Origin of the sequence: Mesorhizobium sp. M0293 (assembly GCF_040321735.1) — a bacterium.
Taxonomy (GTDB): domain Bacteria; phylum Pseudomonadota; class Alphaproteobacteria; order Rhizobiales; family Rhizobiaceae; genus Mesorhizobium.
Window position 1 is genome coordinate 1 of record NZ_JAMYSA010000032.1, and the last position, 57,282, is coordinate 57,282.

Annotated in this window: 47 protein-coding genes, 1 tRNA gene, 1 pseudogene and 1 riboswitch; of the genes and pseudogenes, 21 read left to right on the forward strand and 28 right to left on the reverse strand. The window is 62.9% G+C overall.

The window, feature by feature from the left end; translation table 11 throughout:
• Positions 1–142: 142 nt before the first annotated feature.
• Positions 143–661, reverse strand: a complete 519-nt coding sequence (locus tag NKJ06_RS14325; RefSeq protein ID WP_352630129.1) for a GcrA family cell cycle regulator — start codon at positions 659–661, stop codon at positions 143–145.
• A gap of 358 nt (positions 662–1,019) precedes the next feature.
• On the opposite strand from NKJ06_RS14325, the gene NKJ06_RS14330 reads away from it, so the two are divergent.
• The 3 genes from NKJ06_RS14330 (at position 1,020) to NKJ06_RS14340 (ending at position 4,273) form a co-directional block, all read left to right on the forward strand.
• Positions 1,020–2,219: an aspartate aminotransferase family protein gene (locus NKJ06_RS14330; RefSeq protein ID WP_352810004.1), complete on the forward strand. Its 1,200-nt coding sequence runs from the start codon at positions 1,020–1,022 to the stop codon at positions 2,217–2,219.
• Between the two features lie 17 nt (positions 2,220–2,236).
• Positions 2,237–3,148, forward strand: a complete 912-nt coding sequence (gene argF, locus NKJ06_RS14335) for an ornithine carbamoyltransferase (RefSeq protein WP_352630126.1) — start codon at positions 2,237–2,239, stop codon at positions 3,146–3,148.
• 93 nt (positions 3,149–3,241) lie between these two features.
• Positions 3,242–4,273, forward strand: a complete 1,032-nt coding sequence (locus NKJ06_RS14340; RefSeq protein WP_352630124.1) for an Hsp33 family molecular chaperone — start codon at positions 3,242–3,244, stop codon at positions 4,271–4,273.
• A gap of 44 nt (positions 4,274–4,317) precedes the next feature.
• Here NKJ06_RS14340 and apaG read toward each other — a convergent pair whose 3' ends face one another.
• A complete protein-coding gene (gene apaG / locus NKJ06_RS14345; RefSeq protein WP_352630122.1) occupies positions 4,318–4,710 on the reverse strand; it encodes a Co2+/Mg2+ efflux facilitator ApaG/CorD in 393 nt (130 codons plus the stop codon).
• Positions 4,711–4,960: 250 nt separating this feature from the next.
• On the opposite strand from apaG, the gene NKJ06_RS14350 reads away from it, so the two are divergent.
• Entirely contained in the window at positions 4,961–6,112 is a 1,152-nt protein-coding gene (locus NKJ06_RS14350; RefSeq protein ID WP_352630120.1) for a ceramide glucosyltransferase, read from the forward strand.
• A 14-nt stretch (positions 6,113–6,126) separates the two neighbouring features.
• Here NKJ06_RS14350 and NKJ06_RS14355 read toward each other — a convergent pair whose 3' ends face one another.
• Positions 6,127–7,314, reverse strand: a complete 1,188-nt coding sequence (locus tag NKJ06_RS14355; RefSeq protein ID WP_352630118.1) for an O-succinylhomoserine sulfhydrylase — start codon at positions 7,312–7,314, stop codon at positions 6,127–6,129.
• Positions 7,315–7,371: 57 nt separating this feature from the next.
• Positions 7,372–7,449: riboswitch (SAM riboswitch) on the reverse strand.
• Positions 7,450–7,547: 98 nt separating this feature from the next.
• Between NKJ06_RS14355 and NKJ06_RS14360 the strand changes: the two genes are divergently transcribed.
• A complete protein-coding gene (locus tag NKJ06_RS14360; protein WP_352630116.1) occupies positions 7,548–8,642 on the forward strand; it encodes a 2'-deoxycytidine 5'-triphosphate deaminase in 1,095 nt (364 codons plus the stop codon).
• Positions 8,643–8,741: 99 nt separating this feature from the next.
• Positions 8,742–9,515 carry an ABC transporter substrate-binding protein gene (locus NKJ06_RS14365; protein ID WP_352630114.1) on the forward strand — a complete coding sequence of 258 codons (774 nt, stop codon included), beginning with the start codon at positions 8,742–8,744 and terminating at the stop codon, positions 9,513–9,515.
• A 205-nt stretch (positions 9,516–9,720) separates the two neighbouring features.
• Here the strand turns inward: NKJ06_RS14365 and araD1 are convergent, their stop codons facing one another.
• The 4 genes from araD1 to chvE all read right to left on the reverse strand — a co-directional run bounded on the left by araD1 (position 9,721) and on the right by chvE (position 14,947).
• Positions 9,721–10,713 (reverse strand): AraD1 family protein, encoded by a 993-nt coding sequence (gene araD1, locus NKJ06_RS14370; RefSeq protein ID WP_352630112.1) that lies wholly within the window; start codon positions 10,711–10,713, stop codon positions 9,721–9,723.
• 219 nt (positions 10,714–10,932) lie between these two features.
• The gene (gene mmsB, locus NKJ06_RS14375) at positions 10,933–12,225 is read right to left on the reverse strand and encodes a multiple monosaccharide ABC transporter permease (protein ID WP_352630110.1); all 1,293 of its coding nucleotides are present in this window, start codon (positions 12,223–12,225) and stop codon (positions 10,933–10,935) included.
• Positions 12,222–13,754: a multiple monosaccharide ABC transporter ATP-binding protein gene (gene mmsA, locus NKJ06_RS14380; RefSeq protein ID WP_352630109.1), complete on the reverse strand. Its 1,533-nt coding sequence runs from the start codon at positions 13,752–13,754 to the stop codon at positions 12,222–12,224. Before mmsA ends, mmsB begins: the two co-directional genes overlap by 4 nt.
• Positions 13,755–13,876: 122 nt before the next feature.
• The gene (gene chvE, locus NKJ06_RS14385; protein ID WP_224699047.1) at positions 13,877–14,947 is read right to left on the reverse strand and encodes a multiple monosaccharide ABC transporter substrate-binding protein; all 1,071 of its coding nucleotides are present in this window, start codon (positions 14,945–14,947) and stop codon (positions 13,877–13,879) included.
• A gap of 315 nt (positions 14,948–15,262) precedes the next feature.
• Between chvE and NKJ06_RS14390 the strand changes: the two genes are divergently transcribed.
• Entirely contained in the window at positions 15,263–16,252 is a 990-nt protein-coding gene (locus NKJ06_RS14390) for a LysR family transcriptional regulator (protein WP_352630107.1), read from the forward strand.
• A 4-nt stretch (positions 16,253–16,256) separates the two neighbouring features.
• Here NKJ06_RS14390 and NKJ06_RS14395 read toward each other — a convergent pair.
• The 6 genes from NKJ06_RS14395 to NKJ06_RS14420 all read right to left on the reverse strand — a co-directional run bounded on the left by NKJ06_RS14395 (position 16,257) and on the right by NKJ06_RS14420 (position 22,227).
• Positions 16,257–16,330: transfer RNA gene (locus NKJ06_RS14395), tRNA-Gly, on the reverse strand.
• A gap of 81 nt (positions 16,331–16,411) precedes the next feature.
• Positions 16,412–18,331, reverse strand: a complete 1,920-nt coding sequence (locus NKJ06_RS14400) for an acyltransferase family protein (RefSeq protein WP_352630105.1) — start codon at positions 18,329–18,331, stop codon at positions 16,412–16,414.
• Between the two features lie 217 nt (positions 18,332–18,548).
• Entirely contained in the window at positions 18,549–20,030 is a 1,482-nt protein-coding gene (locus tag NKJ06_RS14405; RefSeq protein ID WP_352630103.1) for a hypothetical protein, read from the reverse strand.
• A 38-nt stretch (positions 20,031–20,068) separates the two neighbouring features.
• Positions 20,069–20,503 carry a GtrA family protein gene (locus NKJ06_RS14410; RefSeq protein WP_352630101.1) on the reverse strand — a complete coding sequence of 145 codons (435 nt, stop codon included), beginning with the start codon at positions 20,501–20,503 and terminating at the stop codon, positions 20,069–20,071.
• Positions 20,504–20,513: 10 nt separating this feature from the next.
• Positions 20,514–21,215, reverse strand: a complete 702-nt coding sequence (locus tag NKJ06_RS14415; RefSeq protein WP_352630098.1) for a class I SAM-dependent methyltransferase — start codon at positions 21,213–21,215, stop codon at positions 20,514–20,516.
• Entirely contained in the window at positions 21,208–22,227 is a 1,020-nt protein-coding gene (locus NKJ06_RS14420; RefSeq protein ID WP_352630203.1) for a glycosyltransferase family 2 protein, read from the reverse strand. Before NKJ06_RS14420 ends, NKJ06_RS14415 begins: the two co-directional genes overlap by 8 nt.
• A 254-nt stretch (positions 22,228–22,481) precedes the next feature.
• Between NKJ06_RS14420 and NKJ06_RS14425 the strand changes: the two genes are divergently transcribed.
• Positions 22,482–22,745, forward strand: a complete 264-nt coding sequence (locus NKJ06_RS14425; protein WP_352630096.1) for a DUF6460 domain-containing protein — start codon at positions 22,482–22,484, stop codon at positions 22,743–22,745.
• On the opposite strand, the gene NKJ06_RS14430 is transcribed toward NKJ06_RS14425, so the two are convergent.
• Positions 22,746–23,651 carry a histone deacetylase family protein gene (locus tag NKJ06_RS14430; protein ID WP_352630094.1) on the reverse strand — a complete coding sequence of 302 codons (906 nt, stop codon included), beginning with the start codon at positions 23,649–23,651 and terminating at the stop codon, positions 22,746–22,748.
• A 132-nt stretch (positions 23,652–23,783) separates the two neighbouring features.
• On the opposite strand from NKJ06_RS14430, the gene NKJ06_RS14435 reads away from it, so the two are divergent.
• Complete coding sequence (locus NKJ06_RS14435) at positions 23,784–25,121, forward strand: MATE family efflux transporter (RefSeq protein ID WP_352630092.1); 1,338 nt, start codon at positions 23,784–23,786, stop codon at positions 25,119–25,121.
• 428 nt (positions 25,122–25,549) lie between these two features.
• Here NKJ06_RS14435 and NKJ06_RS14440 read toward each other — a convergent pair whose 3' ends face one another.
• Both NKJ06_RS14440 and NKJ06_RS14445 read right to left on the reverse strand, forming a co-directional pair.
• Positions 25,550–26,626, reverse strand: a complete 1,077-nt coding sequence (locus NKJ06_RS14440) for a quinone-dependent dihydroorotate dehydrogenase (RefSeq protein WP_352630090.1) — start codon at positions 26,624–26,626, stop codon at positions 25,550–25,552.
• Positions 26,623–26,973 carry a DUF952 domain-containing protein gene (locus NKJ06_RS14445; protein WP_352810010.1) on the reverse strand — a complete coding sequence of 117 codons (351 nt, stop codon included), beginning with the start codon at positions 26,971–26,973 and terminating at the stop codon, positions 26,623–26,625. The genes NKJ06_RS14440 and NKJ06_RS14445 overlap by 4 nt, the downstream gene beginning before the upstream one ends.
• A gap of 164 nt (positions 26,974–27,137) precedes the next feature.
• Between NKJ06_RS14445 and NKJ06_RS14450 the strand changes: the two genes are divergently transcribed.
• Both NKJ06_RS14450 and NKJ06_RS14455 read left to right on the forward strand, forming a co-directional pair.
• Positions 27,138–27,566: a hypothetical protein gene (locus NKJ06_RS14450; protein ID WP_352630086.1), complete on the forward strand. Its 429-nt coding sequence runs from the start codon at positions 27,138–27,140 to the stop codon at positions 27,564–27,566.
• Between the two features lie 140 nt (positions 27,567–27,706).
• On the forward strand, positions 27,707–28,366 hold the full coding sequence (locus tag NKJ06_RS14455) for a response regulator transcription factor (protein ID WP_352630084.1): 660 nt from the start codon (positions 27,707–27,709) through the stop codon (positions 28,364–28,366).
• A gap of 35 nt (positions 28,367–28,401) precedes the next feature.
• Here the strand turns inward: NKJ06_RS14455 and NKJ06_RS14460 are convergent.
• Positions 28,402–29,913 (reverse strand): annotated as a pseudogene (locus NKJ06_RS14460) (MFS transporter).
• A gap of 145 nt (positions 29,914–30,058) precedes the next feature.
• Between NKJ06_RS14460 and NKJ06_RS14465 the strand changes: the two are divergent.
• Complete coding sequence (locus NKJ06_RS14465; RefSeq protein WP_352630080.1) at positions 30,059–30,967, forward strand: LysR family transcriptional regulator; 909 nt, start codon at positions 30,059–30,061, stop codon at positions 30,965–30,967.
• Between the two features lie 170 nt (positions 30,968–31,137).
• On the opposite strand, the gene NKJ06_RS14470 is transcribed toward NKJ06_RS14465, so the two are convergent.
• The gene (locus tag NKJ06_RS14470; RefSeq protein WP_352630078.1) at positions 31,138–31,794 is read right to left on the reverse strand and encodes an O-methyltransferase; all 657 of its coding nucleotides are present in this window, start codon (positions 31,792–31,794) and stop codon (positions 31,138–31,140) included.
• A gap of 93 nt (positions 31,795–31,887) precedes the next feature.
• Here NKJ06_RS14470 and NKJ06_RS14475 point away from each other — a divergent pair, with 93 nt between their 5' ends.
• On the forward strand, positions 31,888–32,523 hold the full coding sequence (locus NKJ06_RS14475; protein ID WP_352630076.1) for a TetR/AcrR family transcriptional regulator: 636 nt from the start codon (positions 31,888–31,890) through the stop codon (positions 32,521–32,523).
• 31 nt (positions 32,524–32,554) lie between these two features.
• Here NKJ06_RS14475 and NKJ06_RS14480 read toward each other — a convergent pair whose 3' ends face one another.
• Positions 32,555–36,064: a PAS domain-containing hybrid sensor histidine kinase/response regulator gene (locus tag NKJ06_RS14480; protein WP_352630074.1), complete on the reverse strand. Its 3,510-nt coding sequence runs from the start codon at positions 36,062–36,064 to the stop codon at positions 32,555–32,557.
• 267 nt (positions 36,065–36,331) lie between these two features.
• Here NKJ06_RS14480 and mscL point away from each other — a divergent pair, with 267 nt between their 5' ends.
• Both mscL and NKJ06_RS14490 read left to right on the forward strand, forming a co-directional pair.
• The gene (gene mscL / locus NKJ06_RS14485) at positions 36,332–36,754 is read left to right on the forward strand and encodes a large conductance mechanosensitive channel protein MscL (protein ID WP_056588266.1); all 423 of its coding nucleotides are present in this window, start codon (positions 36,332–36,334) and stop codon (positions 36,752–36,754) included.
• A 111-nt stretch (positions 36,755–36,865) separates the two neighbouring features.
• A complete protein-coding gene (locus NKJ06_RS14490) occupies positions 36,866–38,032 on the forward strand; it encodes a pyridoxal phosphate-dependent aminotransferase (RefSeq protein ID WP_352630071.1) in 1,167 nt (388 codons plus the stop codon).
• 10 nt (positions 38,033–38,042) lie between these two features.
• On the opposite strand, the gene hemA is transcribed toward NKJ06_RS14490, so the two are convergent.
• Positions 38,043–39,320: a 5-aminolevulinate synthase gene (gene hemA, locus NKJ06_RS14495; protein WP_352630069.1), complete on the reverse strand. Its 1,278-nt coding sequence runs from the start codon at positions 39,318–39,320 to the stop codon at positions 38,043–38,045.
• Between the two features lie 265 nt (positions 39,321–39,585).
• On the opposite strand from hemA, the gene galE reads away from it, so the two are divergent.
• The 3 genes from galE (at position 39,586) to NKJ06_RS14510 (ending at position 43,766) form a co-directional block, all read left to right on the forward strand.
• Entirely contained in the window at positions 39,586–40,581 is a 996-nt protein-coding gene (galE, locus tag NKJ06_RS14500; RefSeq protein ID WP_352630067.1) for a UDP-glucose 4-epimerase GalE, read from the forward strand.
• A 106-nt stretch (positions 40,582–40,687) separates the two neighbouring features.
• Positions 40,688–41,938, forward strand: a complete 1,251-nt coding sequence (locus NKJ06_RS14505; protein WP_352630065.1) for a D-amino acid dehydrogenase — start codon at positions 40,688–40,690, stop codon at positions 41,936–41,938.
• Position 41,939: 1 nt separating this feature from the next.
• Positions 41,940–43,766, forward strand: coding sequence for an alanine racemase (locus tag NKJ06_RS14510; protein ID WP_352630063.1), 1,827 nt, complete (start codon positions 41,940–41,942; stop codon positions 43,764–43,766).
• Here the strand turns inward: NKJ06_RS14510 and NKJ06_RS14515 are convergent, their stop codons facing one another.
• The 7 genes from NKJ06_RS14515 to NKJ06_RS14545 form a co-directional block, all read right to left on the reverse strand.
• The gene (locus NKJ06_RS14515; protein WP_352630061.1) at positions 43,767–45,143 is read right to left on the reverse strand and encodes an FGGY-family carbohydrate kinase; all 1,377 of its coding nucleotides are present in this window, start codon (positions 45,141–45,143) and stop codon (positions 43,767–43,769) included.
• Positions 45,140–45,457, reverse strand: a complete 318-nt coding sequence (rhaM, locus tag NKJ06_RS14520) for an L-rhamnose mutarotase (RefSeq protein ID WP_352630059.1) — start codon at positions 45,455–45,457, stop codon at positions 45,140–45,142. Before rhaM ends, NKJ06_RS14515 begins: the two co-directional genes overlap by 4 nt.
• Positions 45,457–46,452, reverse strand: a complete 996-nt coding sequence (locus NKJ06_RS14525; RefSeq protein WP_352630056.1) for an ABC transporter permease — start codon at positions 46,450–46,452, stop codon at positions 45,457–45,459. Before NKJ06_RS14525 ends, rhaM begins: the two co-directional genes overlap by 1 nt.
• Complete coding sequence (locus NKJ06_RS14530; protein ID WP_352630054.1) at positions 46,449–47,429, reverse strand: ABC transporter permease; 981 nt, start codon at positions 47,427–47,429, stop codon at positions 46,449–46,451. The genes NKJ06_RS14525 and NKJ06_RS14530 overlap by 4 nt, the downstream gene beginning before the upstream one ends.
• Positions 47,426–48,967 (reverse strand): sugar ABC transporter ATP-binding protein, encoded by a 1,542-nt coding sequence (locus NKJ06_RS14535; protein WP_352630052.1) that lies wholly within the window; start codon positions 48,965–48,967, stop codon positions 47,426–47,428. Before NKJ06_RS14535 ends, NKJ06_RS14530 begins: the two co-directional genes overlap by 4 nt.
• A gap of 86 nt (positions 48,968–49,053) precedes the next feature.
• Positions 49,054–50,049 (reverse strand): rhamnose ABC transporter substrate-binding protein, encoded by a 996-nt coding sequence (gene rhaS / locus NKJ06_RS14540; protein ID WP_352630050.1) that lies wholly within the window; start codon positions 50,047–50,049, stop codon positions 49,054–49,056.
• 55 nt (positions 50,050–50,104) lie between these two features.
• A complete protein-coding gene (locus NKJ06_RS14545) occupies positions 50,105–50,908 on the reverse strand; it encodes a DeoR/GlpR family DNA-binding transcription regulator (RefSeq protein WP_352601277.1) in 804 nt (267 codons plus the stop codon).
• Between the two features lie 186 nt (positions 50,909–51,094).
• On the opposite strand from NKJ06_RS14545, the gene NKJ06_RS14550 reads away from it, so the two are divergent.
• The 3 genes from NKJ06_RS14550 (at position 51,095) to ggt (ending at position 56,466) form a co-directional block, all read left to right on the forward strand.
• Complete coding sequence (locus NKJ06_RS14550) at positions 51,095–53,197, forward strand: bifunctional rhamnulose-1-phosphate aldolase/short-chain dehydrogenase (protein ID WP_352630048.1); 2,103 nt, start codon at positions 51,095–51,097, stop codon at positions 53,195–53,197.
• 120 nt (positions 53,198–53,317) lie between these two features.
• Positions 53,318–54,610: an L-rhamnose catabolism isomerase gene (rhaI, locus tag NKJ06_RS14555; RefSeq protein ID WP_352630046.1), complete on the forward strand. Its 1,293-nt coding sequence runs from the start codon at positions 53,318–53,320 to the stop codon at positions 54,608–54,610.
• Between the two features lie 116 nt (positions 54,611–54,726).
• On the forward strand, positions 54,727–56,466 hold the full coding sequence (ggt, locus tag NKJ06_RS14560; RefSeq protein WP_352630044.1) for a gamma-glutamyltransferase: 1,740 nt from the start codon (positions 54,727–54,729) through the stop codon (positions 56,464–56,466).
• Between the two features lie 93 nt (positions 56,467–56,559).
• On the opposite strand, the gene NKJ06_RS14565 is transcribed toward ggt, so the two are convergent.
• Positions 56,560–56,907: a hypothetical protein gene (locus NKJ06_RS14565; RefSeq protein ID WP_352630043.1), complete on the reverse strand. Its 348-nt coding sequence runs from the start codon at positions 56,905–56,907 to the stop codon at positions 56,560–56,562.
• Positions 56,908–57,282: the final 375 nt, after the last annotated feature.

The following is a 57,282-nucleotide window of genomic DNA, read 5'->3' on the forward strand; positions in this document are numbered from 1 at the left end:
GGCAGTAGGCAGTAGGCAGTAGGCAGTAGGCAGTAGGCAGTAGGCAGTAGGCAGTAGGCAGTAGGCAGTAGGCAGTAGGCAGTAGGGTAAGAAGTTCAGAGCATATTGCCCTACTGCCTATTCCCTACTGCCTAATCCCTAACTACCGGCTCCGCCGCCGCTCCGATGCCGGCTGGAACGCCACGCGGGCGTGGTACTTGCAGTAGGGGCCGGTTTCGGCGGCCTCGTTGCCGCAGAAATGGAAGTCCTCCGAAAGCGGATCGCCGTTCGGCCATTTGCAGGTCCGCTCGGTCAGCTCGACGAGCTGCAGGTGTCGCGAGATCGGCAACACGACATTCTCGACCGGGCGGATGTAGTGGCGTGCCACCGGTTCGGCGTCGAACTGCGTCTGCAACGCAGTCGCGCCGATCGACGTCGTGACGTGGCGTGTCGCGGTTGCGGCGCGCGATACCGATTTCTGAACGGTCGATCCTTGCGCCGCCTTCTTCTGGCGTGCCGGCGCGGCGGTCGAGCGTCCGCGGCCCGACAGTTTCAGCCGATGCACCTTGCCGATGACCGCATTGCGGCTGACCCCCCCAAGCTGCGCAGCAATCTGGCTTGCGCTCAGACCCTCCGACCACAGTTTCCTCAAGAGTTCTACCCGCTCGTCAGTCCAGTTCATGAGACCGCGCTCCTGCTAAGCGTGCGGCAATCGGAATCCACTCCCGACCCGGCACTATTTGCCGGGGCAGACACCACATATATCTGGTGATTAGGTCCGCCGCACGAAATCTAGTTATTTCTCGTCTACAACTACTCTATGCGCTGACTCGGTGACAAGAGTCCCAAGTGCAACACGAATCGGTTTTTTCGGTTTTCCCCAACTTGCCCGGTCGCTTATGAGCCGGCGTCTCGTCAGAGGGCTTGCCGCGCGGCACTACGCGACGTTTTCGTTGACTTCATGGCCGAAAAACACGATAAGCCGCACAGGCCGCCGCTTTGGCGGCTTTTTTGATTTTCCGGTACCGGAGACGCATATAATGAGCGGTTCGGCGCTTTACGAGACCTTTGCTCGCGCACCCCTGGCCTTCGACCACGGGGAAGGCACCTGGCTGATTACCGACAAGGGCGAGCGATATCTCGATTTCGCCGGCGGCATCGCCGTCAATTCGCTGGGCCACAGCCATCCGCACCTGGTGGCAGCACTCACCGAACAGGCCGCCAAGCTCTGGCATGTCTCCAATCTCTATGAGATTCCGGGGCAGAGCCGGCTCGGCGAACGGCTGGTCGACGCCACTTTCGCCGACAAGGTGTTCTTCACCAATTCCGGCGCCGAGGCGCTGGAATGCGCAATCAAGACGGCGCGGCGCTATCAGTTCGTCAACGGCCACGCCGAGCGCTTCCGCGTCATCACCTTCGAAGGCGCCTTCCATGGCCGCACGCTGGCGACCATCGCGGCCGGCGGCCAGTACAAATATCTCGAAGGCTTCGGCCCCAAGGTCGAAGGTTTCGATCAGGTCGGTTTCGACGACATCGACGCCGCCGAAAAGGCGATCACGCCGGAGACGGCCGCCATCCTGATCGAGCCGGTGCAGGGCGAGGGCGGTATCCGTCCGGTGCCGACGCAATCGCTGAAGCGGCTCAGGCAATTGTGCGAACAGCACGGCCTGCTGCTGATCTTCGACGAGGTCCAGTGCGGCATCGGCCGCACCGGCAAGCTGTTCGCGCATGAATGGTCAGGGGTTACGCCAGACATCATGGCGATCGCCAAGGGCATTGGCGGCGGTTTCCCGATGGGCGCCTGCCTTGCCACGGACGAAGCGGCCGTCGGCATGACCGCAGGCGTGCATGGCACCACGTTCGGCGGCAACCCGCTGGCCATGGCGGTCGGCAACGCCGTGCTCGATGTGGTGCTGGAAGACGGCTTCCTCGAAGACGTCCAGCGCAAGGCGCTGCTGATGAAGCAGGGGCTTGCGTCGGTCGCCGACGAGTTTCCCGAGGTCATCGAGGACATCAGGGGCACCGGGCTGATGCTCGGCCTCAAATGCGCCATGCCCAACACCAAGGTGAACATGGCATTGCGCGACCAGCACCTGCTTACGGTTCCGGCCGGCGACAACGTCATTCGCCTGTTGCCGCCGCTCACCGTCACCGACGCCGAGATCCACGACGCGCTCAACCGCATCCGCGCCGGCGCCAAGGGCCTGGCGGAGGCGAGCGCCGCCGCCGCCGCGAAGTAATCCCGGAACCATTGCTGATGTCAGTTCGCCATTTCACCGATCTTTCCGCCGTCTCCGAAGGCGATCTGCGCTTCATGCTGGACGATGCAGTGGTGCGAAAGGCACGCCTCAAGGCCGGCGAGCGGACCAAGCCGCTCGAAGGCAAGGTGCTGGCGATGATCTTCGACAAGCCGTCGACGCGCACGCGCGTCTCCTTCGACGTCGGCATGCGTCAGCTTGGCGGCGAGACCATCATGCTGACCGGCACCGAGATGCAGCTCGGCCGTTCCGAGACCATCGCCGACACCGCCAAGGTGCTGTCGCGCTATGTCGATGCGATCATGATCCGTACCACCTCGCATGAGCGGCTGCTGGAGCTGACCGAGAACGCTACCGTTCCGGTGATCAACGGACTGACCGACGACACCCATCCCTGCCAGCTGATGGCTGATATCATGACCTTCGAAGAGCATCGCGGTCCGGTCGCCGGCAAGACCATCGCGTGGACCGGCGACGGCAACAATGTGCTGCATTCCTTGCTCGAAGCCTCGGCCCAGTTCCGCTTCAACCTCAACGTCGCCGTGCCCGAGGGCAGCGAGCCGGCGCAGAAGCATATCGACTGGTCGCAGGCGCATGGCGGCAAGCTGCACTTCACCCGCTCGCCCGAGGAAGCCGTCGATCAGGCCGACTGCATCGTCACCGATTGCTGGGTGTCGATGGGCCAGGAGCATCGCGCCCGCGGCCACAACGTATTCTCGCCCTACCAGGTCAATGCCAAGCTGATGGCCAAGGCCAAGCCGGACGCGCTGTTCATGCACTGCCTGCCGGCGCATCGCGGCGAGGAAGTGACCGACGAGGTCATCGACGGGCCGCATTCGGTGGTCTTCGACGAGGCCGAGAACCGGCTCCACGCCCAGAAGGCCGTGCTCGCCTGGTGTCTCGGCGCTTGAGCCCTGGGAGCTTGATCTGCCGGGGTGTGATGCCTATTTGCGCCACATCACGCAAATCAAGCGCGTTTCGACGCATGCTCCCGACAGGGCGGCATGGCCGCGCCCTGGAGCTTTGTTATGTTGGAAACCTATCAAGTGACTGAACATCACCCCAAACTCGGCGAATTCGGCTACGCCGGCGACGATCACGTCGTGCCCTTCGAGGTCGGCCCGCTCGACGTGCGCGGCCGCACCGTCCAGCTCGGGCCAATGCTCGACGCTATCCTTAGCCGCCACGACTATCCCGAGCCGGTCGCCCGCCTGCTGGCGGAAGCCTGTGTGCTGACGGTGCTGCTTGGCACCTCGCTCAAGTTCGAGGGCAAGTTCATCCTGCAGACCCGCACCGATGGGCCTGTCGACATGCTGGTCGCGGATTTTTCCACGCCCTCGGCGCTGCGCGCCTATGCGCGTTTCGATGCCGACCGGCTGGAAGCGCTGGTCGCGGCGGGCGAAACGTCCCAGCAGACCCTGCTCGGCACCGGCGTGCTGGCGCTGACCATCGATCAGGGCGCTCACACGCAGCGCTATCAGGGTATCGTCCAGCTCGATGGCGAGACGCTGGAAGATGCAGCACGCACCTATTTCCGTCAGTCGGAGCAGATTCCGACCGATCTCAGGCTTTCGGTGGCCAAGCTGCTGACGCCCGGCCCTGGCGGCGCCCGCGAGCAGTGGCGCGCCGGTGGCATCCTGGCGCAGTTCCTGCCGCAATCGCCAGAGCGCATGCGCGTGCCGGACCTGCCGGGCGGCGATGGCGATCCGCGCGAGGAGATCCACGATCCGGCCGACAATTCCTGGCAGGAGTTGCTGGCGCTGCTCGGCACCATCGAGCCGACCGAACTGATCGACCCGACGATCGGCGCCGAGCGGCTGCTCTACAGGCTGTTCCACGAGCATGGCGTGCGCGTCTTTGGCGGCGTTCCGGTCGCCGACCGGTGCTCGTGCTCCCGGGACAAGATCCGCGGCATCCTCGAGGGTTTCTCCGCGCAGGAGATCAAGGACAGCACCGAAGATGGCGGCATCCACGTCGCCTGCGAATTCTGCTCGAAGCAATACGACTTCGACCCGGCGGAATTTGCGGCTCAGTAGAGAAAAACACGCCTCGCCAGCTGCCTCGCGGCCGGCGAGGCAAATTAGTTCACCGTCCGCCGCGTCCCCGGCAGGTCGAGTGAAAAGGCGGGGATGGCGATGTCGAACGTCTCGCCCCGCTCGTTGCGCATCGTGTAGTGCCCGACCATGATGCCGGACGGTGTCGAGAGCGGGCAACCGGACGTGTATTGGTAGCTGTCGCCGGGATTGAGTTCGGGCTGGTCGCCGACGACGCCTGGGCCGCGTACCTCTTCGACCCGGCCGGTGCCGTCGGTGATGTGCCAATAGCGCGACAACAGCTGCACGAAGTCGTCCGACTGATTGTCGATCGTTATCTGATAGCCCCAGACATAGCGGTTCTCGGACGGATCCGAGCGGTCCTCCAGATAGAACGGCCTGACCTGCACTTCGATGTTGCGCGTGACGGCGCTGTACATAAGCGGCTCCAAAACAATCCTGTAACTTTCGGCGCTTCGTGGTGGCCGGTCAACGGTACGCATCCTATCATCGCGGTCTGACGTGCAGGTGCCGGCCAAGAATGTCATTTAAGTGACACGTGACAATGGTCAATGATGGTGTGTGCCGATCAATGCCGCGCGACTCGGGCGCTCTGTCGAACTGTTGAGATCTGTCGTCATGCCCCTAGATTGTTCTGGTGGGCGGCTTTCCTGGAGCTACCGGATCTCGATGGAACTCACTCTCATAGCCGCCGCGCTTTCAACTGCTCTCATCCTCTCAAATCTCGCCAGCATCGTGCTTGCCGCGTCGCGTCTGAAACGGCGCCGCATCATAGCGCCGCCCGTCGGCAAGCCGCGGCCGGTGTCGATCGTCGTGCCGTCGCGTGGCGTGGAACCCTTCACGCACGAGACGCTGGAGCGCGCCTTTTCGCTCGACTGGCCGCGCTACGAGCTGGTCTTCTGCGTCGCCCATGCCGACGATCCGGTGGTCAAACTGATAAACAGGGCGATTGTCCTGTTTCCCAAGGTGCCGGCCCGGCTGTTGATCGGCAACGACCGCGTCAGCGCCAATCCGAAACTCAACAATTGCGTCAAGGGCTGGGAAGCGGTGCGGCACGATTGGGTGATCCTGGCCGATTCCAACGTGTTGATGCCGAGAGACTACGTCCAGCACCTGATGGCTGCATGGCGGCCGGACACCGGCCTTGTCTGCTCGACGCCGATCGGTTCGCGGCCGGCCGGCTTCTGGGCTGAAGTCGAATGCGCTTTCCTCAACACGCTGCAGGCACGCTGGCAATATTCGGGCGAGGCGCTTGGCCTTGGCTTTGCCCAAGGCAAGAGCATGCTCTGGAACAAGCCGATGCTCGATGCCAATGGCGGCATCCGCGCGCTGGCCGCCGAGATCGCCGAGGACGCCGCCGCGACCAAGCTGGTCAATGGCCTCGGCCTGCGCGTCAATCTCGTCGCCGCGCCCTTCGAGCAGCCGCTCGGTCTGCGCACATTTGGCGAGATCTGGTCGCGCCAGGCCCGTTGGGCTCGCCTGCGCCGCGTCACCTTCCCGCTGTTCTTCGCGCCTGAAATCCTGACTGGCGCGGTGGTGCCGCTGGTGCTGGCGCTGATTGCGACGGCAAGCGCCGGCTTCAGCCTCTGGGCAACCGCCATTGCCGTGCTGGCAGCCTTCTACCTTCCCGAGTGCATTCTGGCCCGCTCAAAGGGCTGGTACCTGTCGCCACGCATGGTCGCGGCGATGGCAATGCGCGACCTGATTCTGCCGGCGATGTGGGCGCGCGGCTGGCTCGGCGGTGCCGTCGAGTGGCGCGGCAATGCGATGACGATCGGCACCAAGGCGGCCGAGCTGGAAGAGACGCCATCCGGCGCCTGAAAGCCAAAGGCCTCCTATTTGGCCTTCAGCGCTTGCGCGATATCCTCCAGCAGATCGTCGGTGTCTTCCAGGCCGACCGACAGCCTGAGCGTGCCCGGCCCGATGCCGAGTTCAGCACGCGCTTCGTCGCTCAAATTCTTGTGCGTCGTCGTCGCCGGATGGGTGATCAGGCTCTTGGCGTCACCGAGATTGTTGGAGATCAGCACGATGTCGAGCGCGTTCTGCAGGGCGAAGGCCGCCTGCTTGCCGCCCTTGACGTCCAGGCAGATCAGAGTCGAGCCGCCCGACATCTGCTTCTTGACGACATCGGCCTGCGGGTGGTCGGCCCGGCCGGGATAGATGACGCGGGCGATTTCCGGCCGCTCGGCCAGGAAATCCGCGATCCGGCCTGCGCTTTCCGTCTGCTGGCGTACGCGCAGCGGCAGCGTCTCCAAGCCCTTCAGCAGCGTCCAGGCGTTGAAAGGCGACAGGCTAGGCCCGGTGTGGCGAAAATAGTCGTGCAGGTTCTCGTCGATCCACTTCTTGTCCGACAAGATGACGCCGCCGAGACAGCGCCCCTGGCCGTCAATGTGCTTGGTCGCCGAATAGACGACGATGTGGGCGCCAAGCTGCAGCGGCTTTTGCTGCAAGGGCGTGGCGAAGACATTGTCGACGATCAGCCTGGCACCGATCGAATTGGCAAGCGAGGCAACCGCGGCGATGTCGACGACTTCCAGCGTCGGGTTGGTCGGGCTTTCCAAGAAGAACAGCTTGGTGTTCGGCTTGACCGCCTTTTCCCAGTTGGCGATGTCGGTGCCGTCGACCAGTGTTGCCTCGATGCCGTATTTCGGCGCCAGCGTCTCGACCACCCAGCGGCAGGAGCCGAACAGCGCGCGCGCCGCCACGATATGGTCACCGGCCTTGGCGCTGCACAGAAGCGCTGCCGTCACCGCAGCCATACCGGAGGCGGTGGCGCGGGCGTCCTCCGCACCTTCCAGCGCGCACATGCGCTTTTCGAACATGTCGACGGTCGGATTGGCGTAGCGCGAATAGATGAAGCCCGGCTCCTCACCCTTGAAACGGGCTTCGGCGGCCTGCGCCGTTTCGTAGACGTAGCCCTGGGTGAGGTAAATCGCTTCCGACGTTTCGCCGAAACCGGAACGCAGCGTTCCGCTGTGCACGAGTGCCGTCTGAGGCTTCCAGTTGCGCTTGTTGGTGCTCATCGCTCTTCTTCCAGACACAAAAAAACCGGCCGCGAAAGTCGCAACCGGTCCATACGGCCTTGCGGCCCGACGGTCCTTTAGCGACTTGTTTAACGTGGCTGCAAGCCGACCGGCCAAATCACCACGGGATAATGACCCTTTAGACCCGTGCCACGCTTGCGTCAATTGCCGGCTTCATTAAGAGGTTTGTACCAAGCAGGTTCCGAAAAAGCCTGCCCTCTAGGAGCAGAGCCTTGCGGCAGACAGGCATTCTTCCCGATCAGGACATCTCGGCGCTGTTCCAGTCCGGCGCGCTGAAGTCGGCGCGTGCGCTCGATGCCGACCAGATCCAGCCGGCCAGCCTTGATCTCAGGCTCGGCGACAAGGCCTGGCGTGTGCGTGCCTCCTTCCTGCCGGGTCCCAACCACAAGGTTTCGGAAAAGCTCGACCGGCTGCAGCTGCACGAGATCGACCTGGCCGAGGGCGCGGTGCTGGAGACCGGCTGCGTCTATATCGTGCCCTTGCTCGAAAGCCTGGCATTGCCGGCGGACATTTCGGCTTCGGCCAATCCCAAGAGTTCGACCGGGCGGCTCGACATCTTCACCCGCGTCATGACCGATCGCGGCCACGAGTTCGACAAGATCGCCGCCGGCTATCACGGGCCGCTCTATCTGGAAGTCAGCCCGCGCACCTTCCCGATCGTCGCGCGCACCGGTTCGCGCCTGTCGCAGATACGCTTCCGTACCGGCAATGCGCTGTTGTCGGAGGCCGAACTGCACCAGTTGCATCGCGCGCAGATCTTGGTTGCCACCGAGCCGCCCAACATTTCCGGCGGCGGCATCGCGCTGTCGATCGACCTCAACGGCGATCAAAACGGGCTTGTCGGCTATCGCGGCAAGCATCACACCGGTCTCGTCGACGTCGACAAGCGCGCCGCACAGGAGGTCGTCGACTTCTGGGAGCCGATCCACAAGAGCGGCGCCGGCGAGTTGGTGCTCGACCCTGATGAATTCTACATCCTCGTCAGCCAGGAAGCGGTGCATGTGCCGCCGCTCTACGCCGCCGAGATGACGCCTTTCGATCCGCTGGTCGGCGAGTTCCGGGTCCACTATGCCGGCTTCTTCGATCCGGGCTTCGGCCATTCGGCGTCCGGCGGCACAGGCAGCCGGGCGGTATTGGAAGTGCGCAGCCACGAGGTGCCGTTCATCCTCGACCATGGCCAGATCGTCGGCCGGCTGGTCTACGAGCACATGCTGAAGCGGCCGCAGGCACTCTATGGCACCGATCTCGGCTCCAACTACCAGGCGCAGGGCCTGAAGCTGTCCAAGCATTTCCGCCCCGCACGCTGAACCCATCACCCCCAGGCAAAATACTTGCCTGCACTGGCTCGCCATGCTTGGCTGCCTTGCTGGTCGTCAAGCTGGCGGCGTTCAAGGGGAACCAAGAAAATGCAGATTTCGAAATGGATCATATCGGCAGCAGGCGCTGCCATGCTGGTGTTGGCGGCCGGCTCTCTATCGGTGCAGGCAGCCGAGAAAATCAAGATCGGCACCGAGGGCGCCTATCCGCCGTTCAACACCATCACTTCGGACGGCAAGGTCGAAGGCTTCGATATCGACATCGCCAATGCGCTGTGCGCGCAGATGAAGGTCGAGTGCGAAATCGTCACCCAGGATTGGGACGGCATCATTCCCGCCCTGCAGGCGAAGAAGTTCGACGCCATCATCGCTTCGATGAGCATCACCGAGGAGCGCAAGAAGCAGGTCTCCTTCACCAACAAATACTATACGACACCGCTCGCTTTGGTGGCGCCGAAGGACAGCGATCTCGCCTCGACCGAACCGGCAGCGCTTGCCGGCAAGACGGTCGGCGCGCAGGCCTCGACCACGCAGGCCGACTATGCCCAGAATGAATATGGCAAGGCGGGCGCCGAGGCAAAACTCTACCCGACCCAGGAAGAAGCGATCACCGACCTGACGAACGGCCGGCTTGACGCTGTGATCTCGGACAAGTTCGTGCTGATGGACTGGCTGAAGAAGGCAAGCGACGGCTGCTGCAAGCTGGTTGGCGACGTCAAGGGCACGGAGACACAAGCCGGCATTGCCGTCCGCCTGGAAGACACGGCACTACGCGACAAACTCAATGCGGCCATCGACGCGATTGTTGCCGACGGCACCTACAAGAAGATCCAGGCCAAGTATTTCGACTTCGATATCTATTGAGGCGTTGAAGCCGCCAATCTCCCCCCTCGTGGGGGAGATGCCCGGCAGGGCAGAGGGGGGCGCGAAGGATCGCCAGCCTCTCTGCATCAGCAGACTGGTTCGAAAGAAAAACCAAGTAGGATGGAGACATTGGCGGGACAGCGCCCCCCTCTGGCCTGCCGGCCATCTCCCCCACGAGGGGGGAGATCACGCTGTCATCGACGCCTCACAGCGCCTTCACCGCCACCTGCACCGGCTGTTCGATCTCGAGTGGATTGCGCAGCGGCAGGCCGAAATCCTTGGCCTCGATCTCGAACACGTCGCCGGCTTCAGTACTGATGCCGTCGGCGAAGGACAGCGTTGCCGTGCCGAACATGTGCACATGCACGTCGCCCGGCTGGCGGAAAGCCGCATATTTGAAGTGGTGATGTTCGAGATTGGCGATGGTGTGCGACATGTTCGCTTCGCCGGACAGGAACGGCTTTTCCCACAGCACATCGTTGTCGCGCACGATGCGCGAGGTGCCTCTGATATCGGACGGCAGATCGCCGATCAGGATCTCCGGCCCGAACGAAGCGTTGCGCAGCTTGGAATGGGCGAGGAACAGATAGTTCACGCGCTCGGTGACGTGGTCGGAAAACTCGTTCGACAGCGTGAAGCCGACGCGGAACGGCGCGCCGTCGTCGCCGATGACGTAGATGCCGGCGACCTCGGGCTCTTCGCCGGCGTCCTTGGCGAAAGCCGGTGACAGGAGTGCCGCACCTGGCGCCACTGCCATCGTGCCGTTGCCCTTGTAGAACCATTCCGGCTGCACGCCGATCTGGCCTTTCGCGGGCTTGCCGCCCTCCAACCCCATGCGGAACATCTTCATGGAATCGGTTAGCTGTTCTTCACCGTCGGCACTGAGCTTCTTGTGCATGGAATCGCGTGTCGCCGCTGAGCCGAGATGCGTCAGTCCGGTGCCGGTCAGGTGCAGATGCGCCGGGTCTGGATGGTTGATCGGCGACAGCAGCCGGCCCTTCTTATAGGCGGCCTCGAGATCGACCGTCTCGCCAAGCCCCTTGCGTTCGATCAGCGCGACAAGGCCGACGCCGGTGCGGGCGGCCTCCATCGCCAGCGAGTAGACGCTGCGGGCGCCGTTGATGATCCGGGTCTTGCCGCCGTTGCGGGCAACGACGCGGATGGTCTCGGCGTCATCGAGAATCTGGGAGATCAGCATGATGAATCCTCTCTTTGTCTTGACCCGGTTGCCATTTGGCAAACCCTAACCTGCGCGGCACGGACCTCGCCGCGCCACGGGTTGAACTCTTCGTCCGGATTGCGCTCGCGAGCTTGGTCCCTGAGGGACTTCTTGACGCCGGCGGGTTGCCGGCAGCATCGCGATCTGGACCCGTATGCCTTCCTCGTTGCCTCGTTGCCTCGTTGCCTCGCTGGCCCGTCAGGCCTTGTTCTTGTTGTAGACGTCGAAGATCACGGCGCCGAGCAGCACCAGGCCTTTGACCACCTGCTGCCAGTCAACATTGACGCCCATGATCGACATGCCGTTGTTCATCACGCCCATGATGAAGCCGCCGACCACCGCGCCGATGACCTGGCCGACACCGCCCATCGCCGAGGCACCGCCGATGAAGACGGCCGCGATCACATCGAGCTCGCTGCCGAGGCCGGCAGCCGGAACCGCCTGTCCCAGCCGCGCCGCGATGATTAGGCCGCCAAGTGCCGACAGCACGCCCATGTTGACGAACACCATCAGCGTCAGCCGTTCTGTCTTGATACCTGACAGTTGCGCGGCTTTGGCGTTGCCGCCCATTGCATAGATGCGGCGGCCGATGGTCATGCGCTTCGTGACGAAGACGAATAGCGAGATCAGCACGCCCATGACGAGCAGCACCACCGGCAGGCCCCTGTAGCTGGCGAACTGATAGACCAGGAACAGCGCCAGCGCGCTACCGACCAGCGTCTTGATGACGAACAGGGGAAAGGGCTCGGCCTCATAGCCATGGCGTTCGCGTTTGCGGCGTGTTCTCAGCCCGAAATAGGCGTAGGCCAGCACGGCGATCAGGCCCAGCACGATCGTCGTCATGTGCAGCGTCAGGCCGCTGCCGATGATGGTCTTGCCGGCCGCGTTCACTGTCGGCGGGATGAGCGTCAGGGGCCCGATGACATCCGGGATGAAGCCGGAGCTGAGCGCCTTGAAGCCGGCGGGAAGCGGCCCCACCGAGGACCCGCCGCCCAGCAGCGCCTGGCAGATGCCGCGGAAGATCAGCATGCCGGCCAGCGTGACGATAAAGCTCGGTATTCGGTGATAGGCGATCCAGTAGCCTTGCGCCGCGCCGATCGCGCCACCCACGATGAGGCAGATGATCGACACCACCAGCGGATTGCTCAATGGGCCGAGCGGCCAGATGACCATCATCATCGCCGCCAGTGCGCCGATAAAGCCGGCGACGGAGCCTACGCTGAGATCGATGTGGCCGGAGACGATCACCAGCAACATGCCCAGCGCCATCACGATGATGAACGAGTTCTGCTGCACCAGGTTGCTCAGGTTCACCGGCTTGAACAGCGTTCCGGAAGTGGTGAACTGGAAGAACACCATGATGGCGATCAGCGCCAGGATCAGGCCGTATTCGCGCAGGTTCGTCGTCAGCGCCGAGACGGCGATGCGTGGACGCTGCGGCACGTCTTCGGCGACGTTGCTCTGCGGGGCGGGGGCGCTTTCGGTGCTCATGCTGCTTTTCCTTCTCCCCGGACGATGGCGCGCATTATTTTTTCCTGGCTCGCGTCCGCCGCGGGCATTTCGCCGACAATGCGGCCTTCGTTCATGACGTAGATGCGGTCGGTGATGCCGAGCAGTTCTGGCATTTCCGACGAGATGACCACGATCGCCTTACCTTCGGCGGCGAGGCGGGCGATGATCGTGTAGATTTCGTATTTGGCGCCGACATCGATGCCGCGCGTCGGCTCGTCGAGAATCAGCACTTCCGGGTCGGCGAACAGCCATTTCGACAGCACCACCTTCTGCTGGTTGCCGCCGGAAAGATTGCCGGTCATTTGGTAGACGCTGGAAGCGCGGATATTGGTCTTCTTGCGATAGTCGTTGGCGACGGAGAGTTCGCGCAGGTCGTCGATCACGCTATGGCGTGAGACGCCGCCGAGATTGGCCAGCGTGATGTTGTGCTTGATATGGTCGATGAGGTTGAGACCGTAGGTCTTACGATCCTCGGTCACGTAGGCGATGCCGTGTTCGACCGCCTTGCTTACTGAGGAGACGTCGATAGGCTTGCCCTTGAGCAGCACCTCGCCGGTGATGCGGCGGCCATAGGAGCGGCCGAACAGGCTCATTGCGAATTCGGTGCGGCCGGCGCCCATCAGTCCGGCAATGCCGACCACTTCACCCTTGCGCACATTGATGTCGATGCCCTTGATCACTTGCCGGTCGGCATGGAGCGGGTGATAGACCGACCAGTTCTTCACTTCGAACACGACCTCGCCAATCTTCGGCTCGCGCGGCGGATAGCGGTCGTCGAGCGAACGGCCGACCATCGAGGTGATGATGCGGTCTTCCGAGATGTCCTTCTTGGCCAGTGTCTCGATGGTGCGCCCGTCGCGGATGACGGTCACCTTGTCGGCGACCCGGTTCACTTCGTTGAGTTTGTGCGAGATCAGGATCGAGGTCATGCCTTGCCGCTTGAATTCGAGTAGAAGGTCGAGCAGCGCCTGGCTGTCCTTTTCGCTGAGCGATGCAGTCGGCTCGTCGAGGATCAGCAGCTTGACTTCCTTGCTCAGCGCCTTGGCGATTTCGACCAATTGCTGCTTGCCGACGCCGATATTGGTGATCAGCGTCTTGGGGTCCTCCTTGAGGCCCACTTTCTTCAACAGGGCGCTGGTGCGCGCTTCGTTGGCATTCCAGTCGATAACGCCATATCTGGCGTGCTCGTTGCCGAGGAAAATGTTTTCGGCGATCGACAGCATCGGCACCAGGGCAAGCTCCTGGTGAATGATGACGATGCCCTTGTGTTCGCTGTCGTGGATGCCTTTGAAATGGCATTCCTGGCCGTTGAAGATGATCTGGCCGTCATAGGTGCCCGTGGGATAGACGCCCGACAGCACCTTCATCAGCGTCGACTTGCCGGCGCCGTTCTCGCCGACCACGGCATGGATCTCGCCTTCCTCGACACTGAGGTTGACGTTCGACAGCGCCTTCACGCCGGGGAACGTCTTGGTGATGTCGCGCATCTCCAAAATCGTCGAGGCCATGGGACTACCGCTCCTTGAGAGGTCGGCAAACACTGCCGGCGAGGTCGGTAAACAATACCGGGCTCGCTGGTTAACGAAAAGGGGTCCTGCGTTGCGCAGGCCCCCTGACTTTGTAACCGGGGTTACTTCAGTTCGTCGGCCTTGATGTAGCCGGAGTCGACGACCAGTGCCTGGTAGTTCGACTTGTCGACTTCATGCGGCGTCAAGAGGATCGAGGGGACGACCTTGACGTCGTTGTTGTAGGTCTTTTCATCGAGGCCGTCCGGCTTGCCGCCCGAGAGCACCTTGTCGACGAGTTCGACGGTGGCCTTGGCCAGTTCGCGGGTGTCCTTGAACACGGTCGAGTACTGCTCGCCCGAGATGATCAGCTTGACCGAGGCGGTCTCGGCATCCTGGCCGGTCACGATCGGCCAGGGCTGAGCGTCCGTGCCGTAGCCGACGGCGCGCAGCGAGGCGGTGATGCCGCGCGACAGGCCATCATAGGGCGACAGAACGCCATCGACGCGGCTGCCGTCCGAGTAGTTGGCCGAGAGAAGGTTGTCCATGCGGGCCTGCGCTGTGGCAGCGAGCCAGCGCAGCGTGCCGACCTTGTCCATGCCGGTCTGGCCGGACTTGATCTTGATCGAGCCGTCGTCGATCAGCGGCTGCAGGACGGAGATCGCACCGTTGTAGAAGAAGAAGGCGTTGTTGTCGTCGGGCGAGCCGCCGAACAGTTCGACGTTCCACGGCTTGGTGTTCGGGAAACGCTCCTTGAGGCCCTTGACCAGCGAATTCGCCTGGATGACGCCGACGCCGAAATTGTCGAAGGTGGTGTAGTAGTCGACATTGGCGGTCTTCTTGATCAGGCGGTCATAGGCGACGACGACGACGCCCGCGTCAGCGGCCTTCTGCAGCGCATCCGACAGGGTGGTGCCGTCGATCGAGGCGATGATCAGCGCCTTCGGGCCTTTGGTGATTTCGTTTTCCAGCTGGCTGAGCTGGTTGGGGATGTCGTCCTGCGCGTATTGCAGGTCGACGGTGTAGCCGAGAGCCTCGAGCTGGGACTTGACGGCGTCGCCGTCGTTGATCCAGCGCTGCGAGGTCTTGGTCGGCATCAGCACGCCGACAAGACCCTTGTCGGCTGCGTGTGCCGAGTAGGTCATGGCAGCGATGCCAAGGGCCGCGACGGCGGCCAGTGTCTTGATGATCTTCACTTTAACTCTCCCTGGTTGATGGACGCGGCACCCCGGGGGTCGCGGGCCGCGCAATCGTGCAGAAGTGCCAAGGCACTGCTGCCGTCATATCGATCTCCGGTATCCTCCCATGGCCCCGAGGCGCTGATTTTCAATCGATACGATTTTTCTCGTCAGCGACCGTCGCGTCTCGGAACGCGCGGAGGGTGTGGCTCTTTGCCATAACTGTCAAATGCGATCTATGATGATTGCTATATCATGTTTGGTATGTGCTATTGAGCCGAGACGGGCCGCCGCGACCACCGGCCGGCAGTGAGCGGAAGCAAGGAGAATGGGATGGCGGCGTTACGAAATTCGGTTGCGATTTCAAACGGCTACAGAGAAATGCCGGGCGACGGCGAAACCCTGCTACGCAGTGGTCTCAGTCTGCGCCACATGCGCATGATCGTCGCACTCGACGACCATGGCCGCGTCAGCGCCGCAGCCCAGGTCATGAACATTTCGCAGCCGGCGGCCTCGCGCATGATCGGCGAGATGGAGGCGGTGCTCGAGGTCAAGCTGTGTGAAAGGCTGCCGCGCGGCATCACGTTGACCCCCTATGGGAAGGCGTTGGCAAGGCGCGCGCGCTCGATCCTGCTGGAGATGCGCGAGGTCGACCGCGAGATATCCGAGCTCAAGGCGGGCAAGGGTGGTTCGGTGTTCCTGGGGGCGGTCACAGCACCGGCGATCGAGCTGGTGGTGCCGGCAATTCGCGAGATCCGCCGCATCCATCCGCGCATCGAGATCACCATGCAGGTCGAAACCTCCAACGTGCTGGCGCGCGAGCTGATCGCCACGCGCCATGATTTCATCATCGCGCGCATCCCCGACGACCTCAATCCGCGGCTGTTCGAGTCCCGCGTCATCGGCGTCGAGAAGGCCTGCCTGATCGTGCGCCGGGGCCATCCGCTCACCAAGGGCAAGGCGGCGCGGCTGGAGGACACCGCCGCCTATGACTGGGTCTTCCAGTCCGGCGGCTCGCCCTTGCGCCAGGCGATGGAGAGCAATTTCCTCAACCGCAACATCGCCTTGCCGGACCGCATCCTCAACACCAGTTCGCTGCTCCTGACGCTGGTCATGGTCGCGCAGTCCGATGCCATTGCGCCGGTTTCGGTCCAGGTGGCGAAGTTCATCCAGAATCCCGACGGGCTGGCCGGCGCCATCGATGTCGTCCAGACCGAATTCGACATTGAGGTCAGGCCCTACAGCCTGATCACGGTCAGGAACCGCGTGCTGTCGCCGGCCGCCAAGATGCTGCACGATTTCATTCTGAGAGAGGTGGGATGACAGCTGGAGCGGGTAGCGGGAATCGAACCCGCGCGTTCAGCTTGGGAAGCTGACAAGCTACCATTACATCATACCCGCGCGTCTCCTCGTTACCATGAGGGTTAGCCTTCGGGCAATCGCAAAGCGGTCCGTTCTCGCACGACGCGGGCGTGCCGCGGATCACCGCGTACCTGCGGCCGTGAGTTGCTGTTTTGCCTTAGCGATATCGTTGCTTGCGGCAAAGCTCGGCCAATACTTCGAGATGGCCAGCGTCGCGCCGGTGGAGGAGAAGTGACCATAGTCGAAGTAGAGAAATTGCCTGGTGTCGGCATCGGCGTACGAACAGCCGGCCGCGTCGCATAGATATTCCAGCGGGTCTATGAAACTGGCTCCTGTGGCGAACGGCAGCACCCGCTTGTTGATGTCCGGGTCCATGGCCATCGGCCAGGACGTATTCCCGACATGCTCCCGTCTTGCGAAGAAAGCGATTTTCTGGACATCGGCGATGAATTCCGGAGACTGGCCGATGACATAGACCTTGACGCCCATGTCGCGAAGCCGGTCGATCGTCTTCCGCAGGCCATCGAAGCCTCGGACCTCGTAGTCGGTCCATCGGCCGCTCAGGATCACCGCCTGGATGTTGGCGTCGTGGATAATCGACAAGGCCCGTTCGTTGAAGCGGGTGCAGGCAGGTCGGGCATAGGAAAAATAGGTGAGGTCGGGAGGGCAGCCGGCGTAGGTGTACTGGATGACATTGGCCTGGATTTTCTGGGCGTTGGCCTCAAGTCCCGAGACATAGTGGGCAGCGAAGGAATCGCCCCATAAAAGGACATTGGTGGAAAAGCCCCGCGTGCGGGTGCAGTCGGCAAGGGTCCAGTCTTCGATCCGGGTCGCGCCTTCGTTGAAACAGACGCCGTTGCGCCAGTCGCCGACCCGGATGCGTTCTGTCGAAAAATCCGGGAAACGTTGTGGAAAACCACTGCCGAGTACGCCGGCCAAACCACCGACGCAGAGCAGGGCGATCGCCGCCCCCGAAAAGGCGAAGATGGGCAGCGGGGCGGTGAACGCCCGCTTTTGGCGAAAAGGCTGCTCGACATATTTCCACGAGAATGTCGCCAGCGCGAAGCTGGCCACCGTCATCGCGATGATCGTCGGCACGCCGATGGCCTTCAGGGACAGATAGTGGACGAACGAGTTGATCGGCCAGTGAACAAGGTAGAGCGAATAGGAGATGAGGCCGACCCAGACCAGCGGCGCGAGCCGAAGCACTCGCGTGGGCATGGGCGCTGACCTGTCCGCCCCCGAGTGATCCTGGCCCGCATAGATGAGCAGGGCCGTTCCGATGCAGGGGAAAAGGGCATTGTAGCCAGGAAACGGGTCGCTCTCCGAAATCGTCACAAAGCCAAATGCGATCAGGGCAAAGCCGGCGAGGCCGATCAATTCCATCGCCAGCCGGCTGGCGAGAGCCGGGGGCCTCCTCAGCATGAGCATGGCGCCCAGCGCCAGTTCCCAGAGGCGTGTCGGCAAGAGATAGAAGCCCGCCGTTGGCGCCATCGTGGTTGCCATGACCGCCAGGGCAAAGCTGGCGATAGCTATCGGCAGGAGTACCGTCAGCCAGCGCTTCGAGACATATCGGTGGATCAGATACAGGAGGATCGGCGCGAAGATGTAATACTGCTCTTCGACCGAAAGCGACCATGTGTGCAGCAATGGCCGCAGCTCGGCGTCGATGGAGAAATAGTTCGTCGTCTTCCAGAAATAGATGTTTGACCAGAACGTCGAGGCCGCGATCATGCTGAGGCTGAATTCATGGAGGTCCGACGGCAGAAGGATGAACCAGGCAGCAACGCTGGCGAGCAGGATGACGAAGGTCAGCGCTGGCAGGATGCGCCTCGCGCGCCGCCAATAAAAGCGGCCGATCGAGAACTGACCGCGCTCAAGATCGTCGAGCAGGCTGCCGCTGATCAGATAACCCGATATGACGAAGAAGATGTCGACACCGGTGAAACCGCCGGGAATGGCGGACAGGCCGAAGTGGAAGAGCACAACGGGCAGCACCGCCACGGCCCGCAGGCCATCGATATCGCGCCTGTAATTCATCCGGGCCGGCTCGCGCGCTGTGGCTGGCGGCACTGGTGCAGCGGAACCCGACACGCGTTCATACGGCGATGTTCCGCTCGTGCGAAGAATCCTGGCTCATCGATGTCACAGGCCCGTCCTCTGTGAGGCAATTTTGTTGCACTGCAATATGAGAGTCAAGCCTAATGCCAAGGTTCGAATGCTTGGCGAAGCCGGTTCGCGCCGGCACGCGGCAGGATCAGGTGCCAGGCAGGTAGATCACGGCGTAATCGTCCGCATAGGCTCGCTTCCAGCCCAACTGGTCGAAGAACGGAATGCGGCTGTCGCGGGTCGACAGCAGTGCCCAGCCTATCGCGTATTTCTTCAGCCGGGCTTCGAGGAGCGGCTTGCCGCCGCTGTGTCCCGTCTCGTCATCGGTTTTTGTGAAACCGCCCAGGAACAGCTGGTCCGTCCGCCCGTCGATATAGGTCTTGATCCCGTGGAAAATCAGCGTGCCGCCGAAATTGTAGGAATTCAGCACGTTGCCGGACAGATGATGACTTTCAGCGAATGCCAGCGCCCCGCTGGCCGACGTCTTCGGACTCGGCGCGACCTGATAGGCATTGCCGAGCACGGCGACCACGCCGATCGTCAAAACGGCTGCCGCGCCACAGATCGCGTAGAACCGCCTTGCGAGGAATTTTTCCAGTCCGTCGCGCTTTTCCGCCAGCCATGCGGTGGTTGAAAGCGAGGGATATTGCTGTGCGACCTCTGCCGCGATCACCAGGGGAACCAGCAGGAAGAACAGATACATGAAACGCACATGGGCGAGATAGACATGCAAGGTGAAGACGACGAACAAGGCCTTGACCCAGCCAATTCGCAACCGTGACACCAGAAGCCCGAAAAGCGCCAGCAGGATCGCAACCTCCTGGACGGGGCTATCCGGCTGGCTGAACGGTTTCCATTCCATGATCAGCGACACCGCCTCATTGCCATAGGCCACGGCGAGCGTCGCCAGGATGGCCTGGACGCCATAGGGGTGGATCAGGCTGACCAGCGGGCAAAGCAGGCCGAAGGCGATCCATTTCGCCAGGAGGGCTGGTTTTGACAGGCCCGTGCGCGCCAGCAGATCGAGACCGGCGAAACCCGCGATTAGGAAGCTCAAGGTGAAGGTGGCGTGCAGGTTCGCCCACAACACAACCAGTACAAGCGACCACCAGGGCGGCGCCCGTTCTTCCCTTGCCGCGCCAAAGAGCACCGCCGTCCAGATGACGATGATCGGGAAAGTGAGAACATGCGGACGCGCCGTAAAGATCGGGTTGATCAGGAAAACCGCGGCGAAGGCCAGCGTAATCGCCAGGATCGGCTTCAGCCATGCGCTGAGAAACCACCCCATCAGGAAGACCGTCAGCGAAATCGAGGCGATGATCAGCGTGACCACCCCGTTCCAGCCTCCTGCCCGGTAGGCAAGGGCCAGCAGGACCTGCCCCAGCCATTCCTTGATAATCCACGGCTGGCCGGCAAAAGTGTGGGAATAGGGGTCGACTGTCGGAAATGTCCGGTTTGCCAGGAAATCCAGCCCGACCTTCACTTGCCACCAGCTGTCGGGATCCTGCAGGGTGGAACCGGCTTGGGCAGCCAGTGCCGCCGCCATCGCCCAGGCCGCGAGCAGGCGGAAGATCAGCCTGTTCCGCTCGTTGTATGTGGCGGCCTCCACGCAGGCCCGAGCGTCGTTCATGGTGCGCCGCCTCTAATCGTTTCCGATGACAGTTTGGTTCAAGGTGTTCGACTGGCCGGCTGCCGCCGGGGCCCATCGGCCACCCGAACTGTCCGGTCGGCGCTGTCGTCTCCGCGACCCACAAATACGAAGCGAGCCGAACCGAGGTAGAAGACAACCGAATAGACGCAGATGCCGGCGAGGTGAACCAGGGGGTTTTCGATGATGCCTGCCGAGCGGGCGGCGATCACGACGGCCAGATTGATGCTGTAGGCGACCAGAAAGACGCTCCCATAGCGCAGCGCGGTTCCGGGCCGGAAGCCATCGGCCCTGGTGAAGGTCCATTGGCGGTTGAGGAAGAAGCCGAGGACAAGGCCGGCGGCATAACCCGTGGCATTGGAAACGATGTCGCCAAGACCCAGCGCAAGGCCGGCCAGAATGACCGCGTATCCCAGCGCCGTGTTCAACAGGCCGACGGCGCCAAATCGCAGCATCCTCGGGAAGTCAAACGGCAGGCTTGACCACATGCGCAAAATATTGGGCTCCGACAGGTATCTTGGTGAGGAAGCGCTCGAACGGCCTCAGCCTCGCCAGCAGCCGAGGAAAGAAAATCCGGTAGATAATCCTTGTGTTGGCAAGGCCCGCCTCGGCCATGCGCCTGCGCATCTCGCGGGAGGTTATCAAAACCGCGTTTTCGTCGAAGGCGCAGTTTCTCACCGCGTGCGTGGTCAGCGGGTTCCACGGATTGTGTTCGAAAAGAAAGAAGCTGCCGCCATCGGCCAGCACCCGACCGATCTCCGCGAGCAGCCCGATCTGCAGGTCCTCGGGAATATGGTGGAAGACGCAAGCCGCGAAGGCGAGGTCGAAGCTGCCGTCGGCAAAAGGAATTGTCTTGCCGTCGAAATGCATGAAGGCGGCCTGGCCGGGAAAGCGCTTGCTGGCGATGTCGAGCGATTCCCGCGAGGGATCGAGCAAGGTGATCTCTGCGTCGGGAAACGCGCTGCGCATATGGCCGAGCGAATTGCCGACGCCGGCGCCGAAGTCGAGTATCCGCCGCGGTTTCACACCAGCCCGCCGCAACGTCGCGGCAATGTCGTCGATCTTGTACCTGGCGAAGAATTCCGGCGTTTCGCCGCTCAGCCTTATGCTCGCGGCATGCTGCTCCTGATATTCCCGCGCAAACTGGTCGAACTCCGCCTCAAGCACGTGCCGCCCTCTTTGCCATCTCCTGCAGGCGATGGACGGGCAGTTCCCCGTCCTCGGCCGCCTGGCTGCGCGAAACGATCTCGTTGACGAAGTAGAGCGGCCGCCGCTTTGTCTCCATGTACATGCGCCCGAGATACTCGCCGAAAATGCCAAGCACCATAAGCTGGACGCTGCCGAGGATCAGCACGATCGCGGCAAGGCTGGTCCAGCCGGGCAACACGTTTCCGATCGACCATTCGAACAAGGTGTAGCCGAGCACGACCAGTCCCAGAAGCCCGAACATCATTCCGAGCAGCGAGGCGAACCGCAGGGGCACGATCGAGAAGCTGGTCATCGCGTCGACCGCCAGAAGAACCATTTTCTTCAGGGGATAATGTGTGGTGCCGACAAAGCGACGGTGTCTTTCATAGGGGAAAGCCACCTGTTTCAGCCCGATCCAGCTCACCATGCCGCGAATGAACCTGTAGCGTTCGGGCATCGCGTTCAGATGGTCGAGCGCGCGGCGGTTCATCAGGCGGAAATCGCCGGTGTTCGGCGCTATGTCGACGTCGACCATCCGGCGCAGCAGGCGATAGAACATCGAGGCGGAAGCGAGCTTGAACCAGCTTTCGCCGTCGCGCGTCAGCCTCTGGCCGTAAACGACATCGAAGCCTTCGTTCATCTTCGTCATCATCGCGCCGAGCAGTTCAGGCGGATCCTGCAGGTCGGCATCGAGAATGAGAATGCGCTGGCCGCGACAGAATTCGAGACCCGCGCTCAACGCGATCTGGTGGCCGTAATTGCGGGCAAGGTCGATGGCGACGACATGGTCGTCCTTTTCTGCCAGCTGCAAAATGGCCTCGCGCGTACCGTCGGTCGCGCCATCGATGACAAGGACGATCTCGTAGGAAGAGCCTTGTTCCAGGCATGCGGCCGTTACCCGCCGATGCAGTTCCCCCAGCCCGGCCACCTCATTGTAGCATGGGACGACCACCGACAGCATGACTGCGCGTCGCGCGGTGTTTTTCTCCATCTCCACCAAAAGCCTTGCTCCCGCTATTCGATTGGGAATAGCGGCAATTGGTTAGAAAACAGATAAGCCAGCGGGATCGGCCGCGGTCGTCGGTCGGCGGTCTGCCATGCGCCCTTGGCACTGCTCGCGGCCATGCAATGCCTCGCTCGAGGTGTTCGGCATCCCGTATAATTGTCGGCTTGAAGCCGGCAAGCCAAGTGCGTATGTCTGGGCCGACGCCCTCGAGTCTGGGTACCTCAATCTGGAGACGGGCCTTGTCCGCACTGACGCGCTTTCTCGGCGACTCGCCGCTCAAGGTGATCCTGAAACTGCTGGTCGTGTCTTTCCTCGTCGGCCTGGTCATGAATGCCTTCGGCTGGTCGCCGATGGATGTGTTCTACGGCATCCAGAAGTTCTTCATCGATCTGTGGAATCTAGGCTTCCACGCCATCGACCGTTTCCTTGGCTACATCCTGCTGGGTGCGGCCATCGTTGTGCCAGCCTTCATCCTGCTGAGGCTCGCCAACTACCGGAAGTAGCTATCGGGCGTAGTCCGACGCCACCTCGAACAGGATGGCGTGGCGCGCTGCGAGCGATGCCACATCGGCTGAATAACCGCCGCCGATGACGCCGCAGACCGGAATGCCCTGCGTGCGAAAGTGGCGGATGACCGTGTCGTCGCGGGCGCGCAGTCCGTCATCCGACAGCGACAGCCGGCCAAGCCGGTCCTCGGCATGGACATCGACGCCGGCATTGTAGAAGACGATGTCCCAATGCACTTGAGCGGGCAGTTCCGGCAGGATGGCGGCGAGCCTCTCCATGTAAGCCGCGTCACCCGTGCCATCCGGCAGCGCGACATCGAGGTCGGAGGCGATCTTGCGCACGGGGTAGTTGCGATCGCCATGCATGGAAAAGGTGAACACGCGCGGATTATCAACGAGAATATCCGCCGTGCCATCGCCCTGATGCACGTCGAGGTCGACGACCAGGATGTTTGTGGCAGCGCCTTCGGCGAGCAGGACCAACGCGGCGACTGCGACATCGTTGAAGGTGCAGAAGCCCGCACCTTGCGCGCGCCGCGCATGATGGCTGCCGCCGGCGGTGTTGCAGGCGATGCCGTGGCGCAGGGCGAGCCGCGCCGCGAGCACCGTGCCGCCGGTGGCAAGCTGCGCGCGCAGCGAGACACGGGGCCCGATCGGAAAACCAATCTCGCGTTCGATCTTTTCGGGCACGCGGCAGCCGATGACCTGGTCGACATAGTCGGCCGCGTGGGCAAGCTTCAGCCATGACGCCGGCGCCGGTTCGGTGGTGTTGAGTGCGTCGGGTCCGGCCAGTCCGCGTGCGTGCAAGGCATCCATCAGCAGCGGATATTTGCTCATCGGAAAGCGATGGTTGACCGCGAAGCCGGCATTGTAGTCGGGGTGATGGACGATCTGCAGAGGCATGAACTGGATCCGGCGGGCTCGCGCCAGACCGGGGAATTCGGTTGGCCGTCACGGGAAGAGTGATTGCGCGGTGGCGGGAAAATGGGGCACATCGGCAGTTCGATCAAGCCGCAATCAGCAAGGCAGCAATCCTTGGACAAGGGTGCAACCCCAGCCGACGCCAGATACTTTGTCGTCACCAACCGGTCCGTGCTCGCCATCGCGGTGCCAATGACGCTTGCCTATCTGACGACGCCGATGCTCGGCCTGGTCGACACGGCTGTCGTCGGACAGTTCGGCGACGCCGCCTTGCTCGGCGGCCTGGCGGCCGGCGCGCTTATCTTCGACGTCGTCTTCACCACTTTCAATTTCCTGCGCTCGGGCACCACTGGCCTCGTCGCCCAGGCGTTCGGGCGCGGCGATGCCCTGGAGGAACAGGCGGTGTTCTGGCGCGCCGTGCTGATCGCGGTTGTCGCCGGCATCGTGCTCGCGGCACTTGCGCCCCTGGTCGCCATCGCCGGGCAGAAATTCATGGGCGCCGAACCGCGCGTCAGCGAGGCGATGGGCGTCTACATCAGGATCAGGCTGCTCGCCGCACCCTTCTCGCTGATCAACTATGCCATCCTTGGCTATGTGCTGGGACGCGGCGAGGGTGGGCTCGGGCTGATGCTGCAACTGGTGCTGAACGGCATCAACATCGCGCTCTGCTTCCTGCTCGGGCTGGAGCTCGGCTGGGGCGTCGCCGGCGTCGCCTGGGCGACCGTCACCGGCGAATTGCTTGCCATGCTGCTCGGCCTGGCGATCGTGATCCGCCGGTTCCGGGCGGCCCCATCCTTGCCGCGCCATCGCCTGCTCGACATGGCCGCCTTCCTGCGCATGCTGTCGCTCAACCGCGACATCATGATCCGCTCGTTCTCGTTGCTCGCCGCCTTCGCGCTATTCACCCGCCAGGGCGCGCAGTTCGGCACGGTGACGCTGGCCGCCAACGCCGTGCTGATGAATTTCTTTCTCGTCGCCGGCTATTTCCTCGATGGCTTTGCCACCGCCGCCGAACAGCTGGCCGGCCGTGCCGTCGGCGCGCGTGCTGCCGCGCCATTCCGCCAGGCGGTGCGGCTGACCTTGTTCTGGGGGTTTGGGCTGGCGGGTGCCGCGACGCTGGTGCTGCTGTTTGGTGGCGCCAGTCTGGTCGCCCTCGTGACGACGTCGCAGGAAGTCCGTTCGGTGGCCGACATCTACCTGCCGTGGGCGGCATTCACAGCACTCAGCGGTGTGCTGGCGTTCCAGATGGATGGTGTCTTCATCGGCGCCACATGGTCGCGCGACATGCGAAACATGATGCTGCTGTCGTTTCTCGTTTTCGCGGCCGCGCTGCTGACCCTTGCGCCTGCCTTCGGCAACAATGGACTTTGGGCGGCGTTGCACGTTTTCCTGCTAGCACGCGGCTTCAGCCTGCTGACGATCCTGCGGCTCAGGGTACGAACCGCGTTCTAGACAGTGACCCCGGAAGGCCCTGCGCCCTCCAGATCTCCGAACCCCAGGTTAGCAACAGCCTGGCGGCAGCCAGTTCGGTTGTGCCGGCAGCTTTTGTGCCGGCAGCTTTTCATGATAGGAATTTTTTCTTGACTTCGTGCCCTCAGCTATGGTACATATTTGTCCATGGTGTTGATTTGCGCCAGTGACCCGCCGCTCAGGCGGGTTTTTCGTTTCCGTCAGCCTACGCGCCGGCGAAGGCTCCGAAGGAACCCGTTAAACCGAATTCGTTGCCCTGCCGCGCCGTCGGATGAACTTGCACTTCCAGTCGACTTCCAACAGACTTGATGCACCAATTGTTCCAGGGCGAGCTTATGCGAAACTATCTGGCATCGGCGGCACCATCTGCGAGCGGGCCGTCAGTCGCAATCTACGCTCCTGAGAGCACTTCAGAGTTGCTTGGACGCCCAGAAGTCGAGGCGGCTGTCGCGCAACTCGCGAATGGATCCGAACCGTTCTGTGTCGGCAAAGCGTGCCATCCCGGCGACAATCCGGCCCGGCAGTGCCGGTCCGGCATAGATCATGCTGGTGTAGAGCTGGACGAGATCAGCGCCCGCGCGGATCTTTTCCAGTGCCGTCTCGGTGGAATCGACACCGCCGACGCCGATGATGGCGCGGTCCGCGCCAAGCAGCTTGCGCATCTTCGCCAGCACGATGGTCGAGCGTTCGAACAAGGGTTTTCCCGAGAGCCCGCCGGTTTCGCGCACCGCAGCGCCGCTGCGCAGCGGCGGTCGGGAGATGGTGGTGTTGGAGACGATGACACCGTCGATCCGTTTCTCGGTGACCTCGGCGGCGATGTCCTCCAACTCCGCCTCGAGCAGATCCGGGGCGATCTTCAGGAAAATCGGCGGCTGCGCAGCGCCTGCTGCACGCGCGGCCATGACCCGCGACAAAAGCTCGCCAAGCTGTTCGCGCGCCTGCATGTTGCGCAGGCCCGGCGTGTTGGGCGAGGAGATGTTGACGGTCAGATAGCTGGCGTATTGCGCAAATCGGGCGACGCCGCGCTCATAGTCGCCGATGCGATCGCCGCTGTCCTTGTTGGCGCCGATGTTGACGCCGACGATGCCGCCACGCCCCTTGCGTGCGGCAAGGCGTTTTTCAGCCGCTGCATGGCCCTCATTGTTGAAGCCCAGCCGGTTGATCACCGCGTCGTCGGCCGTCAGCCGGAAGATGCGCGGCTTCGGGTTGCCGGCCTGCGGCAGCGGCGTGATCGTGCCGACCTCGGCAAAGCCGAAACCCAGGCCGAGCAGTGCGTCGGGCACTTCGGCATTCTTGTCATAGCCCGCAGCCATGCCGAGCGGATTGGGAAACTCGAGGCCGCGGACCGTCACCTTCAGCCGGGCATCGCGCGTCGCCGATGCCCCAACCGGCAGACCGCATCGCAGCGCCGCGATCGACAGGCCATGCGCGGTTTCCGGATCGAAGGTGAACAGCAGCTTCTGGCCAAGCCGGTCGAGCACGCTCATTGCCCCTCCAGTGCCGGGAACTGGTGCACCCCATCGGCGCCAAGCGGCAGTGGTCGGACCCACAGCACGGCCTTGAGGTCGAGCGGACCATAAAGATGCGGAAACAGCGCGCCGCCGCGCGAAACCTCATATTTCAGCGCTGCGCCCAGGTTGGCGCCGTCGATGGCGACCAGCAGAAGGTCGGTCTGGCCGGCAAAGTGCCTTGCCGCCGTTCCCTTGACCTGCGCCGCCGTGGAAAAATGGATGAAGCCGTCGGCGACATCGATCGGCGCGCCGGTGAAGCGGCCATGTGTTTCGGCCTCGCGCCAAGGCGCTTGCGGGGTTATCTTGTAGATAATCTGAGACATGGTTGCGCTATAGAGCAATTCCAGGAAAAGTGTGAAACGGTTTTCCGTCCGGAAATTGCGTCAAAATGCGTCCGAACCAGCCACGCGGGAAAGGCCACGCCAAGGGTCTTCCCCATTTCCGGCGCAAACATGCGATATTTCAGGCCTTGGCCATGGAGGACAACATGCGTCTGCAGCACATCTTGATCCCCGCCGCGCTCGTTTCGCTGGTCGCGGCTTCAGCATACTCGGAAGAAACCGACCGCTACCAGCTGGAAAAGTCTGATAATGGCTACGTCCGTATGGATATGCAGACCGGCGCCATGTCGATTTGCGAGGAGCGCTCCGGCCAGCTCGTCTGCAAGATGGCAGCCGACGAACGTGCCGCTTTCCAGGACGAGGTCGACCGCTTGCAGACCTCGATGAAGGCAATGGACGAGCGCGTCACCAAGCTCGAAAATTCGCTCTCCGCCCGCCTCGAATCGAAACTGCCGAGCGAGGAGGATTTCAACAAGACGATGAGCTACATGGAACGCTTCCTGCGCGGCTTCATGGGCATCGTCAAGGATATGGACAAGGACAACGGCGCCCAGCTCAATTCGCAGAAGACCTGAGCGTCGCTGTAGCATTTTGATTTCAGCAGGGAAAACGCGGCGCGCTGGCTTTGCCGCTTGAAAACAGCGCGCAGCCCCTCATAATCGTCCAACTGATCCCGGAAAAACTAAAAATCATCGGGGGATTCGGGGAGGGACATTTGCCGGCAGGCTATTCTTTCGTCATCGCCGACGATCACCCGCTGTTTCGTGGCGCGCTGCGCGAAGCACTTGCCGGCATCGGCAATGTCGCCGCCATCCACGAGGCCGGCGATTTCGAGAGCGCCAAGGCGCTGGTCGTTGCCAACGAGGATATCGATCTGGTGCTGCTCGACCTGTCGATGCCGGGCGCCAGCGGCCTCTCCGGCTTGATCTCGCTGCGTGGCATCCATCCGGCGGTGCCCCTGGTGGTGGTGTCGGCGCATGACGATCCGGCGACCATCAGGCGGGCGCTCGATCTCGGCGCCTCCGGCTTCATCTCCAAATCGGCCAGCATGGAAGAGATCCGCAGCGCCGTGCAGTCAGTGCTTGCCGGCGATATTGCGGCACCCGTCGGCGTCGATCTCGGCGTCGAGCGCGATCCCGAAATATCCGACCTGATCAAGCGCCTGCAGGCGCTGACGCCGCAGCAGACCCGCGTGCTCGGCATGCTGGCCGAGGGCCTGCTCAACAAGCAGATCGCCTATGAACTCGGCGTCTCCGAGGCCACCATCAAGGCGCATGTCTCGGCCATCCTGCAGAAGCTCGGCGTCGACAGCCGCACCCAGGCGGTGATCCTCCTGTCCAAGATCGGCAGCGACCCGCTGCAGCCGGCGGGTTGATCGCCAGGGCGGTCCCTGTTCAATCGGAACATTGTTCAATCAGAGCACTGAACTTCCGTCCTCCGCATCGGCCTGGGGTTGAAGCTCGCGAAACTGATAGCGGCCATGATCCAGACGCCGATCCCGCCATAGAGCATGACCCAGCCAAAGCCGTTCCGCAGCGCATCCTGAGCGACCGAAGCGGCGAGGCCGGAGATGGGATTTCCAGCAGCGATCGCTTCGGCGACGAGACGCAATTGGGCGGCGTCGAGGTCAGGCAACGCTTGCCCCAGATGCGCCAGCACACCGTTCGCCAGGATGAAGCCCATCACCGCGATGTTCAGCGCCAATGACACCATGCGAGCGCTCATGTCGATGCCGGAAGCCATGCCGGCGCGGTCGCTCGAAACGGACCCCGTCGTCGTGTTGGTGACAGGTGTATTGGTTATTCACATACCAGTCCCTGCGAGCAGGCAGCCGGGCAACATAGTCAGCCAATCCGGTTGCGCGGCGGCGCTGCCGAACTTCATCAGGATGAACCCGACGCCGATGATGACGAGGCCTGCCGGAATGATGATGCCGGGCTTGTAACGCAGCGTGAGTCGCTCTGCCACGGGCGGCAGCACAAGCGTCGGCAGCGTGTAGGCAAGCAGGGCAAGGCCGGTGGAGACGCTGTCATAGCCGAGCCCGGCGTGGAACCAGATCGGCAGGTAGATCATGAAAGGCCAATAGCTGAGGTTCATCGCCGTCGAGCCGACGATGGCGCCGGAAAAGGGCCGGATCCGGAAGACCGAGAAGTCGAACATCGGCCGCTGGCTGACCTTCTCGGCAATGAGGAAGGCGATGAAGCTCGCTATCGAGATACCGAGGATCGCCAGCGCGGTTGGGCTGGAGAAACCCAGATCCGGCCCCTGGATGATGTAGAAGACGAGACAGAAGACCGACGGCGACAGCGTCAGGATGCCCGCTATGTCGAGCTTGCCCGCCTGCGGATCCTTCGATTCGTGGACGCCCATCAGAGCGAGGGCGAATGCCAGCGCAGCAACCGGCACGTGGACGAGAAACACCCATTGCCAGCTCGAGACCGCGACGATGCCGCCGCCGATGATGGGGCCGAAGCCGAGGCCGGTGCCGAAGATGACGCCCCACCAGCCCCAGGCGACAGCGCGTTCGCGTCCTTCCCTGAATTCATGCGACAGCACGGCAAGCTGGCAGATCAGCATGGCACCGCCGCTCAGCCCCTGCAGAAACCGGGCGACGATGAGCGTGGAGACGCTTTCGGCGACGCCGCAGATCAGTGATGTCAGGCCGAAGGCGGCGATGGAGACCAGAAAGACACGCTTACGGCCGTAACGATCGGCGATCGTGCCGACCGCCATCAGCACCGTCGTGACCGCGATCGTATAGGCGTTCATCACCCATTGCAGTTGCTTGAAGTCGGCGTGCAGCACCTGCTCCAGTGTCGGCAGGATCGTGGGAACGCTTGAAATCTCCAGACCGAACATCAGGCACGCCAGGCAGGCGGCAAACAGAACGATGATGCCTCGGCGGGTCAGTGCAGTAGGCATGGTTCAACCTTTCGAACGTATTGGGCGGCAATCGGCGAATCCATCACAGCTCGCCCGGCGCGCGTATGGCCAGCGTAGGCGAGGCTTGATCATTTTAGAATTGCATGGTTGGCTATTTCAGAGACAACAAGTGCGGATAGCTGACATGACGCTGGACGTAGATGCTGTGAAAACATTCGTTGCCATCGCCGATCTTCAAAGCTTCACGCGCGCGGCCGAGGCTCTTGGCAGCACGCAAGGGGCGATCAGCGTGAAGCTGAAGCGGCTGGAAGAGCGCGTCGGCCAGAAATTGATCGAGCGCACACCTCGGCTGGTGCGCTTGTCGGCGCAGGGCGCGGTGTTTCTTCAACCCGCGCGCGACTTCCTCGCCGCGCACGACCGCGCCATTGCCAGCCTGTCTTCGGTTCGCCGCCGCTTCACGCTGGGCATCGCCACCCATGTCGGAGGCGCGGAGGTCCCGACATTGCTGGCGCGGCTCAATGCGCATGACCCGGCGCTCACCATCGAAGTGAGACTCGATGATTCGCGCGACCTGCTGGACGCCTTCGATCGCGGTGAGATCGATGCGGCGATCATCCGCCGGGAGGACGACCGGCGCGATGGTGAAGTGCTGGCGCCCGAACATTTCGGCTGGTACGCCGCCCCGAACTTCGTCCACCGGGCCGACGAGCCGCTGCGCCTGGCAGCATCCTCGCCATCCTGCGGTATCCGCAACATCACGACCCGCGCGCTCGACGCTGTCGGAATACCGTGGACGGAAGTGTTCCTTGGCTGCGGCTCCTTCGCCGTTGCCGAAGCCGTCTCGGCCGGCCTCGCAGCCTCGGTATTTTCCTGCCGGCTTGCCCCTTCCGGCACCATCGAGGTCAGCCGGAAGTTCGGGCTGCCGGCGCTGCCACCCTCCGAGATCGTGCTGCTTTCGACGCTCACGGACGCCAAGTCCCGCGAGGCGCTGAGGACCCTTGCAATGGCCTTTCGCGAGCATCGCCCGCCCGTGGGGGGCAATGCCGGGCGGCCTCGGTTCCGCAGTTCCCAGATGGTCGACAGCCTGACCTAAAGCAATTCCAGGAAAAGTGTGAAACGGTTTTCCCGGGAAAAGCGCATAGCGCTTTCCCTTGGGAATCGCGTCAAAACAAAGAGGCTAGAGGTGAGTGCCTGCCGACATTTTGGACCTTTCGACATGGAGGTTTGAGCCGCGTGTTGAATCCTATGCGGCGGTGAGACCGTTCAGCCGAGCCGCACGGACAGCTCGACGTCCTCGCCGAACGGCGTGGACATGTAGCCCGATGCCGGGGAGCGCACGCGTTCCAGATATTCGGGCGAGAAATCGGCGTTGTCAGCGATGACCAATGCGCCCGGCCTCAGGCGGCTCTCGACCAGGCTCAGGATCTCCGGGTAGATCGCCTTGGCGCCATCGAGAAGCAGCAGGTCGATCGTATCCGGCAGGTCGGCGCTCAGCGTCTGCAGCGCGTCTCCCTCGCGGACCTCCACCAGGTCGATGAGGCCGCCCTCAGTCAGGTTGGCCTTGGCCCGCGTGACCTTGGACGGCTCGAACTCGGTGGTGATCAGACGGCCGCCGCCATTGTCCCTCAGCGCCGCGGCAAGATAGAGCGTCGAGATGCCGAACGAGGTTCCGAACTCGATGATGATGCGGGCGCCGCTGCCCCGTGCCAGCATATAGAGCAGCGTGCCGGTCTCCGGCGAGATCGCGAGCCAGAGATCCTTCAGCCGTCCGTAGAAATCGACATATTCGGTCTTGCTGTTGAGCAGGCGCGCCCGCTCTTCGTGCGAGAGTGCGGCCACCGCCGGACTGGTCGCGGCATTGGCTTCCTTGAACAGGCGGGCGAGCAGGGGTGCCAGCGGGGCATCGGTCAGCGTCGTCATGAAAGTCTCCGGTCGAAATGGCTGCGTGCTTGTGCTGTGCCGAAAAATACGAATAATCCTTCAGGTTTCCAATTCGCATTGCCGGGCCGAGCCATGACCGGACGCCCAAGTCCTTCGATTTCCTCACGAAAACAGCCCAAACAGGCCCGTGCCACGGACCTTGTCGCGGCGATTTTGGAGGCTGCCGTTCAGGTTTTGGCGAGCGAGGGCGCGCAGCGTTTCACCACCACACGCGTCGCCGAAAGAGCCGGGGTGAGTGTCGGTTCGCTCTATCAGTATTTCCCGAACAAGGCCGCACTTCTGTTCAGGCTCCAGAGCGACGAGTGGCGGCAGACGGGTGGCCTGCTGCGCACCATACTCGAGAATGACCAGCGACCGCCGCTCGAACGGCTGCGCGCACTGGTCCACGCCTTCATCCGCTCGGAGTGCGAAGAGGCTGCGCTGCGCGTGGCGCTCAACGACGCCGCACCCTTTTACCGTGACGCGCCCGAAGCGCACGAGGCGAAAGCCTCGGGCGAGCGCACCGTCCAGACCTTCCTGCGGGAGGCATTGCCCGAGGCTGGGGAAGCCGTCCGTGCCTTGGCGGGCGACCTGATCATCACGACACTCAGCGCGGTGGGTAAGGACTTTTCGGGAAGTCCTCGAACGCCAGGCGAGATCGAAAGCTACGCCGACGGCATGGCCGACATGTTCTGCGCCTACCTCGAAAGCCTCGGACACCGGCGCTGAGATCGCCGACTCCGGCCGGGCGCCTTTGATGCTATTCGGCCGCGGATGCCAGCGGCCTGACCCTGGCCATCATTGAACGCAGCACCGCAGGTTTTAGCGGCTTGTTGATCACCGGAATCTCGAGCCCGCCGGCGGCCGTGCGCACCTCGTTGGAGCGGTCGGCGGTGACCAGCACGGCCGGAAGGGTGTCGCCATGGATCGTGCGCAGCCTGGCGATGATGTCGAGACCGGTTTCGCCGTCGAGATGATAATCAGCAAGGACGATGTCCGGGCGGTGCATTGCGGTACTACCCAGATCCTTTGAGCCGGACACGGTGTCGACATTGCAGCCCCAGCCTTCGAGCAGGAGCCGCATGCCTTCGAGGATACGGGCATCATTGTCGATGCAGAGCACGTGCAGCCCGGCCAGCGAAGCGGTCGCGCGGGCAGGAACCCTGGTTTCGATTTCGCGTCGCGGCTCCTGCACGGCGGCCACGGGCAGGATGACGGAGAAGCGCGTGCCCTTGCCGGAATTGGAAAAGATCCGGATCTCCAGGCGCAACACCCGGGCGATGCGGTCGACGATGGAGAGGCCGAGACCGAGGCCCTCGGCTTCGCGCGCGCCTTCGTCGAGCCGGGTGAATTCGCGAAAGACTGTGTTCAGCTTGTCGCCGGCGATGCCGATGCCGGTGTCGATCACCTGGATCTCGGCCAGTTCGCCGCGCCGCCTGACGCCGACCAGCACGCGGCCGTGTCTTGTGTATTTGATGGCGTTTGAGACGAGGTTCTGGATCAGGCGGCGCAAAAGGTTACGGTCCGTGGTCACGGTCAGCGACGACGGCATGATCGTCAGCTCGAGCTTCTTTTCGGCGGCGAGCGGCCGGAAGTCGTTGCCGATCTGGCGCAGCAATCCGTCAAGGTTGAAGGCGCTATCGTCCGGCTTCATCGCGCCGGCATCGAGGCGGGAGATGTCGAGCACGGCGCCGAGAATGGTCTCGACCGATTCCAGCGAGGATTCGATGTTGACCGCTGCCTTGCCGGCAGGCCCCTTGCCGGCTTTCTCGATCAGCGACGAGCAATAAAGCCGGGCGGCGTTCAGCGGCTGCAGGATGTCGTGGCCGGCGGCGGCGAGGAAACGTGTCTTGCCGAGATTGGCCTCCTCGGCCAGCATCTGCGCCTGCGCCAGTTCCTCGTTGACGCGGGTCAACTCCTCGTTGACCCGAGTCAGCTCGATGGTGCGGGTCTTGACGCGCTGCTCCAACGATTCATTGGCGCGTTTCAGCGCCAAATCCTGCTCGACGCGCCCGGAAATGTCGGCATAGGTGGCGACGATGCCGCCGTCCGGCATCGGGTTGGAACGCAGTTCCAGGATGCGGCCGCTGGTCTTCAGTTCCATCTGCCAGGGGCTGACGAAGCTGGTCAGCCGGTTGAGCATCGCCACACGCTGATCGGCAGGGATATCGCCCCGCTCGGCAAGATGGCGCAGGATGCGGTCGAGCGAGACGCCGACCTGGCCCATCTCATCGGGCAGGTCGAACAGCGCCCGGTACTGGCGGTTCCAGCAGATCAGGCGGAAGTCGCGATCGAAGACAGTGATGCCTTGTTCCATCTGGTCGAGCGCGATCTGAAGCAGGTCGCGGTTGTGCTGCAGCGCCTCGGTGGCGTCGTCGAGCAAGCGGAAGGCGTCCCTGGATTCGCGGTCGTGGCGCCGAAACAGCAGCGACAGGATCAGCCGCGCCGACGAGGAACCGACGGCGCTGGCCAGCAGTTGCTCGGAGAAGCGGATGACGTCCATGCTCGCCTGCTCGTTGCCGTGCAGCGAGGTTCCGTTGGTCTTTTCGAACGACTGGAAGGAGCGCTCGGTGCGCTCGACGCCGAGATAGCGCCCGATCGTGTCCTTGAGGTCGTTGACGGTGATGGCGGTGCGGAAGCGGCGCAGGCTGGGCATCGGGCCGGCCTCGCGCGGCACGAAGATCGACGCCTGGATGCGCTCCAGCGGCACCGACGCGCGCGAGAGTGAGCCCAGCACAAAAAACACCGCGTTGATCGACAGGCTCCACAACACGCCGTGGTTCAGCGGTTCGGCGACGGTGCCGAACAGTGCCTGCGGCCGCAACGCCTCGAAGCCGAACAGCCCGTGCACGATGATGCCGGTATCGGGTGCGACAAGCGACGGAAATAGCAGCGTGTAGCCCCAGATGAGGATGCCGGCGACCATGCCAAGTGCTGCCCCCCGGCCGTTCGCACCGCGCCAGATCAGCCCGCCGATCAGGGCGGGTGCGAACTGGGCGATGGCCGCGAACGACATCAGGCCGATCGACGACAGGCGCGCGCTGTTGGTGCTTTCGCGATAGTAGAGGAAGGCGATGAACAGCAGGATGAAGATCGCCCCGCGCCGCACATTGAGGATGAGCGTCGACCAGTCTTCGTTCTCTGAGGTCGAGGTCTTCAGCAACCGGCGCACGAACAGCGGAATGACGAGGTCGTTGGAGATCATGATCGACAGCGCCACGCTCTCGACGATAACCATCGCGGTCGCCGCCGACAGCCCGCCGATGAAAGCCGCCATCGCCAGCACGTCATGGCCGCTGAACAGAGGCAGCGACAGCACATAGAGATCGCTGCTGGTTCCGGTGCCGACCAGCGACAGGCCGGCAAAGGCGATCGGCAGCACGAACAGATTGATCGCCACGAGGTAGAGCGGAAACACCCATGTCGCGGTGCGCAACTCGGCCTCGCCGCGGTTCTCGACGATGGTGACGTAGAACTGTCGTGGCAGCATGATGATGGCAAAGCCGCTCAGGCAAGTCAGCACCAGCCAGGTGGCGAGCGAGGTGTTGTAGCTCATCGCCTGCCGAACCTGTGCATTCTGGGCGAGCTTGTCGACCATGTCGCCAGGGCCGCCGAAGATCAGAAAGGTGACCATCAGGCCGATGGCGAGGAAGGCGGCAAGCTTGACCACCGTTTCGACGGCCACCGCCAGCACCAGCCCGTCCTGGTGTTCGGTGGCGTCGGCGTGGCGTGTGCCGAACAGAACCGCAAACAGCGCCAGCAGCATGGCGACGACCAGCGAGATGTCGCTGACGAAGGGATCGAAGGAGGGCGGCGATCCCGTATAGTGCTCGACCATCAGGCTGACAGAACCGGAGATCGCCTTCAACTGCAGCGCGATATAGGGGACCGCGCCGATGGTGGCGATCAGCGTGGCGATTGCAGCGACAGTAAAACTCTTGCCGTAGCGGGCGCCGAGGAAGTCGGCGATCGAGGTGATCTTTTCGGTCTTGGCCAGCCGCATGATGCGGTTGAGCAATGGGAAGCCGAACACGAAGACCAGCACCGGGCCGGTATAGATGCCGAGGAATTCGAGGCCGCGTTCGGAGGAGAGGCCGACCGAGCCGAAAAACGTCCAGGACGTGCAGTAGATGGCGAGGCTGAGGGCGTAGATGAAGGGCCGGGCCCGGCTTGGCTCGGAAATGGCCGAACGGCGGTCGCCCAGGCTGGCGATGGCGAACAGCAGCGTCACATATGCGATCGCGATGATGACGATAAACAAGCCCTGCACGCTTGGAATTTCCTCCTATGCCGTCTTTTTATCCGGCTTGCCCGGACGCAATCACAGCTTGGCGTCCGAGTCCATCGCGGCTTTGGAAGCATGATCGCGGCCGCGACATGCGGATAAGCAGAACCAGGGGTGCCACAGCTAAGGAGAAACCGGTTGCTTCCTGCTTTTTGCCGATGTTGCAACCGGAGGTTTTTGTTATGTTGCCCTTAGGTCGATGCCCGCAGGGACGGAAACGGCAGTTCGGCCTGTCATGACAAGGAGGGTCGAATGCTGAAAGAATTCCAGGAATTCATTTCCAAGGGCAATGTGATGGACCTTGCGGTCGGCGTCATCATCGGCGCGGCCTTCGGCAAGATCGTCGATTCCCTTGTCAACGACATCATTATGCCGATCGTCGGCGCGATTTTCGGCGGCTTGGACTTCAACAACTATTTCCTGGGGCTCTCCTCGGCCGTCAACGCCACGTCGCTGGCGGACGCCAAAAAGCAAGGCGCTGTTTTCGCGTATGGCAGCTTCATAACCGTCGCATTGAACTTCCTTATTCTCGCTTTCATCATCTTCCTGATGGTCAAGGCGGTGAACAACATGCGCAAGCGGCTTGAGCGCGAGAAGCCGGCTGCACCAGCCGCTCCGCCGCCGGCCGATGTCGCGCTGCTCACCGAAATTCGCGACCTGCTCGCCAAGAGATAATTCGGCAAAGCCTTGCTGGACCAAAACCCCGGTCGTTCGCGGCCGGGGTTTTCTGTTTTCGCATCTGGTAAGGAGCGCTGATCAACGCCCGAGATTGGAACGGACCCGCCCATGACCCTGATCGACAGCCTGCGCACGGAGGCCCGCGCCGCGCCCGAAAGCGGCATTGTCGCCGTCGTCAATTACGGCCGCCTGCGCGAGGGCATGATCCCGCTCTGGGCCGGCGAGGGCGACCTACCGACGCCGGCCTTCATCACCGATGCCGCGTCGAAGGCGCTGGCCGGCGGCGAGACGTTCTACACCTGGCAGAGAGGCATCCCCGATCTCAGGCAGGCGCTTTCCCGCTACTATGCCAGGCATTTCGGCAAGACCTTCCCCGAGGAGCAATTCATCGTCACCGGGTCCGGCATGCACGCTATCCAGCTGGCGCTCGACGCGCTCGCCGGTGCCGGCGACGAGGTCATCTACCTGTCGCCGGCCTGGCCGAATTTCGACGCTGCAGCAGGGATATCGGGAGCCGTTCCGGTGGCTGTCACGCTCGACCATTCCGGCAATGGCTGGTCCTGCGACGTCGAGAAGATTGCGGCGGCGATTACGCCTCGCACCAGGGCGCTGTTCATCAACACGCCATCCAACCCGACCGGCTGGACCGCCGATCCCGAAACCTTGCAGGCGATCCTCGATCTGGCGCGCGCGAAGAACCTCTGGATCATCGCCGACGAGATTTATTCACTGTTCCACTACAGCCATGGCCGTGCGCCGTCCTTCCTCGATATCGCCACGGCGGAAGACCGCATCCTGTTCGTCAACAGTTTCTCGAAGAACTGGGCGATGACCGGCTGGCGTGTCGGCTGGATCAAGACCCATCCCGCCTTGCAGCAGGTGTTCGAGAACCTGATCCAGTATTCGAACTCCGGCGTTGCCCAGTTCATGCAGCGCGGCGCGGTAGCAGCGCTCGATGAGGGCGATGCCTTCGTTGCCGAACAGGTGGAGCGGGCGCGCAAGGCGCGTGATCTGGTCTGCGGCATTCTCGGCGCCACAGGCCGCGCCCGGTTCACCGTGCCGCAAGGCGCGTTCTATCTCTTTTTCACCGTCGACGGCATCACCGATTCACGCACTGCCGCCTTCGACATCGTCGACAAGGCCAATGTCGGTCTGGCGCCCGGCACCGCCTTCGGCCCCGGCGGCGAAGCCTTCCTCAGGCTGTGCTTCCACCGCCGCCTCGACCAGATCGAGGAAGCGGCGCATCGTCTGGCGAATTGGATGAAGACTGTCTGAGCAAACGGCTTCAGCCGCCTGATTTCGGCACCAGCAGCGGAATAATCCGGTCGCTCTTGGCCACAGATGGCCGACCGGCGGAGCCGTAGGGAATGCCGAGTGCATCCCAGGTCTCGACCAGCGCATCCTGCAACTCGGCGATCAGTGCATCGGAGTGGAACGGCGTCGGGGTGATGCGCAGCCGCTCGGTGCCGCGCGGCACGGTCGGGTAGTTGATCGGCTGGATGTAGATGCCGTGCACGCCGAGCAGCCGGTCGCTGGCCATCTTGCAAGCTTCCGGATCACCGACCAGCAGCGGTACGATATGGGTCGGCGAGTCCATCACTGGCAGGCCGGCGGCAGAGAGTATCTGCTTGGTCCTCGCGGCCTGCTGCTGCTGGGCGTCGCGCTCGGCCTGCGAGCGCTTGAGATGGCGGATCGACGTGGTCGCGGCAGCCGCGATCGCCGGCGGCAGCGCCGTGGTGAAGATGAAGCCCGGCGCATAGGAGCGCACGGCGTCGATGACAGCACTTGTGCCGGTGATGTAGCCGCCTAGCGTGCCGAATGCCTTGGCGAGCGTGCCTTCGATGATGTCGATGCGGTCGGCCAGGCCCTCACGTTCGGTGATGCCGCCGCCGCGCGGTCCGTACATCCCGACGGCATGGACCTCGTCGATATAGGTCATGGCGTTGTAGCGCTCGGCGAGTTCGACGATCTGCTTGATCGGCGCAATGTCGCCATCCATCGAATAGACGCTTTCGAAGACGATCAGCTTGGCGCGTTCGCGGCCAGCCGCCTGCAGCAGGCTTTCCAGATGCGCGACATCATTGTGGCGGAAGATCTTCTTCTCGGCACCGGAGCGTCGCACGCCTTCGATCATCGAGGCGTGGTTCAATTCGTCCGAGATGATCAGGCAATTGGGCAAAAGCCGCGCGATGGTCGAGATCGAGGCTTCGTTGGAGACGAAGCCAGAGGTGAAGACGAGTGCGGCTTCCTTGTCGTGCAGGTCCGCGAGCTCCAGTTCGAGCTCTACCAGCGGATTGCTGGTGCCGGAAATGTTGCGGGTGCCGCCGGCGCCCGACCCCATTTTGCCAGCCGCATTCTGGAACGCGGCGATGACGTCGGGATGCTGGCCCATGCCGAGATAATCATTGGAGCACCAGACGGTGATTTCCTCGGCGCGGCCATTGGAACGCCAGATGGCGCGCGGAAACTTGCCCGCGATGCGCTCGAGGTCGGCGAAGACGCGGTAGCGACGCTCTGCATGGAGCTGGTCGATCGCTTCCTCGAAAAACCGCTGATAGTTCATGTCGACTTCCCAATTTTGCGCGGGATCATAATCATTGCCCTATTGGTCGTCCACCGGGCCATTTTGGTCAAAATGCCACGCCCCGGACCTGTTCCTAACGACCACGGATCGTGGCCTATTCCGTTGATGTGGATCAATTTTGTTTCAGGACGATGCCACATGCCGACAATATCGGTTACCACGAGTTCTAATGGCTATCAGGCAGGCTTTCCAGTAGAGCGGGGTTGAGACAGTTTCCGATAAATCTTGAGATGCGAGGTCGCGGATGACAGTTTTGGTAACAGGCGGCGCCGGCTATATCGGCAGCCATATGGTCTGGGAGCTGCTGGATGCCGGCGAGAGCGTGGTCGTTCTCGACCGTCTTTCGACCGGCTTCGAATGGGCGGTAGCGCCGGAGGCGAAGCTGGTGGTTGGCGATGTCGCCGACAGGGAGTTGGTCGGCTCGATCATCAGGGAAAACAAGGTCGACGCGATCATCCATTTCGCCGGTTCGATCGTGGTCCCGGAATCGGTCGCCGACCCGCTTGCCTACTACGAGAACAACACCAGCAAGACGCGCACGCTGATCGAGACCGCGGTGCGCGAAGGCGTGCCCAATTTCATCTTTTCCTCGACTGCGGCCGTCTATGGCGGCGCCGGGCTGGAGCCGGTGCGCGAGGATGCCCGCCTGGCGCCGGAATCGCCCTATGGCCTGTCCAAGCTGATGAGCGAATGGATGCTGCGCGACGCGGCGATAGCGCACGGCCTGCGCTATACCGCGCTGCGCTATTTCAACGTCGCCGGCGCCGACCCGAAGGGCCGCACCGGCCAATCGACGCCGGGCGCCACCCATCTGATCAAGGTCGCCTGCGAGACGGCGCTCGGGAAGCGGCCGTTCATGCAGGTGTTCGGCACCGATTATCCGACGCCGGACGGCACCTGCATGCGCGACTACATCCATGTCAGCGACCTGGCGGCGGCGCATCGCCTGGCCCTGCAGCGGCTGCGCGCCGGGGGCGCGAGCCTCGTCGCCAATTGCGGCTACAGCCATGGCTACTCGGTGCTCGAGGTCATCGACAGCGTGCGGCGCGCCTTTGGCCATGATTTCGAGGTGAAGATGGGCGATCGTCGTCCCGGCGACGCCGCGGCGGTGGTTGCCAATTCGGATCTCGCCCGCGCCGAACTCGGCTGGACCCCGCAACGCGACGACCTCGACCAGATCGTTGCCGACGCGCTCGCCTGGGAGCGCATCCTGACCGGCAAGAACTCCGCGCGGGGCTGAGCCGGGTTCTCCCAAGGGCTCGCAAGGCGGGCAGTGAAGCGCTATTGAAGGTATTCGCGGCTCGACGTGGAGGCGCTGCGTCGCGTCGAGCTTTTGGGGGAATGGCATGAAAATAACGGTGCTCGGGGCCGGTGTCGTCGGTTCGGCCGCCGCCTATTATTTGGCGAGCGACGGCCACGAGGTCACCGTGATCGAGCGCCATGCGGCGCCGGCGCGCGGCACCAGCCAATCGAACGCCGGTCTGGTGTCGCCGGGCGATGCCACCGCCTGGGCTTCGCCGGCGGCCCTGAAGACATTCCTGCGTGCGCTCTACAACCATGATCTCGGCATCAAGGTCCGGCTGCGCTTCGATCCCTATTTCCTCGCCTGGAGCCTGCGCTTCCTGCGCCAGTGCACGAAAGAGCGCCTGCGCGCCAACAGCAGGGTCAAGCTGCGCCTGGCGCTCTATTCCCGCGACTGCATCAACGCCATCTCCGCCGAGACCGGCGTTCGCTATGACGAGCGCAAGAAGGGCATCCTCTATTTCTTCCGCTCGCAGCACAGTCTCGACACCGGCACCGACAATTATCGCTATCTGGCCGAGCATGGCCTGCCGATCGAGATCGTCGGCCGCGAGCGGCTGGTCGAGCTTGAACCGGGTCTTGCCGGGGTGAAGGAAAAGATAGCCGGCGGCGTCTATTCGCCGATCGACCAGACCGGCGATTCCCGGCAGTTCGTGGAAAAACTCGCGGCCTATTCAGCCGAAAAGCTCGGCGTGAACTTTCTCTATGGAACGACGGTCGAGGGCCTCGCCATCGAGGGCGACCGGGTGAGTGCGGTGATGACTTCGGCCGGACCAATCACTGGGGATGCCGTGGTCATCTCGATGGGACCGGAAAGCGGCCTGCTCGGCCGCCGCTACGGCATCGACCTGCCTGTCTATCCGGTGAAGGGTTATACCGCGACCATTCCGCTGGAAGACGAGAGCAAGGGGCCGACCATGGGCGGCGCCGACGAAGACCAGTTGATCGCCTATTCCAGGCTTGGCAACCGGCTGCGGCTCGCCTCGACCGCCGAATTCACCGGCTTTGACCGCAGCCATAAGCCCAGCGACTTCGCTGCCATGTTCAGGACCGGCAAGGACCTGTTTCCCGGTGCCTTCGACGAGAAGAAGGCGGAGCTGTGGGCAGGCCTGCGGCCGATGATGCCGAACTCCGTGCCGGTCATCGGCCGGGCGCGCTATGGGAATCTCTATCTCGACACCGGCCACGGCCATGTCGGCTGGACCATGGCCTGCGGCTCGGGAAAATTCCTTGCCGACCTCGTCGCCGGCCGCAAGCCGGAGATCGACCCGCAAGGGCTGGTCTACGGAGGCTAGGATGTCGGGACCGCAAGTCGCCATCGACCTCGGCCGCATCGAGCGCAATGCGCGCACCATCGTTGGGCGTTGCGCGCTATCGGGCATCAAGGTATTCGGCGTCACCAAGGGCACCTGCGGCATGCCGCAAGTGGCGCGCGCCATGCTGCGTGGCGGCGTTGCCGGCATCGCCGAATCGCGTTTCGAGAACATCCGCCGGCTGCGCGACAGCGGCATCAACGCGCCGATCATGCTGCTGCGCAGCCCGCCGATGGCGCGTGTCGAGGAGGTGGTGCGCACCGTCGATATCAGTCTGCAGTCGGAACTCGCCACAATCCGCGAGATTTCGCGCATTGCCGAACGCATGGGCCGCGTCCACGACATCATGCTGATGATCGACCTCGGCGATCTCCGCGAAGGCATCTGGCCGAATGACCTGATCCCGACGGTTGAGCAGATCCTGCAATACAAAGGCGTGCGCATTGCTGGCATCGGCACCAATCTCGGCTGTTTCGGCGCCATCATGCCGACGCCGGAAAACCTCGGCCAGCTCGTCGCCCATGCCTACAAGACCGAGCGCCTGTCCGGCAAAAGCCTCGACTGGATTTCCGGCGGCGCCTCGTCGTCGCTGCCGTTGCTGCTCGAAGGCAGACTGCCGGCCGGCATCAACAATCTGCGAGTCGGTGAGGCGATCCTGCAAGGCGGCGTCGAGACTTTCCGCGACACGCCATGGGCCGAACTCGAACCCGATGCCTGCCGGCTGACCAGCGACATCATCGAGGTCAAGCTCAAGCCGTCACGGCCGATCGGCCAATCCGGCTACGACGCCTTCGGCAACCAGCCGATCTTCCCCGACGAGGGCGACAGGCTGCGCGCCATTGCCAATATCGGCCGCGAGGATGTGCTGGTCGAGGGGTTGACGCCGATTGCCAACGGGATACGGGTGCTCGGCGCCTCCAGCGACCATCTGTTGCTGGATGTTGCCGATGCCGATCCGCCGCCGACCGTTGGCGACCGCGTCGCCTTCCGCATGAGCTATGGCGCCATGCTGCTGGCGATGACTTCGGAATATGTCGAGAAGGCTCCGATGCATGACGTCGAGGACTTTTCCGGCCGCAAGATGGTGCAGATCACGGCCGAGCAGGGGGCTGCCGGCATCCTGGCTCGGGAAGGCACCGGCGCGCGGCTGGAAGCGATGAATTTCGACGTCGTGGAACTCGCCGATGTCGAACGGCCGCCATCGGGGCTGATCCGGCTGACGGCCGGCGCCGACCGTCGCATCGCCCACAAGGCGCTGACCGCAACGGCGCGCGCGACGCATTCCTTCGGCCTGATCTGGATCGATTCCATCGCCGCCCTGATGCCCGAGGAAGAGGACGGCATCGACCTGCCGGAAGGCTCGGTGCTGGCGCGCACACTCGGTCTCGACCATAAGGCGGGCGCGTTGCAGCCGCAAATGTCGCCGGAGAATGTCGTCATCGTTGGCCTGCGCCATGCCGATCCGGCTGAAGCGAGGGTGCTGAAGGATTCGCGCGTGTCGGCCTTCACCATGACCGATATCGACGCCATGGGCATGCGCGACCTGATGCATGAGGCGATCCGCATCGCCACCTCCGGCACGCAAGGGTTTCACGTCAGCTATTCGCCGACCGCAACCGAATTCGCAGGCTGGGCGGCGGGCTCCGGCGGCCTCACTGTGCGCGAAACGCACCAGGCGATGGAGGCGATCGCGCTCTCCGGCGGACTGCTGTCGATGGATGTTTCGAGCCTGACCGCGGATCTGGAGCTACGGATCGGCGCCGATGTCGTCAACTTCGTCATGTCGGCCTTCGGCAAGCGAATTTTGTAGTCAGCTCCGCGCTACGACCGCGGCGCGCCAGGCACTGACGTAGTCGGACCAGACCGGGTCGGTAGGCCGCTCCATTCTTTCGCCTTTGCCCTGCGCCATCAATTGACCGGTTGCCAGCAGCGCGGCGCCGATGCTGGTGCCGGTGGCGGCCTCGGACGCAACGACGGCGCGTCCCGTGCTGGCTGCCAGCATGCCAACAAAGAGGCGGTTGCGGGCAAAGGGCCCTTCGACTGTGGTCGGGCCGTCGGCGCCGATCAGGTCGAGGCAGGTCGCCGTCATCAACGCCAGATAGAACGAGATGGCGGCAAAGTGCTGGCCGCTGTTCATGTCGTCGGCGTTGAGCCATGTCGCGGCCTGGTGCGGGAACGGCCCCGACCCTTGCTGGGTCGATGGCAGCAGCAGCACCTTTCGTGCCAGCACGGCGCCGACATCATCTTCGCTCCACTGCTCTGGTTGGTCCTTCGTCAGCACGGAAAATTCGCGCCCGCCCATGAAGCGAGCCGAAGGCACAGGCGCGCCCAATGCGTTGACATTGACCAGCGTGTCGCGTGCCGCATCCAGCGCAATCTGTTTGCCGCCGACCGCCATCGACACCACCCAGGTGCCGGTCGAGACGACGGAGAAAGGCGGTTTGTCGGAGAGAAGATGCGGCAGCAGCGACGCGTTGGAATCATGCAGGCCGCAGAAGACCGGCGTTTGCGGGTCAAGGCCGGTTCGCGCGGCAAGCGCCGGCAGGATCGGGCCGAGGCGATCCCTGGCTGGCCGCACCGGCGCCATCAGATCGCGCCATTCCAGGCTGTCGACCAGTGATGAAAAATCCGCCGTCCATGGGTTCCACAGATCCGTGTGGCAGCCGAGCGAAGTCACCTCGTTGGCAGCGACGCCGGTCAGGCGCAAGGCCCAATATTGCGGATACATCAGCATCGCGGTGGCCTTGGCGAATTCCGCCGGGAAGCTTTTCTGCTGCCAGAAGAATTGTGCACCGAGATTGAGGCCGAGCGGCAGGCGCGGCGTGCCGGTCTCGGCGAAAGGTGGGCGGATCGTGTCATAGTCCGCCGCCAGCCTGTCGGGGCCGTCGAACTCATAGTCGAGCACCGGCAGCACCAGTTCGCCCGCGGCGTCGACCAGCGCGCCCGTCGCGCCATGGGTCGTAATCGAAATGGCGTCGATGCGCTGCTCGCGGTTGAGGCCGGCAAGGCTTTCGAGGATGAACGTCCACAAGGCCTCGACATCGTGGTGCGGGTAGGGCGCCTGCCGCACCGGCGCATTCGCCATGCGGCGCAACGCCACCTCGCTCAACGTCGCGAGGTCGACCAGCGCCACCTTGGCGTTGGTCTTGCCGATGTCGATGACGGCGATGTGGCGTATCGCGCTCATGCCATATGGAACACGGTTTCCAGCGGCACGGCCACCGGTTCGTTGTCCGGCTTGGTTTCCATGATGTCGGCCATGTGGGCCCACCAGCGCTGCATCACCGGATGCTTCGGCAATTCGCCCATGCCGTGGTCGTCTCGCCGCCACAGCACGCCGAACAGAATGCTCGTCTCTTCGTCGAGATGGATGGAATAATCGGAGACGCCGGCCTGCTTCAGCAGTGCGACCAGCGACGGCCAGATCTCGTCGTGGCGCTTCTTGTACTCGGCCTTCATGCCGGGCTTCAGCTTCATCTTGAACGCATATTTCTGCGACATCAGCTGTTACCACGCAGCCGCCGCCAGACGATCGGCAGCGCGATGACGATGATCAGCAGCAGGCCGATGAAGATCGACATGACGATGCCGGGCACGTTGAGGAGGCCAAGCCCGAAGGTCACCAGCCCCATGATGAAAGCGGCGAGCACGACGCCCAGGATGCTGCCGGCACCGCCGAGGATGCTGACGCCGCCGAGCACCACCATGGTGATGACTTCCAACTCATAGCCCTGTGCGATCGAGGGCCGCGTCGAACCCAGCCGCGAGGTGATCAGCACCGAGGCGATGCCCGACATCAGCCCGGTCAGGCAGAACAGGATGAACTTGGTGCGGCCGACGCGCACGCCGGAAAATTGTGCAGCTATCGGATTGTTGCCGATGGCAAAGACGCGTCGGCCGAAACTCGTGCGGTGCAGAAGGAACCAGTAGACGACGGCCGCGATCAGGAAGAGCACAAGTTCGAACGACACCACCCACCAGACATAGCCTTGGCCGAAGAAGGCGAAGCTCTCGGAGTAGCCCTTGTAGGCCTGGTCGCCGAGAATGATGAAGGCGATGCCGCGAAACAGGCTCATCGTGCCGATGGTGACGACGATGGAGGGCAGGCCGAGCCTTGTCACCAGCAACCCGTTGAAGGCGCCGCAGCCGAGCCCGACGACGATGCCGATCAGCACCAGCACCGGTGTGTCGGCGCCGGCCTGCACCGCCATGCCCATCATGGTCGACGCCAGCGCGATGATGGCCGCCACCGACAGGTCGATCTCGCCTGAAATGATCAGCAGCGCCATGGCGAACGCGATCAGGCCCTTCTCGGTGAAATTGAAGGTGAGATCGGACAGCGAGTACGGGTCGAGGAAATAGGGCGAGGCGAAGCTGTTGATGGCGAAGATCGCCACCGCCACCACGACCAGCAGCGCTTCCCAGGAAAAGATCGCCGAACGCAGCGGCTTGTCGAGCCGGTCGGGAATGTGGCGCGGGGCAGGGATGTCGGTCATGTCACCGCCTCCATCTTTCTCAGGATGATGCGGCCCTGCCGGCGTTCGCCGCGCGCGTTGAGCACGACGGCCAGAATGATGGCGCTGCCCGAGATCGCCATCTGCCAGAAGGGCGAGATGTTTATGACCGGCAGTGCGTTGGAGATGATGCCGAGGAACAGCGCGCCGAGCACCGCGCCGCCGACCGAACCGATGCCGCCGGCGATCGATATGCCGCCGATGACGCAGGCGGCGATGATGTTGAGCTCGTAGCCGTTGGCGACCTCGACCGAGGCGATCACATAGCGCGAGATCCAGAGATAGCCCGAGAGGCCGCCGATCATGCCGGAGATGCAGAAGACGATGAACTTCGTGCGGCCGACATCGATGCCGGCATAGACCGAGGCCGTCGGGTTGACGCCGATGGCATAGATCGAGCGGCCGAGCGCGGTGCGCGTCATCAGGACGAAGAACAGCGCGATGACCAGGATGGCGATCCAGGACAGCACTGGGATGCCGAGGAACGCTGCACGCTGGAAGCCGATGAAGTCCGGGCTCATCTTGTCGGCATTGACCCAGGCGCCGCCGGACAGGACGAAGGTGGCGCCGCGATAGATGGTCAGCGTGCCCAATGTCACCACGATCGAGGGGATGTTCAGCCGCCAGACCAGCAGGCCGTTGATGGCGCCGAGCAACAGGCCGACCAGCAGCGCAATAACGATCAGCAGCGGGATCGGGATTGCCGGATGCGCGGCGTTCAGCATCGCCACCACCATGCCGGTGAAGCAGAGGTTGGACGCCATCGACAGATCGATCGACCGGGTCAGGATGACCACCATCTGGCCAAGCGCCAGGATCATCAGGATCGAGGTGTCGTTGAACACCTGGCGCAAATTGCCGGAGTCGGCAAAGGCTGGGAAGCGCGTCGAGATCAATCCGATCAGCACGATGATGGCCGCGAACAGCCAGATTTCACGGTATTTGAAAAACGCTTTCATGCCGCGATCCCTGCTGCCGTCCTGACCAGCGTCTCGGCGTCCAGCCCCTTGTTGTCGTAGACCGCTGCAACGAGACCCTCGCGCATGACGACGACGCGGTCGGACATGCCGAGGATTTCGGGCAGTTCGGATGACACCATGATCACCGACAGACCCTGCGCCACCAGCTCGGCCATGAAGCCGTGCACGGCGGCCTTGGAGCCGATGTCGATGCCCTTGGTCGGCTCGTCCAGGATGATCACCTTGGGCGCGGTCGCCAGCCATTTGGCGATGACGATCTTCTGCTGGTTGCCGCCCGACAGCGTGCCGACATCCTGGCTGAGCGAGGAGGCGCGCAGGTCGAGCCGCTCGGTGTAGGAGCGGGCGAGCGAAAACTCCTCCGCCAGCCGCAGCAGGCCGGATCTTGAGGTGCGCTTGAGCGAAGGCAGCGAGATGTTCTGGAAGATCGGCAGGCCGATCACCACGCCCTGCTTGCCGCGTTCCTCGGGCACGTAGACGATGCCGGCATCGATCGAATCCGCCGCCGATCTCGGCGCGATCACATTGCCTTCCAGCGTGATCGTGCCGGCTGACGTGCGGGTGATGCCCGATATCGCCTGCATCACCTCGCTGCGCCCGGCGCCGACAAGGCCGTAGAAGCCGAGGATCTCGCCCTTGTGCAATTCGAAGCCGATGTCGTTGAACTCGGTCGGATGCGACAGGCCGGAGACGGACAGCACCGGCGCGCCGATCTCGGCTTTGCGCTGCGGAAAGATGTGGTCGACCGCGCGGCCGACCATCAGGCGCACGATCTGGCTCTGGCCGGCATCCTTGATGAGACCTTCACCGACCATCTCGCCGTCGCGGAACACCGTGTAGCGATCCGCAATGCGGTAGATCTCGTCGAACTTGTGGCTGATGAACAGGATCGCCTTGCCTTCGCTTTTGAGGAATTCGATCAGCAGGAAAAGCTCCTCGATCTCCTTCATCGAAAGGGCGGCGGTCGGCTCGTCCATGATGACGATCTGCGCATCGATCGACATGGCCCGCGCCACGGCGACCAGATGTTTGTTGGCGATGCCGAGGTCCTTCAGCCGCGCGTCGGCGTCGATATGGCCGGCATGCATGATGTCGAGCACTTCGCGTGCATTCTTGCGCATCGTGCGCCAGTCGATGGTGCCGAAACGCGTACGTGGCGCGTGGCCGAGAAAGATGTTTTCAGCAACCGTCAAATCGTCGAACAGCACGGTTTCCTGGTGGATGGCGGTGACGCCATAGCCGAAGGCGGCATGCGCGCTGGGCAGCGTGACCGCCTCGCCGCCGATGCTGATCGTGCCCGTGTCGGGTTGGTAGATGCCGGTCATGATCTTGACCAGGGTCGACTTGCCGGCACCGTTCTCACCGATCAGCGCGGTCACCTGGCCCGGATAGAGCGACAGGCTGACATTGTGCAGCGCGCGCACGCCGGGAAAGTTCTTGGAGATGCCGGACAGCGTCAGGCGTGGAGCCAAGGCCGGAGGCCGTTCGGTTGCCGCGCTGTGTTGGGCTGTCGTGTCCATAGTCGTATCAAGCCCTGAAACAAGGTTCGTTTGAAGTCGCGGCGGGATTTTAGGTACCGCCCCGCCAGTTTGAAGAGCGTCCGGGATCAATAGATCTTGGAGAACTTCTCGATGTTCGACTTGTCGAACTGGAAGGGCGGAGCCATCGCAGCCGAGTTGGTGTCGTCGAGCGTAACTTTGCCGACGCGGCCGATCGACAGCGTGGCACCAGGCTTGGCCTCTTCCTTCTTCACCGCCAGATCATGGGCGAGGTAGATGGCAGAGTAGCCGAGGTCGATCGGGTTCCACAGTGCGACCGCCTGGCTGGAACCGTTGTCGATGAACTTCTTGAACTCGGACGGCAGCGCCAGACCGGTGACATTGACCTTGCCGATCAGGTTCTCGTCGGTGACGACCTGGGCGGCGGCGACAACGCCGACGGTGGTCGGCGCGATGATCGCCTTGAGATTCGGATAGGACTTCAACAGGCCCTTGGCCTCGTCCGTGCTCTTGGCCGAATCGTCATCGCCATAGACGGTGGCGACGAGCTTGATCTTGGGGAACTTCTCCGGCAGGATTTTCTTGGCCGCATCGATCCAGGCGTTCTGGTTGGTGGCGGTCGAGGAGGCCGACAGGATGGCGACTTCGCCGCCTTCCGGCAGGTAATCGGCGGCAAGCTTGATGATGGTCTCGCCGATCAAGCCGGTGTCGGACGGGTTGAGATGCAGCTGGCGGCCTTCCTTGGCGACGCCCGAATCCCACGAGATGACGGTGATGCCGCGATCCATGGCCTTCTTCAGTACTGGCACCAGCGCGTCGGCGTCATTGGCCGAAATGGCGATGGCGTTGACCTTCTGGGCGATCAGCGAATTGACCACTTCGATCTGCGCTTCGGCGGTTGCCTTGGTCGGGCCGGTATAGATGACGTCGACATCGCCGAGTTCCTTGGCCGCCTCTTCGGCGCCCTTGTTGGCGGCGTCGAAGAAGCCGTTGCCGAGCGATTTTACCACCAGCGCGATCTTGACGTTTTCGGCGTAGGCGGCATTCACGAACATGGCGGCTGAAAAGGCCGCCGTTACCATCAATTTCTTCAAGAAGCTCATCGTATATCCTCCCTTGAGCGTTGCATTCCATCACCGCTGCGGGCGTGAGGGTGTCTCAGGCCTGCAGTGAAGATTCTTCCTTTGCCGACTTGCGGGCGACGATCAGCGTCACGCCGGCGGTCTCTAACATCTTGGCTTCGCGATCCTCGATACCGTCATCGGTGATGACCGTGGCGATGCGCGACAGGCCGCACAGGATCAGGCTGGAGCGTTTGCGGAATTTCGAGGAATCGACCAGCACCACCAGTTCGTCGGCCTGGTCGATCAGCTTCTGCTCCGCCTGGATCAGCAGCGGGTCGCCTTCCATCAACCCGAGCGGCCCAAGCCCTTGCGCGCCCATGAACATGCGGCGCGCATAGAAATTGCGCGTCACGTCATTGTCGAAGGGCGACAGGATGATGTTCTGCTCGCGATAAATGGTACCTCCAGACAGCATCACCGTATTCTTGGAGTGCTTGAGCAGGTGCTCTGCGATCGGGAACGAATTTGTGAAGATCGGCATGCGGCGGCCGGTCAGGAAATGCACCATCTGGAAGGTGGTGGTGCCGCCATTGATGATGATCGGCTCACCGTCCTTGCACAGCTCGACCGCTTCACTCGCGATTGCCCGCTTCTGCGAGGCGTTGATCGTTTCGTTCACGGAAAAGGGCCGGCCGGCCAGCCCAATGAACTGCGGCGGCGAGATTGCTTCAGCGCCGCCACGCACCCGGCGCAGGCGCTTCTGGACATGGAGCGCCGCGATGTCACGCCGGATCGTCGCCTCGGAGGACTCCGTCAGGTCGACCATCTCCTGCACCGTCACCACAGGTTTTTCCTGGACGGCGGACAGAATGATTCTGTGGCGCTCTTTTTCGTGCATGGTTCCTCCCTGCCTGAACATCTAGGCACCCAAAACGCGCAGTGTCAATCATTTCCGATCATATAATTTCATTGTGCAGTGCAATATGATCGATATTGATCGTTTGTGATTGACAAACCGGCTGCTTCCGTGGAAATTCGGGCCAAATTGGCCGCACCGTTTGCGTGCCTTTCGGGAGGATTGCATATGCTCGACAAGCGCACCGGCGCGCGCCTCGCCAATCTGTGGGACGAGGCCAAGGCTCAAGCGATGAGCGAGCCCGAACGGCTCGTCTATCGCTCCAATGTGCTTGGCTCGGACAAGCGCGTCACCAACTATGGCGGCGGCAACACGTCCTCGAAGATATGGCAAAAAGACCCGCTCACCGGCGAGGACGCCGAAGTGCTTTGGGTCAAGGGCTCGGGCGGCGACAGCGCCTCTATCAAGCTCGACGGCTTTGCCACCCTCTACATGGACAAGCTGCGCGCGCTCAAAGGCCTTTATCGCGGCGTTGAGCACGAAGACGAAATGGTCGGCTTCCTGCCGCACTGCACCTTCAATCTCAATCCGCGCGCGGCTTCGATCGACACGCCGCTGCATGCCTTCGTGCCGAAACCCTATGTCGATCACATGCATCCCGATGCCATCATCGCCATTGCCGCTGCCAAGGATTCCAAGGCGCTGACCAAGGAGATCTTCGGCGACGCCATCGGCTGGCTGCCGTGGAAGCGTCCGGGCTTCGAACTCGGCCTGTGGCTGGAGAAGTTCTGTCTCGAACATCCCGCGGCCAAGGGTGTCATCCTGGAAAGCCATGGCCTGTTCACCTGGGGCGACACCCCTCGGGAATGCTACGAGACGACGATCTCGGTGATCAACCAGGCGATCGAATGGTTCGAGCGCCGCTCCGAGGGCCTCGCCATCTTCGGCGGTGAGATAGTCAAGTCGCTCGACGCGGCCGAACGTCGTGCCATCGCGGCAAAACTGATGCCGAAAATCCGCGGCCTGATCTCGGAAAAGAGCCACAAAACAGGCCATTTCGACGATTCCGCCGCCGTGCTCGAATTCGTCAACTCCAGGGATTTGCGGCCGCTGGCGGCACTCGGCACATCGTGCCCTGACCATTTCCTGCGCACCAAGATCCGTCCGCTGGTCATCGGGTTCGATCCGGCAAAACCCGATGTCGACGCCGTCATTGCGCGCCTCGCCGACGACGTTGCGGCGTATCGTGTCGGCTATCAGGCCTATTACGACAGCTGCAAGCATGCCGACTCGCCCGCCATCCGCGATCCCAATGCCGTCGTCTACCTGATGCCCGGCGTCGGCATGTTCACTTTCGCCGGCGACAAGGCGACGGCGCGCATTTCGGGCGAGTTCTACGTCAACGCCATCAACGTCATGCGCGGCGCCTCGACTGTCTCGTCCTATGTCGGCCTGCCCGCACAGGAAGCCTTCGACATCGAATACTGGCTGCTCGAGGATCTGAAGCTGCAGCGCATGCCGAAACCAAAAGCTCTTGCCGGCCAGATCGCGCTGGTCACCGGCGGCGCCGGCGGCATTGGCCGCGCGACGGCCAACCGGCTGCTGCGCGAAGGCGCCTGCGTCGTGCTGGCCGACATCGACGAGACAGCGCTCGCCAGCGCCAACGACGAATTGTCCAAAGCCTATGGCAAGGATTTCGTCCGGCCGGTGCCGATCAACGTCACCTCGGAGGAGCAGGTTATCTCCGGCTTTGCCGAGATGGCGGTCGAGTTCGGCGGCATCGACATTCTGGTGTCGAACGCAGGCCTCGCCTCCTCGGCGCCGATCGAGGAGACGACGCTGGCGCTGTGGAACAAGAATATGGATATCCTGTCGACCGGTTATTTTCTGGTCTCGCGGGAAGCGTTCCGGCTGTTTCGCGTGCAGAACATCGGCGGCAACGTCGTCTTCGTCGCGTCCAAGAATGGCCTTGCCGCCTCGCCCAACGCCGCCGCCTATTGCACCGCAAAGGCCGCCGAGATTCATCTCGCCCGCTGCCTGGCACTGGAGGGCGCGGAAGCGCAGATCAGGGTCAATGTCGTCAACCCGGACGCGGTGCTTCGCGGCTCGAAGATCTGGACCGGCGAATGGAAGGAACAGCGCGCCGCCGCCTACAAGATGTCGACCGACGATCTTGAGGAGCATTATCGCTCGCGTTCGATGCTGAAGCGTTCGGTCTTCCCGGAAGACATCGCCGAGGCGATCTATTTCTTCGCCTCCGACATGTCGGCCAAGTCGACCGGCAACATCATCAATGTCGACGCGGGCAACGCCCAGAGCTTTACGCGATAATCGTTTGAAGGCGCCGCCGCCGATGCCGGAGCGCTTCCCTTCTCCCCCGTTTACGGGGAGAAGATGCCGGCAGGCGGATGAGAGGCAGCGCTGACTGAACGCATTTTGGGAGGAACAGCAGTGTCCGAATCCATCATCTCCGCCGACATCGTCGACAAGGACAATGCCGCGCGCAAAGCCAACCTTGAGCGCGACTACACCTCGCTCGGCGAGCGCCTCGACCGCCGCGGCATCGCCATCGACGCCATCCGCGACAAGGTCGAAAAATTCGCCGTGGCGATCCCGTCCTGGGGCGTCGGCACAGGCGGCACCCGCTTTGCCCGTTTCCCCGGTGCCGGCGAGCCGCGCGACATCTTCGACAAGATCGAGGACTGCGCCGTCATCAGGCAATTGACGCAGGCGACCCCGACCGTCTCGCTGCACATTCCTTGGGACAAGGCCGATCCGAACCGACTGAAACAGGCGGCAGCACGCTTCGGCCTCGGCTTCGACGCCATGAACTCCAACACCTTTTCGGATGCGAAGGACCAGACGCTCTCCTACAAATTCGGCTCGCTGTCGCATGCCGATGCCGGCACGCGCCGGCAAGCGGTCGAGCACAATCTCGAATGCATCGAGATCGGCAAGACGCTGGGTTCCAAGGCGCTGACGGTGTGGATCGGCGACGGTTCGAACTTTCCCGGTCAGGTGAATTTCGCCAAGGCGTTCGAGCGCTATCTCGACGCCATGAAGGAGATCTATGCTGGGCTGCCCGCCGACTGGAAGCTATTCAGCGAGCACAAAATGTACGAGCCGGCCTTCTATTCCACCGTTGTGCAGGACTGGGGCACCAACTACATCATCGCTAGGGAACTGGGCGACAAGGCATTCTGCCTCGTCGACCTTGGCCACCATGCGCCCAACGTCAACATCGAGATGATCGTCTCGCGGCTGATCCAGTTCAAGAAACTCGGCGGCTTCCACTTCAACGATTCGAAATATGGCGACGACGATCTCGATGCCGGCTCGATCGACCCCTACCGGCTGTTCCTTGTCTTCAACGAACTGGTCGATGCGGAGCTTTCGGGCGCCGAGGGTTTTGATCCCGCCCATATGCTTGACCAGAGCCACAACGTCACTGATCCCATCGAAAGCCTGATGCTGTCGGCAGTCGAGGTGCAGCGCGCCTATGCGCAGGCGCTGCTGGTCGATCGCAAGGAGCTGGCAGGCTTCCAGGACGCCAACGACGCCCTGATGGCGACGCAGACGCTGAAGGCCGCCTACCGCACCGATGTTGAGCCGATTCTCGCCATGGCGAGGCTGAGGACGGGCGGCGCGATCGATCCGGTCGCGGCCTATCGGGCGGCGGGCTACCGCGCCAAGGTCGCCGCGGAACGCCCGGCGGTCGCTGGCGGTTCGGGCGGCATTGTCTGAGGCGAACTCCCAGCCGATATTGCCCTCACCGTTTTGCTTCGTGAGGGACCATTTTGTGAATGGACTCGATTGATTCCAGGGGCTCTTCTAGGCGCACCCCCGCCCGGAGAACCGCCATGCCTCTCAACCGTCGAACCCTGATCGCCGTCAGTCTCTCCATCACTTTCGCCCTGGCGCCGCTGACGAGCGTCTTCGCCGCCTCACCGGCGCCGGCCAAGGGCGAGCACGGGATGGTGGTTACGGCCCAGCACCTGGCGTCCGAAGTCGGCATCGAGGTCTTGAAGAAGGGCGGCAATGCTGTCGATGCGGCGGTTGCCGTCGGTTATGCGCTCGCCGTCGTCTACCCCAATGCCGGCAATATTGGCGGCGGCGGCTTCATGACCATCCGCTTCAAGGACGGCAAATCGACCTTTCTCGATTTCCGCGAACGGGCGCCACTGGCGGCGACCAAGACCATGTATCTCGACAAGGATGGCAACCCGGTGAAGGGTGCCAGTCTCGACGGCTATCTCGCCGTCGGCGTGCCGGGCTCGGTGGCTGGTTTCGAGATGGCGCGCGAAAAATACGGCACATTGTCCCGACAGGATCTGATGGCGCCGGCAATCGGCTATGCCAAGGACGGGTTCGTCCTCAATCAGGGCGACGCCGCCTCGTTTGCCGGCAGTGCCGACAGGCTGGCCAAGGACCCCGCGGCTGCCGCCATCTTCCTGAAACCCGACGGCAAGCCCCATGGCATTGGCGAGCGCCTGATCCAGCCTGACCTTGCGGCGTCGCTCGCCGCCATTTCCGAAAAAGGTCCGGATGCCTTTTACAAGGGCGCCATCGCCGATGCCATCGTCAAGGCGAGTGGTGCCAAGGGCGGCATCCTCGCCAAGCCGGACTTCGAGCAATATGCGGTCCGCGAACTGAAGCCGGTAACCTGCACCTATCGCGGCTACGAGATCACCTCTTCGCCGCCGCCGAGCTCCGGCGGCGTCATCATCTGCGAAATCCTGAACGTGCTGGAAGGCTATCCCTTATCCTATCTCGGTGCAGGTTCCGCCGAAACGGTGCATGTCATGGTCGAGGCGATGCGCTACGCCTATGTCGACCGCAATTCGGCGCTCGGCGATCCCGATTTCGTCGACAATCCGGTCTCGAAATTGCTTGATAAGGCCTATGCCAAGGATATCCGCGAAAAGATCGACCCGTTCCGGGCCGGCGTGTCGCAGGATCTGATGCCCAAGGGTTTTGGCGAGAGCAAGGAGACGACCCACTATTCGATCATCGACAATGATGGCAACGCGGTCGCCGTCACCTACACGCTGAACGGTTCCTTCGGCGCCGGCGTCGTCGCCGACGGCACCGGCATCCTGCTCAACAACGAGATGGATGATTTCACCCAGAAGCCGGGCGTACCCAACCTCTATGGCCTGGTCCAGGGCGAGGCCAATGCCATCCAGCCGAAGAAGACGCCGCTTTCATCGATGAGCCCGACTGTGGTGGCCAAGGACGGCAAGCCGTTCATGGTCATAGGCAGCCCCGGCGGCTCACGCATCATCACCATCACGCTGGAAGCCATCATCAACGTCATCGACCATGACATGAACATCCAGGAGGCGATCGACGCGCCGCGCATCCACCATCAGTGGCTGCCCGACAAGGTCTATGTCGAGCCGTTTGGCCTCTCGCCGGATACCGAAAAGCTGCTGGCCGGCATGGGCTATCACCTTGATCTCGCTGACCAGACCTGGGGCCAGGCGGCGGGCATCCTGGTTGGCGGCAAGAGCCTGGCGGAGATCGAGAAGGGTGGCGGTGCGCGCTATAACGGCGCCATCGACAGCCGCGCGGCCTCTGGCGAAGCGCTCGGATATTGAGGTTAGCGAGGCTGGAGATGGGCTTGGAGCAGCGTAGCGATTCGGGTTGATCGCTCGCTGCTCAAGCGGCTTGGCGCATAGAAGCGATGGTCGTCACAAGACCAGCGTGATGGTGGAGGCAATCAGCATCACGGCGGCAATGCCGACGAACAGGGCGTAGATGCGCGGCCGGTCGAGCAGCAGCGCGTTTCCGGATATCCAGGCAGACGTGGCGCCGCCAAGCGCGAAGAGGAAGCCGTTGCGGTGCCCGAAGACCATCGATGCGGCCATCAGCCCGCCAATGATCAGCGCGCCGAACACGATGATCACGGCAACGGCGTATTTCTCGAAATCGTTGCCGCTTCCCATGCTCGGACCGATCGCGTTCAACGTCGGCAGGTCGTCCGGATCGAAGGGGTTCGTCGACCCGTATTCGTCTTGACCGGCAGGCTCTCGCATCATTCGTTCTCCGTATAGCGGCAACAAATCATCAAGCCTTGCCGAGCGCAACCCGATCCGCGCTGCCTTGATGCGTTCGACCGGTCCTTGACGTCTTCAGGCCTCGGCTTGCCGCCGGCTTTTTTTGATTCGTGTCCTGGCCGTCTTTGGTCTCAGGCAACCCAGGACACGGCTGCCCAAAGGCGAACCGTGGACCCCTCTATCATGGAATGCGTTCGTGGAGGAAAAATGATGCGGGACGTGGATTGGCCTTTGCGGGCAGTGATTTTTGGCGGGGATGAAGTCGCACAGGGCCGTGACGAGCCGAATCGCTTGACCGCCAGTGCGGATGGAGAACAGGGTCGCGTCCAATCGCGGCCTGGACGCGTCGCATCGCCA

Excerpts from the sequence above, each read along its gene's own strand:
- NKJ06_RS14475 (WP_352630076.1), top strand. The coding sequence starts at position 31,888 with ATGACCGGACGCCCAAGTCCTTCGATTTCCTCACGAAAACAGCCCAAA.
- NKJ06_RS14390 (WP_352630107.1), top strand. The coding sequence starts at position 15,263 with ATGGCGGCGTTACGAAATTCGGTTGCGATTTCAAACGGCTACAGAGAA.
- NKJ06_RS14545 (WP_352601277.1), bottom strand. The coding sequence starts at position 50,908 with ATGCACGAAAAAGAGCGCCACAGAATCATTCTGTCCGCCGTCCAGGAA.
- NKJ06_RS14470 (WP_352630078.1), bottom strand. The coding sequence starts at position 31,794 with ATGACGACGCTGACCGATGCCCCGCTGGCACCCCTGCTCGCCCGCCTG.
- galE (WP_352630067.1), top strand. The coding sequence starts at position 39,586 with ATGACAGTTTTGGTAACAGGCGGCGCCGGCTATATCGGCAGCCATATG.
- NKJ06_RS14510 (WP_352630063.1), top strand. The coding sequence starts at position 41,940 with ATGTCGGGACCGCAAGTCGCCATCGACCTCGGCCGCATCGAGCGCAAT.
- NKJ06_RS14565 (WP_352630043.1), bottom strand. The coding sequence starts at position 56,907 with ATGATGCGAGAGCCTGCCGGTCAAGACGAATACGGGTCGACGAACCCC.
- argF (WP_352630126.1), top strand. The coding sequence starts at position 2,237 with ATGTCAGTTCGCCATTTCACCGATCTTTCCGCCGTCTCCGAAGGCGAT.
- NKJ06_RS14490 (WP_352630071.1), top strand. The coding sequence starts at position 36,866 with ATGACCCTGATCGACAGCCTGCGCACGGAGGCCCGCGCCGCGCCCGAA.
- NKJ06_RS14355 (WP_352630118.1), bottom strand. The coding sequence starts at position 7,314 with ATGAGCACCAACAAGCGCAACTGGAAGCCTCAGACGGCACTCGTGCAC.
- apaG (WP_352630122.1), bottom strand. The coding sequence starts at position 4,710 with ATGTACAGCGCCGTCACGCGCAACATCGAAGTGCAGGTCAGGCCGTTC.
- NKJ06_RS14420 (WP_352630203.1), bottom strand. The coding sequence starts at position 22,227 with ATGGAGAAAAACACCGCGCGACGCGCAGTCATGCTGTCGGTGGTCGTC.
- mmsB (WP_352630110.1), bottom strand. The coding sequence starts at position 12,225 with ATGAGCACCGAAAGCGCCCCCGCCCCGCAGAGCAACGTCGCCGAAGAC.
- NKJ06_RS14350 (WP_352630120.1), top strand. The coding sequence starts at position 4,961 with ATGGAACTCACTCTCATAGCCGCCGCGCTTTCAACTGCTCTCATCCTC.
- NKJ06_RS14535 (WP_352630052.1), bottom strand. The coding sequence starts at position 48,967 with ATGGACACGACAGCCCAACACAGCGCGGCAACCGAACGGCCTCCGGCC.
- rhaM (WP_352630059.1), bottom strand. The coding sequence starts at position 45,457 with ATGTCGCAGAAATATGCGTTCAAGATGAAGCTGAAGCCCGGCATGAAG.
- NKJ06_RS14430 (WP_352630094.1), bottom strand. The coding sequence starts at position 23,651 with ATGCCTCTGCAGATCGTCCATCACCCCGACTACAATGCCGGCTTCGCG.
- araD1 (WP_352630112.1), bottom strand. The coding sequence starts at position 10,713 with ATGCTGATCTCCCAGATTCTCGATGACGCCGAGACCATCCGCGTCGTT.
- NKJ06_RS14325 (WP_352630129.1), bottom strand. The coding sequence starts at position 661 with ATGAACTGGACTGACGAGCGGGTAGAACTCTTGAGGAAACTGTGGTCG.
- NKJ06_RS14550 (WP_352630048.1), top strand. The coding sequence starts at position 51,095 with ATGCTCGACAAGCGCACCGGCGCGCGCCTCGCCAATCTGTGGGACGAG.
- NKJ06_RS14450 (WP_352630086.1), top strand. The coding sequence starts at position 27,138 with ATGCGTCTGCAGCACATCTTGATCCCCGCCGCGCTCGTTTCGCTGGTC.
- NKJ06_RS14405 (WP_352630103.1), bottom strand. The coding sequence starts at position 20,030 with ATGAACGACGCTCGGGCCTGCGTGGAGGCCGCCACATACAACGAGCGG.
- mscL (WP_056588266.1), top strand. The coding sequence starts at position 36,332 with ATGCTGAAAGAATTCCAGGAATTCATTTCCAAGGGCAATGTGATGGAC.
- NKJ06_RS14530 (WP_352630054.1), bottom strand. The coding sequence starts at position 47,429 with ATGAAAGCGTTTTTCAAATACCGTGAAATCTGGCTGTTCGCGGCCATC.
- NKJ06_RS14505 (WP_352630065.1), top strand. The coding sequence starts at position 40,688 with ATGAAAATAACGGTGCTCGGGGCCGGTGTCGTCGGTTCGGCCGCCGCC.
- NKJ06_RS14340 (WP_352630124.1), top strand. The coding sequence starts at position 3,242 with ATGGCCGCGCCCTGGAGCTTTGTTATGTTGGAAACCTATCAAGTGACT.
- NKJ06_RS14400 (WP_352630105.1), bottom strand. The coding sequence starts at position 18,331 with ATGAATTACAGGCGCGATATCGATGGCCTGCGGGCCGTGGCGGTGCTG.
- NKJ06_RS14465 (WP_352630080.1), top strand. The coding sequence starts at position 30,059 with ATGACGCTGGACGTAGATGCTGTGAAAACATTCGTTGCCATCGCCGAT.
- NKJ06_RS14440 (WP_352630090.1), bottom strand. The coding sequence starts at position 26,626 with ATGAGCGTGCTCGACCGGCTTGGCCAGAAGCTGCTGTTCACCTTCGAT.
- NKJ06_RS14365 (WP_352630114.1), top strand. The coding sequence starts at position 8,742 with ATGCAGATTTCGAAATGGATCATATCGGCAGCAGGCGCTGCCATGCTG.
- NKJ06_RS14410 (WP_352630101.1), bottom strand. The coding sequence starts at position 20,503 with ATGCTGCGATTTGGCGCCGTCGGCCTGTTGAACACGGCGCTGGGATAC.
- ggt (WP_352630044.1), top strand. The coding sequence starts at position 54,727 with ATGCCTCTCAACCGTCGAACCCTGATCGCCGTCAGTCTCTCCATCACT.
- rhaS (WP_352630050.1), bottom strand. The coding sequence starts at position 50,049 with ATGAGCTTCTTGAAGAAATTGATGGTAACGGCGGCCTTTTCAGCCGCC.
- NKJ06_RS14515 (WP_352630061.1), bottom strand. The coding sequence starts at position 45,143 with ATGAGCGCGATACGCCACATCGCCGTCATCGACATCGGCAAGACCAAC.
- hemA (WP_352630069.1), bottom strand. The coding sequence starts at position 39,320 with ATGAACTATCAGCGGTTTTTCGAGGAAGCGATCGACCAGCTCCATGCA.
- NKJ06_RS14525 (WP_352630056.1), bottom strand. The coding sequence starts at position 46,452 with ATGACCGACATCCCTGCCCCGCGCCACATTCCCGACCGGCTCGACAAG.
- NKJ06_RS14330 (WP_352810004.1), top strand. The coding sequence starts at position 1,020 with ATGAGCGGTTCGGCGCTTTACGAGACCTTTGCTCGCGCACCCCTGGCC.
- NKJ06_RS14445 (WP_352810010.1), bottom strand. The coding sequence starts at position 26,973 with ATGTCTCAGATTATCTACAAGATAACCCCGCAAGCGCCTTGGCGCGAG.
- mmsA (WP_352630109.1), bottom strand. The coding sequence starts at position 13,754 with ATGGCCTCGACGATTTTGGAGATGCGCGACATCACCAAGACGTTCCCC.